The sequence below is a fragment of the uncultured Sphingomonas sp. genome (genome assembly GCF_937871615.1).
Lineage (GTDB): Bacteria > Pseudomonadota > Alphaproteobacteria > Sphingomonadales > Sphingomonadaceae > Sphingomonas.
In genome coordinates this window covers 1-55,415 of sequence record NZ_CALMPA010000051.1, presented here as the reverse complement: position 1 = coordinate 55,415, position 55,415 = coordinate 1, and the positions used below count along the sequence as shown (strand labels likewise).

At 67.3% G+C, this 55,415-nt stretch carries 57 protein-coding genes (1 of these 57 running past the window's edge); 31 read left to right on the top strand and 26 right to left on the bottom strand.

The genetic code is table 11. The features are described from left to right. Window positions 1–225: the 5' portion of a large conductance mechanosensitive channel protein MscL gene (gene mscL, locus Q0316_RS15515; RefSeq protein WP_298674211.1), read on the bottom strand. The gene continues 207 nt to the left of window position 1, outside the view; only the first 225 of its 432 coding nucleotides appear in the window; its start codon is at window positions 223–225; its stop codon lies beyond the left edge, outside the window. A gap of 108 nt (window positions 226–333) precedes the next feature. Here mscL and Q0316_RS15510 point away from each other — a divergent pair, with 108 nt between their 5' ends. From Q0316_RS15510 to Q0316_RS15495, 4 genes are read left to right on the top strand one after another with little or no spacing between them, the layout of a single operon-like run. Further along, a complete protein-coding gene (locus Q0316_RS15510; protein ID WP_298674210.1) occupies window positions 334–927 on the top strand; it encodes a LemA family protein in 594 nt (197 codons plus the stop codon). 1 nt (window position 928) lies between these two features. Further along, window positions 929–1,861: a TPM domain-containing protein gene (locus Q0316_RS15505; protein WP_298674209.1), complete on the top strand. Its 933-nt coding sequence runs from the start codon at window positions 929–931 to the stop codon at window positions 1,859–1,861. After that, entirely contained in the window at window positions 1,861–2,529 is a 669-nt protein-coding gene (locus Q0316_RS15500; RefSeq protein WP_298674208.1) for a TPM domain-containing protein, read from the top strand. Before Q0316_RS15505 ends, Q0316_RS15500 begins: the two co-directional genes overlap by 1 nt. After that, complete coding sequence (locus tag Q0316_RS15495) at window positions 2,526–3,044, top strand: NUDIX hydrolase (RefSeq protein ID WP_298674207.1); 519 nt, start codon at window positions 2,526–2,528, stop codon at window positions 3,042–3,044. The genes Q0316_RS15500 and Q0316_RS15495 overlap by 4 nt, the downstream gene beginning before the upstream one ends. Before the next feature lie 29 nt (window positions 3,045–3,073). Here Q0316_RS15495 and Q0316_RS15490 read toward each other — a convergent pair whose 3' ends face one another. The 3 genes from Q0316_RS15490 to Q0316_RS15480 form a co-directional block, all read right to left on the bottom strand. Further along, window positions 3,074–3,355, bottom strand: a complete 282-nt coding sequence (locus Q0316_RS15490) for an ETC complex I subunit (protein ID WP_298674206.1) — start codon at window positions 3,353–3,355, stop codon at window positions 3,074–3,076. A gap of 10 nt (window positions 3,356–3,365) precedes the next feature. Further along, complete coding sequence (gene hrpB, locus Q0316_RS15485; RefSeq protein WP_298674205.1) at window positions 3,366–5,804, bottom strand: ATP-dependent helicase HrpB; 2,439 nt, start codon at window positions 5,802–5,804, stop codon at window positions 3,366–3,368. A gap of 93 nt (window positions 5,805–5,897) precedes the next feature. Then, window positions 5,898–6,881 (bottom strand): adenosine kinase, encoded by a 984-nt coding sequence (locus tag Q0316_RS15480; RefSeq protein WP_298674204.1) that lies wholly within the window; start codon window positions 6,879–6,881, stop codon window positions 5,898–5,900. Window positions 6,882–7,004: 123 nt separating this feature from the next. On the opposite strand from Q0316_RS15480, the gene Q0316_RS15475 reads away from it, so the two are divergent. Both Q0316_RS15475 and Q0316_RS15470 read left to right on the top strand, forming a co-directional pair. Continuing rightward, window positions 7,005–7,673, top strand: coding sequence for an EI24 domain-containing protein (locus tag Q0316_RS15475; RefSeq protein ID WP_298674203.1), 669 nt, complete (start codon window positions 7,005–7,007; stop codon window positions 7,671–7,673). Beyond that, a complete protein-coding gene (locus Q0316_RS15470) occupies window positions 7,670–8,041 on the top strand; it encodes a hypothetical protein (protein WP_298674202.1) in 372 nt (123 codons plus the stop codon). Before Q0316_RS15475 ends, Q0316_RS15470 begins: the two co-directional genes overlap by 4 nt. A 92-nt stretch (window positions 8,042–8,133) precedes the next feature. Here the strand turns inward: Q0316_RS15470 and Q0316_RS15465 are convergent, their stop codons facing one another. From Q0316_RS15465 to pdxH, 3 genes are read right to left on the bottom strand one after another with little or no spacing between them, the layout of a single operon-like run. Then, complete coding sequence (locus Q0316_RS15465; protein ID WP_298674201.1) at window positions 8,134–8,931, bottom strand: PhzF family phenazine biosynthesis protein; 798 nt, start codon at window positions 8,929–8,931, stop codon at window positions 8,134–8,136. A gap of 13 nt (window positions 8,932–8,944) precedes the next feature. Then, a complete protein-coding gene (locus Q0316_RS15460; protein WP_298674200.1) occupies window positions 8,945–9,892 on the bottom strand; it encodes a cation diffusion facilitator family transporter in 948 nt (315 codons plus the stop codon). Continuing rightward, the gene (pdxH, locus tag Q0316_RS15455; protein ID WP_298674199.1) at window positions 9,889–10,470 is read right to left on the bottom strand and encodes a pyridoxamine 5'-phosphate oxidase; all 582 of its coding nucleotides are present in this window, start codon (window positions 10,468–10,470) and stop codon (window positions 9,889–9,891) included. Before pdxH ends, Q0316_RS15460 begins: the two co-directional genes overlap by 4 nt. 103 nt (window positions 10,471–10,573) lie before the next feature. Here pdxH and Q0316_RS15450 point away from each other — a divergent pair, with 103 nt between their 5' ends. Genes Q0316_RS15450 through ruvC form a run of 3 tightly spaced genes read left to right on the top strand, consistent with a single transcriptional unit; the run spans window position 10,574 to window position 12,245 of the window. Further along, on the top strand, window positions 10,574–11,317 hold the full coding sequence (locus Q0316_RS15450; protein ID WP_298674198.1) for a YebC/PmpR family DNA-binding transcriptional regulator: 744 nt from the start codon (window positions 10,574–10,576) through the stop codon (window positions 11,315–11,317). Window positions 11,318–11,367: 50 nt separating this feature from the next. After that, window positions 11,368–11,760 (top strand): endonuclease domain-containing protein, encoded by a 393-nt coding sequence (locus Q0316_RS15445; protein WP_298674197.1) that lies wholly within the window; start codon window positions 11,368–11,370, stop codon window positions 11,758–11,760. Next, the gene (gene ruvC / locus Q0316_RS15440) at window positions 11,757–12,245 is read left to right on the top strand and encodes a crossover junction endodeoxyribonuclease RuvC (protein ID WP_298674196.1); all 489 of its coding nucleotides are present in this window, start codon (window positions 11,757–11,759) and stop codon (window positions 12,243–12,245) included. Before Q0316_RS15445 ends, ruvC begins: the two co-directional genes overlap by 4 nt. Before the next feature lie 337 nt (window positions 12,246–12,582). Here the strand turns inward: ruvC and Q0316_RS15435 are convergent, their stop codons facing one another. Beyond that, window positions 12,583–13,335: a hypothetical protein gene (locus Q0316_RS15435; protein ID WP_298674195.1), complete on the bottom strand. Its 753-nt coding sequence runs from the start codon at window positions 13,333–13,335 to the stop codon at window positions 12,583–12,585. A gap of 215 nt (window positions 13,336–13,550) precedes the next feature. On the opposite strand from Q0316_RS15435, the gene ruvA reads away from it, so the two are divergent. The 6 genes from ruvA (at window position 13,551) to ftsH (ending at window position 19,612) form a co-directional block, all read left to right on the top strand. Continuing rightward, window positions 13,551–14,153, top strand: a complete 603-nt coding sequence (gene ruvA, locus Q0316_RS15430) for a Holliday junction branch migration protein RuvA (RefSeq protein WP_298674194.1) — start codon at window positions 13,551–13,553, stop codon at window positions 14,151–14,153. 62 nt (window positions 14,154–14,215) lie between these two features. Further along, the gene (gene ruvB, locus Q0316_RS15425; protein ID WP_298674193.1) at window positions 14,216–15,238 is read left to right on the top strand and encodes a Holliday junction branch migration DNA helicase RuvB; all 1,023 of its coding nucleotides are present in this window, start codon (window positions 14,216–14,218) and stop codon (window positions 15,236–15,238) included. 132 nt (window positions 15,239–15,370) lie between these two features. After that, window positions 15,371–15,964: a PEPxxWA-CTERM sorting domain-containing protein gene (locus Q0316_RS15420; RefSeq protein ID WP_298674191.1), complete on the top strand. Its 594-nt coding sequence runs from the start codon at window positions 15,371–15,373 to the stop codon at window positions 15,962–15,964. A 150-nt stretch (window positions 15,965–16,114) separates the two neighbouring features. Continuing rightward, window positions 16,115–16,537, top strand: a complete 423-nt coding sequence (locus tag Q0316_RS15415; RefSeq protein ID WP_298674190.1) for an SgcJ/EcaC family oxidoreductase — start codon at window positions 16,115–16,117, stop codon at window positions 16,535–16,537. Between the two features lie 69 nt (window positions 16,538–16,606). Beyond that, the gene (tilS, locus tag Q0316_RS15410; protein WP_298674188.1) at window positions 16,607–17,578 is read left to right on the top strand and encodes a tRNA lysidine(34) synthetase TilS; all 972 of its coding nucleotides are present in this window, start codon (window positions 16,607–16,609) and stop codon (window positions 17,576–17,578) included. Between the two features lie 63 nt (window positions 17,579–17,641). Further along, window positions 17,642–19,612, top strand: a complete 1,971-nt coding sequence (gene ftsH, locus Q0316_RS15405; protein ID WP_298674186.1) for an ATP-dependent zinc metalloprotease FtsH — start codon at window positions 17,642–17,644, stop codon at window positions 19,610–19,612. A gap of 70 nt (window positions 19,613–19,682) precedes the next feature. On the opposite strand, the gene Q0316_RS15400 is transcribed toward ftsH, so the two are convergent. The 4 genes from Q0316_RS15400 to Q0316_RS15385 are packed head-to-tail and all read right to left on the bottom strand — an operon-like array spanning window position 19,683 to window position 24,289. Continuing rightward, complete coding sequence (locus Q0316_RS15400) at window positions 19,683–20,792, bottom strand: DUF3667 domain-containing protein (RefSeq protein WP_298674185.1); 1,110 nt, start codon at window positions 20,790–20,792, stop codon at window positions 19,683–19,685. A gap of 58 nt (window positions 20,793–20,850) precedes the next feature. Continuing rightward, the gene (locus tag Q0316_RS15395) at window positions 20,851–22,092 is read right to left on the bottom strand and encodes a cytochrome P450 (RefSeq protein ID WP_298674184.1); all 1,242 of its coding nucleotides are present in this window, start codon (window positions 22,090–22,092) and stop codon (window positions 20,851–20,853) included. Window positions 22,093–22,142: 50 nt separating this feature from the next. After that, window positions 22,143–23,375 carry an ABC transporter permease gene (locus Q0316_RS15390; protein WP_298674183.1) on the bottom strand — a complete coding sequence of 411 codons (1,233 nt, stop codon included), beginning with the start codon at window positions 23,373–23,375 and terminating at the stop codon, window positions 22,143–22,145. After that, the gene (locus Q0316_RS15385) at window positions 23,372–24,289 is read right to left on the bottom strand and encodes an ABC transporter ATP-binding protein (RefSeq protein WP_298674181.1); all 918 of its coding nucleotides are present in this window, start codon (window positions 24,287–24,289) and stop codon (window positions 23,372–23,374) included. Before Q0316_RS15385 ends, Q0316_RS15390 begins: the two co-directional genes overlap by 4 nt. A 73-nt stretch (window positions 24,290–24,362) precedes the next feature. On the opposite strand from Q0316_RS15385, the gene queG reads away from it, so the two are divergent. Then, on the top strand, window positions 24,363–25,424 hold the full coding sequence (gene queG, locus Q0316_RS15380) for a tRNA epoxyqueuosine(34) reductase QueG (RefSeq protein ID WP_298674180.1): 1,062 nt from the start codon (window positions 24,363–24,365) through the stop codon (window positions 25,422–25,424). A gap of 97 nt (window positions 25,425–25,521) precedes the next feature. Here queG and hemA read toward each other — a convergent pair whose 3' ends face one another. Together hemA and murI are read right to left on the bottom strand one after the other, a co-directional pair. Then, complete coding sequence (gene hemA, locus Q0316_RS15375) at window positions 25,522–26,766, bottom strand: 5-aminolevulinate synthase (RefSeq protein ID WP_298674178.1); 1,245 nt, start codon at window positions 26,764–26,766, stop codon at window positions 25,522–25,524. A 62-nt stretch (window positions 26,767–26,828) separates the two neighbouring features. Beyond that, window positions 26,829–27,617, bottom strand: a complete 789-nt coding sequence (gene murI / locus Q0316_RS15370; protein WP_298674176.1) for a glutamate racemase — start codon at window positions 27,615–27,617, stop codon at window positions 26,829–26,831. Window positions 27,618–27,733: 116 nt separating this feature from the next. Between murI and plsY the strand changes: the two genes are divergently transcribed. Genes plsY through topA form a run of 4 tightly spaced genes read left to right on the top strand, consistent with a single transcriptional unit; the run spans window position 27,734 to window position 32,385 of the window. Further along, complete coding sequence (gene plsY / locus Q0316_RS15365; protein WP_298674175.1) at window positions 27,734–28,345, top strand: glycerol-3-phosphate 1-O-acyltransferase PlsY; 612 nt, start codon at window positions 27,734–27,736, stop codon at window positions 28,343–28,345. Then, window positions 28,338–29,408, top strand: a complete 1,071-nt coding sequence (gene dprA, locus Q0316_RS15360; RefSeq protein WP_298674174.1) for a DNA-processing protein DprA — start codon at window positions 28,338–28,340, stop codon at window positions 29,406–29,408. The genes plsY and dprA overlap by 8 nt, the downstream gene beginning before the upstream one ends. 16 nt (window positions 29,409–29,424) lie before the next feature. Further along, window positions 29,425–29,775: a hypothetical protein gene (locus Q0316_RS15355; protein WP_298674172.1), complete on the top strand. Its 351-nt coding sequence runs from the start codon at window positions 29,425–29,427 to the stop codon at window positions 29,773–29,775. Between the two features lie 60 nt (window positions 29,776–29,835). Next, entirely contained in the window at window positions 29,836–32,385 is a 2,550-nt protein-coding gene (gene topA / locus Q0316_RS15350; protein WP_298674170.1) for a type I DNA topoisomerase, read from the top strand. A gap of 88 nt (window positions 32,386–32,473) precedes the next feature. On the opposite strand, the gene Q0316_RS15345 is transcribed toward topA, so the two are convergent. Together Q0316_RS15345 and panC are read right to left on the bottom strand one after the other, a co-directional pair. Beyond that, window positions 32,474–32,770: a hypothetical protein gene (locus Q0316_RS15345; RefSeq protein WP_298674169.1), complete on the bottom strand. Its 297-nt coding sequence runs from the start codon at window positions 32,768–32,770 to the stop codon at window positions 32,474–32,476. Between the two features lie 88 nt (window positions 32,771–32,858). Then, window positions 32,859–33,704, bottom strand: a complete 846-nt coding sequence (gene panC, locus Q0316_RS15340; RefSeq protein ID WP_298674167.1) for a pantoate--beta-alanine ligase — start codon at window positions 33,702–33,704, stop codon at window positions 32,859–32,861. 78 nt (window positions 33,705–33,782) lie between these two features. Between panC and Q0316_RS15335 the strand changes: the two genes are divergently transcribed. Genes Q0316_RS15335 through Q0316_RS15320 form a run of 4 tightly spaced genes read left to right on the top strand, consistent with a single transcriptional unit; the run spans window position 33,783 to window position 37,014 of the window. Beyond that, window positions 33,783–34,577 carry a division plane positioning ATPase MipZ gene (locus Q0316_RS15335; protein WP_298674230.1) on the top strand — a complete coding sequence of 265 codons (795 nt, stop codon included), beginning with the start codon at window positions 33,783–33,785 and terminating at the stop codon, window positions 34,575–34,577. After that, complete coding sequence (locus Q0316_RS15330; RefSeq protein WP_298674165.1) at window positions 34,577–34,858, top strand: DnaJ domain-containing protein; 282 nt, start codon at window positions 34,577–34,579, stop codon at window positions 34,856–34,858. The genes Q0316_RS15335 and Q0316_RS15330 overlap by 1 nt, the downstream gene beginning before the upstream one ends. 7 nt (window positions 34,859–34,865) lie before the next feature. Next, the gene (pgmG, locus tag Q0316_RS15325; protein WP_298674163.1) at window positions 34,866–36,251 is read left to right on the top strand and encodes a phosphoglucomutase/phosphomannomutase PgmG; all 1,386 of its coding nucleotides are present in this window, start codon (window positions 34,866–34,868) and stop codon (window positions 36,249–36,251) included. A 4-nt stretch (window positions 36,252–36,255) separates the two neighbouring features. Then, complete coding sequence (locus Q0316_RS15320; RefSeq protein ID WP_298674161.1) at window positions 36,256–37,014, top strand: exonuclease domain-containing protein; 759 nt, start codon at window positions 36,256–36,258, stop codon at window positions 37,012–37,014. 7 nt (window positions 37,015–37,021) lie between these two features. Here Q0316_RS15320 and Q0316_RS15315 read toward each other — a convergent pair whose 3' ends face one another. Beyond that, entirely contained in the window at window positions 37,022–37,789 is a 768-nt protein-coding gene (locus tag Q0316_RS15315) for an SDR family NAD(P)-dependent oxidoreductase (protein ID WP_298674160.1), read from the bottom strand. A 101-nt stretch (window positions 37,790–37,890) separates the two neighbouring features. Between Q0316_RS15315 and Q0316_RS15310 the strand changes: the two genes are divergently transcribed. Genes Q0316_RS15310 through Q0316_RS15300 form a run of 3 tightly spaced genes read left to right on the top strand, consistent with a single transcriptional unit; the run spans window position 37,891 to window position 40,912 of the window. Beyond that, window positions 37,891–38,964: an acyl-CoA dehydrogenase family protein gene (locus Q0316_RS15310; RefSeq protein ID WP_298674158.1), complete on the top strand. Its 1,074-nt coding sequence runs from the start codon at window positions 37,891–37,893 to the stop codon at window positions 38,962–38,964. Continuing rightward, complete coding sequence (locus tag Q0316_RS15305; RefSeq protein ID WP_298674156.1) at window positions 38,961–40,148, top strand: acyl-CoA dehydrogenase family protein; 1,188 nt, start codon at window positions 38,961–38,963, stop codon at window positions 40,146–40,148. Before Q0316_RS15310 ends, Q0316_RS15305 begins: the two co-directional genes overlap by 4 nt. After that, complete coding sequence (locus Q0316_RS15300; RefSeq protein ID WP_298674155.1) at window positions 40,145–40,912, top strand: SDR family oxidoreductase; 768 nt, start codon at window positions 40,145–40,147, stop codon at window positions 40,910–40,912. Before Q0316_RS15305 ends, Q0316_RS15300 begins: the two co-directional genes overlap by 4 nt. 1 nt (window position 40,913) lies before the next feature. Here Q0316_RS15300 and nth read toward each other — a convergent pair whose 3' ends face one another. Both nth and dapB read right to left on the bottom strand, forming a co-directional pair. Further along, window positions 40,914–41,573, bottom strand: a complete 660-nt coding sequence (nth, locus tag Q0316_RS15295) for an endonuclease III (protein WP_298674153.1) — start codon at window positions 41,571–41,573, stop codon at window positions 40,914–40,916. Next, window positions 41,570–42,298 (bottom strand): 4-hydroxy-tetrahydrodipicolinate reductase, encoded by a 729-nt coding sequence (gene dapB, locus Q0316_RS15290; protein ID WP_298674151.1) that lies wholly within the window; start codon window positions 42,296–42,298, stop codon window positions 41,570–41,572. The genes nth and dapB overlap by 4 nt, the downstream gene beginning before the upstream one ends. Window positions 42,299–42,450: 152 nt before the next feature. Here dapB and Q0316_RS15285 point away from each other — a divergent pair, with 152 nt between their 5' ends. Both Q0316_RS15285 and Q0316_RS15280 read left to right on the top strand, forming a co-directional pair. Beyond that, entirely contained in the window at window positions 42,451–44,097 is a 1,647-nt protein-coding gene (locus tag Q0316_RS15285; protein ID WP_298674149.1) for a M28 family metallopeptidase, read from the top strand. Beyond that, entirely contained in the window at window positions 44,094–45,059 is a 966-nt protein-coding gene (locus Q0316_RS15280) for an agmatine deiminase family protein (RefSeq protein WP_298674147.1), read from the top strand. Before Q0316_RS15285 ends, Q0316_RS15280 begins: the two co-directional genes overlap by 4 nt. Before the next feature lie 126 nt (window positions 45,060–45,185). On the opposite strand, the gene ctrA is transcribed toward Q0316_RS15280, so the two are convergent. The 6 genes from ctrA to Q0316_RS15250 all read right to left on the bottom strand — a co-directional run bounded on the left by ctrA (window position 45,186) and on the right by Q0316_RS15250 (window position 50,987). Next, the gene (gene ctrA / locus Q0316_RS15275; protein ID WP_298674145.1) at window positions 45,186–45,881 is read right to left on the bottom strand and encodes a response regulator transcription factor CtrA; all 696 of its coding nucleotides are present in this window, start codon (window positions 45,879–45,881) and stop codon (window positions 45,186–45,188) included. 153 nt (window positions 45,882–46,034) lie between these two features. Continuing rightward, entirely contained in the window at window positions 46,035–47,075 is a 1,041-nt protein-coding gene (locus Q0316_RS15270; protein ID WP_298674142.1) for an AI-2E family transporter, read from the bottom strand. 84 nt (window positions 47,076–47,159) lie between these two features. Next, complete coding sequence (gene aguB, locus Q0316_RS15265) at window positions 47,160–48,008, bottom strand: N-carbamoylputrescine amidase (protein ID WP_298674139.1); 849 nt, start codon at window positions 48,006–48,008, stop codon at window positions 47,160–47,162. A gap of 61 nt (window positions 48,009–48,069) precedes the next feature. After that, on the bottom strand, window positions 48,070–48,420 hold the full coding sequence (locus Q0316_RS15260; RefSeq protein ID WP_298674136.1) for a DUF3147 family protein: 351 nt from the start codon (window positions 48,418–48,420) through the stop codon (window positions 48,070–48,072). A 60-nt stretch (window positions 48,421–48,480) separates the two neighbouring features. After that, window positions 48,481–50,136, bottom strand: a complete 1,656-nt coding sequence (locus tag Q0316_RS15255) for an amidohydrolase family protein (protein WP_298674229.1) — start codon at window positions 50,134–50,136, stop codon at window positions 48,481–48,483. 11 nt (window positions 50,137–50,147) lie between these two features. Further along, the gene (locus Q0316_RS15250) at window positions 50,148–50,987 is read right to left on the bottom strand and encodes an NAD(P)-dependent oxidoreductase (protein ID WP_298674133.1); all 840 of its coding nucleotides are present in this window, start codon (window positions 50,985–50,987) and stop codon (window positions 50,148–50,150) included. A 131-nt stretch (window positions 50,988–51,118) separates the two neighbouring features. Here Q0316_RS15250 and Q0316_RS15245 point away from each other — a divergent pair, with 131 nt between their 5' ends. Together Q0316_RS15245 and Q0316_RS15240 are read left to right on the top strand one after the other, a co-directional pair. Further along, the gene (locus tag Q0316_RS15245; RefSeq protein ID WP_298674132.1) at window positions 51,119–52,360 is read left to right on the top strand and encodes a threonine ammonia-lyase; all 1,242 of its coding nucleotides are present in this window, start codon (window positions 51,119–51,121) and stop codon (window positions 52,358–52,360) included. A gap of 135 nt (window positions 52,361–52,495) precedes the next feature. After that, window positions 52,496–53,245 (top strand): arginyltransferase, encoded by a 750-nt coding sequence (locus Q0316_RS15240; RefSeq protein WP_298674130.1) that lies wholly within the window; start codon window positions 52,496–52,498, stop codon window positions 53,243–53,245. A 5-nt stretch (window positions 53,246–53,250) separates the two neighbouring features. Here Q0316_RS15240 and Q0316_RS15235 read toward each other — a convergent pair whose 3' ends face one another. Continuing rightward, window positions 53,251–55,236: a protein-disulfide reductase DsbD gene (locus tag Q0316_RS15235; RefSeq protein WP_298674128.1), complete on the bottom strand. Its 1,986-nt coding sequence runs from the start codon at window positions 55,234–55,236 to the stop codon at window positions 53,251–53,253. Window positions 55,237–55,415: the final 179 nt, after the last annotated feature.

Genomic DNA, 55,415 nt, shown 5'->3' with positions numbered 1-55,415 from the left:
CAGCGCGGCATAATCGGTCGATCCCTGCAACTTCTCAGGCACCTTCCCCAGCACGATGAAATAGCTGGAGAAATCGAGCCCGCCGAACAATTTTCCGATCACCGGCATGATGACATCTTCGGTCAGCGAGGTGATGATCTTGCCGAATGCCGCGCCGATGATCACCGCGACGGCGAGATCGAGCACGTTGCCGCGCATGATGAACGCCTTGAATTCCTTGAACATGAGCCACCACTCCTGAAGTGTGCGCTGAGGTTAACCACACGATTGCCCCTTCGCCAAGCGCGACAAGTGCACTATATGCCTAAGACAGGAACCGGAGGACCACACCCAATGACGTTTCGTTCGCTCGCCCCTCGTTCGCTTGCTGTCGCCGGCCTTGCGCTCACGCTCGGCGGGTGCGGGATCAACAGCATCCCGACGGCGGAGGAAAATGCGAAGGCGCGCTGGGCCGATGTCCAGAATCAATATCAGCGGCGCGCCGATCTGATCCCGAACCTCGTCGCCACGGTGAAGGCCGCAGGCGCGCAGGAAAAGGAAATCCTGGTGGAAGTGACGCAGGCCCGCGCATCCGCCAATAAGGTACAGGTATCGGGTGAGCAGCTCACCGATCCCGCCGCGATCCAGCGTTATCAGACGGCGCAGGCCGGGCTCACCATGTCGCTCCAGCGCTTGCAGGAGGCCTATCCCGAACTGAAGAGCCAGGGCAATTACACCACGCTGATGAGCCAGCTCGAAGGCACCGAGAACCGCATCACTATCGCCCGCAACGATTACAACGCCGCGGTCCAGCAATATAACACCACGATCCGCACCTTCCCGGCGGCGGTGGGCGCGAAGATCTTCTACGGCGCGAAGCCGATGGTGCCGTTCGCCGCGACCACGCCGGGGGCGGATACCGCGCCAAAGGTGAATTTCGGCAGTTGAGATGACGATGCGCCCCCGTCCGATCGCCCATCCGGCGCAGGCCGGGGCAAATGCGTTCGTGCAAGATTATGCGCGCCGGCTGGCGTGGGCGCGCCGGCTGCTGTGGGTGTTGCTCGCGCTGGCGGCGGCGCTGCTTGTCGCCCTCGCGTCACCCGCCGGCGCGCAGACCTTCCCCAAATTCACCGGCTTCGTGGTGGACGACGCCGGCATCCTCTCGCCCCAGGTGCAGGCGGAGCTTACGCAGAAGCTGGCGGCGTTGCAGCGTGATACCAAGCGGCAGGTCGCCGTCGTCACGATCAGGGATCTGCAGGGCTATCCGATCGAGGAATATAGCAACAAGCTGCTGCGCGCCTGGGGCGTGGGGCTGAAGGACGTGAACAACGGCGCGCTGTTCGTCATCGCGCCGAACGATCGCAAGCTGCGGATCGAGGTGGGCTACGGGCTCGAACCATTCCTTACCGATGCCTTGTCCAGCGTCATTATCAACAATGATGTCCTCCCCCGCTTCAAGGCGGGCGACATGGCCGGCGGGATCGAGGCCGGCACCGATGCGATCATCGCCCAGCTCCGCGCCTCGCCGGAGGAGGCGCAGGCGCGGCTGAACGCGGCGGTGAAACAGTTCGACCAGACGCACAAGGCGCAGCGCGGCGGCGGCGGCATCCCGCTCGGGCTGGTGTTCTGGGGGATGGTGATGCTGTTCGTCCTGCTTTCCTTCGCGCGACGCGGTGGGAAGGGGCAACGCTATGGCGGAGACGGCTCCGGCGCGCTGCCGATCATATTATGGTCGATCGTCAATGAGATCGGTCGCCGTGGCGGTGGCGGCGGTGGCGGCTGGGGTGACGGCGATGGCGGCGGCGGTGGCTGGGGCGATGGCGGCTTCGGCGGCGGCGGCGGCGGATCGGGCGGCGGCGGCGGCGCGTCGGGGGGCTGGTGATGCGGATGACGGCTGAGGATCGCGATCGCGTCACCGCGGCGGTGACGGCGGCGGAGGCAGGCACCGATGGCGAAATCGTCACCGTCGTGGCGCGCGCATCCGATGCCTATCACGATGTCGCGCTGCACTGGACATTGCTGGTGATGCTGCTGGTGGTGGCGTTGCTGGCGACCTTCCCGGTGGCGATCGAGCGGGTGCATCTGCTGGTCGATCCATGGGCGCCGGTGGTTTCGATCCGCGCGACGCTGACCATCGCGCTGTTCCTCGTCGCGATCACCTTTCTCGCCTGTCGCGGCATCTTCGCGTGGCGCCCGCTGCGGCTGGCGCTGACGCCGGGGGCGACCAAATCACGCCGCGTCCGCGCCCGCGCGCTCGCCATCTTCCGCGCCGCCGCCGAGAAGCGCACGATCGGGTCAACCGGGGTGCTGCTCTATCTCAGCCTTGATGAGCGCCGCGCGGAAATCATCGCGGATGCCGCGATCCACGATCGCGTGCCCGATGCCACCTGGGGTGCCGCGATGGCGGCGCTGGTCGGCCCGCTGCGCGAGGAGCATCCGGCGGACGGCATGGCCGCCGCGGTGGGGCAGATCGGGCTGGTGCTGGGCGAACATTTCCCGCGCACGCCGGGCGATATCAATGAACTGCCGGATCGGCTTATCATCCTATGACCGCTGAAACCGTTTGGGAGGGCCGCTTCATCCGCATGATGAAGGACGGCAAATGGGAATATGCCGCGCGCAGCCGGGGGATCGGCGCGGCGGTGATCCTCGCCATCACCCCGGCGGACGAGGTGATCCTCGTCGAGCAATATCGCGTGCCGCTGGGCCGCAATTGCTTGGAGCTGCCCGCCGGCCTCGTCGGCGACGAACAGGCGGGCGAGGATATCGCGCCAGCCGCGATCCGTGAGCTGGAGGAGGAAACCGGCTATCGCGCCGGGCGGGTTGAGCTGCTCGGCGCTTTCCATTCCTCTCCCGGCATGGTCAGCGAAGGCTTCACCTTTGTCCGCGCGCACGATCTGGTGAAGGTTGGCGAAGGCGGCGGCGATGCGGACGAGAATATCATCGTCCACCGCGTTCCGCGCCGCGAGATCGCCGCCTTCGTCACGCGCAAACGCGCCGAGGGCGTCGCGATCGACGTCAAGCTGATGCTGCTGCTCGCGGACACGCTGGCGCCCAGCGCCTGACGCCGGGGCGCGGACGCCCCACGCGCGCCTCAGCGAAAATTATCGGCGTAGGTCTGCAACTTGAGCGTGCGCGTCGGCGTCGGGGTCACCGAAAAGGCCAGCCCTTCGCGCTCGGCATAGGCGATCGCCGCCGCGCTCGTCGGGAACATCATCCGCACCTGATCGCGGGTGTCACCGCTGCCGGCCCAGCCGGTCAGCGGATCGGGCTGCTTCGCCTCGGCCGGTTCGAATTCGAGCATCCAGCAATCGGTGCGGTGCTTGCCCGATTGCATGGCATTTTTCGGGCGCTGGTAGATACGAGCGATAGGCATGACGTGCCCCTTAGCCCGAATGTTTGCGCCTTGCATCGGCATTTTTCGTCCGGAGCGTCGCATTGGCACCCGCCGGATCGTCCGGCCATGGATGGCGCGGGTAGCGGCCACGCATTTCCTTCGCCACCGCCGCCCAGCTTCCCGCCCAGAAACCGGGCAGATCGCGCGTCGTCTGGATCGGGCGCCCGGCGGGCGATGTGAGCGACAGGACGAGCGGCACGCGCCCCTCCCCCACCACCGGATGCTCGGCAAGGCCGAACAGCGCCTGCACGCGCAATTCGACGCGCGGCCCCCCGTCGGCGCCATAGTCGATCGCGTGGGTGCTGCCGGCGGGGCTGGTGAAATGGGCCGGGGCAACGCGCTCGATGCGCTGGAGATCGTCCCATGACAAAAGGCCCCGGATCGCATCGGTGAGCGCGCCCGGCGGGATCGCATCGAGCCGCCGCCGCCCCTCGACCACCGCCGGCAGCCATTCGTCAAGCCGCGCCGCCAGCGCGGCATCGTCCAGCGCCACGCCCGCATAGCCCGCCCGCACCCGGAGCGCGCGCGCGCCCTCGCTCCATGGCAGCAGATCGAGGCCATGGCGCCGCACGCCCGCGACCAGCGCCGCCGCGATCGCCACCGGCGACGCATTCGCATCCGGCCCGCTCGACAGCCGCACCGCGCCGAGCCGCCGTTCGCGCAAAGGCCGCACCGCGCCGCTCGCTGGATCGAACTCGGCAGTATGGCGCGTCTCGATCCGATCCGCGAACAGCGCCTCCACTGTCTCCACCTCGATCGCCGCCGCCGAAAGGATGCGCGCGCCCGCCGCCATCCCCTGCGTCTCCGCCACCGCGAGCCATTCGCCCCGCGCCAGCGGCGAGGCCGGATCGAGCCTGAACCCACGCCCGCCGACCGACGCCCAGCGCTCGCCAGAGGCATCGCGCCGCCGCGCGACACGATCGGGGAAGGCGAGCGCGATACAGGTCGCGATCCCCTCAGCCCCCGTATTCCCGCCGACCAGCTTCGCCCAGCGCGCCGCGAGGTCGCGCGCGGCATCCGCCTTGCGCGAACGGTCCCCCCGCCAGCGCCGCAGCCGCAGTTCGAGATCGGCGTCATTGCCGCCCAGCCCGCGCTCGCCGAGCAACACCGCGACCTCCGCCGCCACGCTTCCCAGCCCCATTTCCCCAGCCCGCACGAGCATGTGCGCCAGCCGTGGCGGCATCGGCAAAGCGGCGATCGCGCGGCCATGCGCGGTCGGGCGGCTATCCGCGTCCACCGCCTCCAGCGTCGTAAGCCGCGCGCGCGCTTCCGCCACCGCCGCTTCCGGCGGCGCGTCGATCCATGCCAGATCGCGCGGATCGGCGACGCCCCAGATCGCGCAGGCCAGCACCAGCGCGGAGAGGTCCGCCTCCAGAATCTCCGGCGGATCGAAGCGCGGCAGCCCTGCGGTGGCGGCTTCTTCCCACAGGCGATAGGCAACGCCTGGCCGCTGCCGCGCGGCGCGCCCGGCGCGCTGCGTCACCGCCGCCTGGCTCGCGCGTTCGGTGACGAGCCGCGTCATCCCCGCCGCGCGATCGTAGCGCGGGCGCCGTGCGAGGCCGGAATCGACCACCACGCCGATCCCGTCGAGCGTCAGGCTGGTCTCCGCGATCGAGGTGGCGAGCACCAGTTTGCGCGCGCCATCCGGCTCGGGCCGGATCGCCGCGCGCTGCGCTGCCGGATCGAGGCTGCCGTGGAGCTTGTGGAGCGCGACACCCGCGATTCCCTCCAGCCGCTCGGCGGTGCGCTCGATCTCGGCCACGCCGGGGAGGAAGGCGAGCACGCCATCCGCCGTTTCGCGCAGCGCCTGCCGCACCGCGCCCGCCACCGCATCCTCTATCCGCGTCTCCCCGCCGCGCGCGATATAGCGCAGTTCGAGCGGCCAGCTACGCCCCGCGCTCTCGATCACCGGCGCGTCGCCGAGCAGCCGGGCGAAGCGCGCGCCGTCGAGCGTGGCGGACATCGCCACCAGCCGCAGATCGGGGCGCAATCCCCCCTGCGCGTCGATCGCCAGCGCAAGGCCGAAATCGCCATCGAGGCTGCGCTCGTGCACTTCGTCGAACAGCACGGCGGAAACCCCCGCCAGTTCGGGATCGCTCTGGATGCGCGCGACGAAAATGCCCTCCGTCACCACGGTCACGCGGGTTTTCGCCGAACGCTTGCTGTCCAGCCGCGTGGCATAGCCGAACGTCTGCCCCACCGGCTCCCCGGCCAGCGCCGCCATCCGCTCCGCCGCCGCGCGCGCCGCGAGCCGGCGCGGCGAGAGCAGCAGCACCTCGCCCGTGCACCAGCCTTCCGCGATCAGCGCGGGCGCCACCGCCGTCGTCTTGCCCGCCCCCGGCGGCGCGACCAGCACCACGCCCGACCCCACGCGCAACGCGGCGAGCAGATCGGGGAGCACGGCGTGGATGGGAAGATCAGGCGACACGATCGGCCCTTTAGCCCGTTCGGGCGGAATTTGTCGAAGTGCCGCGCGCCTGGTCACCCCTCCCCTTCAGGGGAGGGGCTTGTATGCCACCGATCAGGCCAGCGTCTTCAGATCCACCAGCGGCCGCGCGCCATAATGGCTGATTACCTCCGCCGCGCAGATCGCGCCGAGCCGCAGCGAATGCGCCAGATCGCTCCCCTGCGCCTGCGCATGAAGGAAGCCCGCTGCGAACAGATCGCCCGCGCCGGTGGTGTCGATCACCTTGTCGACCGGCGCGGCGGGGGCGTGAACGCGCTTGTCCCCCGCGATCGCCAGCGCGCCCTTCTCGCTCAGCGTCACCACCAGCAGCGGCACCTTCGCCCGCACCGCCGCGATCGCCGCTTCAACATCGGCGGTTTCGGTCAGGCACATGATCTCCGCCTCATTGGCGAACAGCACGTCGATCAGCCCGTGTTCGATCAGATCGTGAAACGCCGCGCGATGCCGCTCGATGACGAACTCCGCCGACAGCGTGAACGCCACCTTGCGCCCCGCCGCGCGCGCCACGTCGATCGCGGCGCGCATCGCCGCGCGCGGCTCCTCGGGATCCCACAGATAGCCTTCGAGATAGAGATAGGCGGCATCGGCGATCAGATCGCGATCCAGCGCCTGCGCGGGCAGATAGTGCGACGCGCCGAGGAAGGTGTTCATCGTGCGCTGCCCATCGGGCGTCACGAAGATCAGGCAACGCCCGGTGCTGGGCTGGCCGGGGCGCGAGGCCGTATCGAAACGGATGCCGGCGGAGCGGATGTCATGCCCGAAAACCTGCCCGAGCTGATCGTCGGCGACCTGCCCGATGAAGCCGCATTTGCCGCCCAATGAGGCGATGCCCGCGATCGTGTTCGCCGCCGATCCGCCCGAAATCTCCTGCCCCGGCCCCATCTTCGCATAAAGCGCGTCGGCCTCCTCGGGCGAGAAGACGAGCTGCATCGCGCCCTTGGTCATGCCGTTGTCGGTGATGAAATCGTCGGTGGCGGGGGCGATGATGTCGACGATCGCATTGCCGATCGCGACGACCGCGTAATTGGGCCTGGTCAAGAAACTGTCTCCGGTATCTCATCGTTCAATACCGGCGAAAGCCCGGCGCGAACGTAAACCGCGGTGCGTTAGTGGCGTGCCGCGCCTTGCGCAACCGCCCGTAGCCACGCATCTGGGGCGGCAATGTTCGGCGCCCTTGCCCTGTCGCTCGCCCAATTGGGCGATCCACGCATCCTCAGGGTGCTGGGCAAGAGCCTGCTCGTCACGCTCGCATTGTTCGCGGCGCTCGGCATCGCCCTGTGGTGGGGCATGGAAGGGCTGCTCGCGCGATCGGCATGGCATGACGAACTCGCCTCCGCCGCGACGCTGGTGCTGATCGCGCTCGCCTTCTGGTTCCTGTTCCGCGCGGTGGCGGTGCTGGCGGTGGGGCTGTTCGCCGACGATGTGGTCGCGGCGGTGGAGGCGAAACATTATCCTGCCGCGCTCGCCTCGGCGCGGGCGATTTCCTTCCACCGCGCGCTGGTGATGGGGCTGCGCTCGGGCGCGCGCTTCATCGCGATCAACCTGTTGCTCGTGCCCGTCTATGCGGTGCTGCTGATTACCGGGATCGGCACGGCGGCGCTGTTCTTCGCGGTCAACGGCTGGCTGCTCGGGCGCGATCTGGGCGATATGGTCGCGGCGCGGCACATGGACGATGCGGCGATGCGCGCGTGGCGCCGGACGAACCGCGCGCAACGCTTCCTGCTCGGCCTTGCGGCGACGGGGCTGTTCGTGGTTCCGCTCCTCAACATCCTCGCGCCGGTGCTTGGCGCGGCGATGGCGACGCATCTGTTTCATCGGGGACGGCAATGAGAACTGGCCTGGCGGTTGTGGCGATGGCGGCATTGCTGGCGGGCTGCGCCTCGACCGGCGCGGCCCCGCCGCCCGCCACCCCGGCTGTCGTAACCGTGCCCTATAGCTCGACCGGGCTGGAGCGCGTGATCGGGCATGACGCGGCCGCGCTGGTCAAGTTGTTCGGCCAGCCCGATGCGGACGTGCGCGAAGGCAATGCGCGCAAGCTCCAGTTCACCAGCCGCATCTGCGTTCTCGACGCCTATCTCTATCCGCGCGGATCGGATGAGCCGCGCGTCACCTATATCGACGCGCGCGAGGCGGATGGCAGCGCGATCGACCGGGCAAGCTGCGTCGCGGCGCTCACCCGGCGCGAGGGCGGGAGGTAGTTTTTGTCGCGGCGCCGGCCCGCTCCCCCACCCCGCCTCCCCCGCCAGTATCCTGAATGGGAGGCGGGGTGGGGGAGCGGGCCGGAACCGCCTTACCCGAGCAGAAACACGCCCTCGATCACCGTCACGCAATCGCCGCCCAGCACGACGCGATCCCCCGTGAACCGGCATGACAGCCGCCCGCCGCGCGCGCTCGCCTGCCAGGCGCTGAACGTATCGCGCCCCAGCCGACGCGCCCAATAAGGCACCATCACCGCATGGGCGGAGCCGGTCACCGGATCCTCGTCGATCCCCGCCCCCGGCGCGAAGGCGCGGCTGATGATATCCGTATCGTCGCCCGGCGCGGTAACGATGGTGAGCAGATCGCCCTCCCGCGCCAGCGCGCGGAAATCGGGATCGAGCGCGCGCACGGTCGCGGCATCCTTCACCACGACGAGGCCGTAGCGGCTCTCATGCCACAAGGTTTCCACCGCCTCGCCAAGCCCCAGCGCGGCGACGATCGCGGGTAGCGGTTTCGGCGACGGCGCCCAGGCCGGCAGCGCCATGGCATAGCCCGCGCCGTCACGCGCCACCTCCAGCACGCCCGCCTTGCGCGTGCGGAAGCGCACCCGCTGGCGCGCGTCGTCGCCAGACAGCACGAAATGCCCGCTCGCCAGCGTCGCATGGCCGCATAGAGCAACCTCCGCGGCGGGGGTGAACCAGCGCAGCTCGAAATCCGCCTCCCCGCTCGCATCGGGGATCAGGAACGCGGTTTCGGATAAATTGTTCTCCGCCGCGATTGCCTGGAGCGTCGCATCGTCCAGCCATGCGGAAAGCGGCATCACCGCCGCCGGATTGCCCGCGAACGCCGCGCTGGCGAAAGCGTCGATCTGCGCGAACCCTATCCTCATCTCGCCTCCCCGATCACACGCGCTTGCCGAACCAGTGCGGCGTGACATCCGCTTCGATCAGCGGGTTATCCGTATCGACATGCCCCTCGGGATCGAGGTGGATCAGCACCTCCACCTTGGGAAAGGCATCGCGCAGGCGCCGCTCCATGCTCTCGACGATATCATGCGCCTGCGCGACGGTCAGATCGCGGGCAACCTCCATATGAAATTGCGCGAAATCATGGCTGCCCGAACGGCGCGTGCGGAAATCGTGGATGCCGCGAACCCCCGGCTGGCGCGCGGCGACCTCGATATAGGCGCGGCGCTGATCCTCGGACCATTCCTTATCCATCAACTGGTCGATCGCCTGGCTGGACGCCTGGAACGCCCCATAGGCGAGCCACATCGCGATGACGATGCCGAACACCGGGTCCGCCCAGCTCCACCCGATGAACTGATCGAGCACCAGCGCGACGATCACCGATCCGTTGAGCAGCGCATCGGATTGGTAATGCAGGTTATCCGCCATGATCGCCACCGATCCGGTGCGGCGGATGATCGTCCGCTGATACCATAGCAGCAGCAACGTCGCCGCGATCGCCGCCACCGATACGGCGATCCCCGTCCCCGCGTCATGCGTCGGCTGCGGGTCGCTGAGCGCCACCACCGCGCGCCACGCGATCGCGGCGGCGGATGCGGTAATCAGCGCGACCTGGAACAATGCGGCCAGCGCCTCCGCCTTGCCGTGGCCGAAACGGTGATCGTGATCCGCCGGCTCCGCCGCCAGCTTCACGCCGTAAAGCGTGACGAGGCTCGCCAGCAGATCGAGCGCGGTATCGGCAAGCGAGCCGAGCATCGCCACCGATCCAGTATGCCACGCGCCAAAGCCCTTCAGGATCAGCAGCCCGCTCGCCATCGCCACGCTCGCCATGGCGGCGCGCATGGCAAGCGGGATGATGCGGCGGCGTTCCTCGCGGGTCATGGATAAAGCAATCCCTCGCTCCACCCGCCGGTTCCGTCGGGAAGGAACAGGCGGCGCTCATGCAGGCGGTGCGCGCGATCCTGCCAGAATTCGATCCGTTCGGGCGTGACGCGATAGCCGCCCCAATGCGGCGGGCGCGGCACGTCTGCGCCCGCGAAGCGCGCGCTCACCTCCTCGAAACGCGCCTCGAACGTCTCACGGCGATCGAGCGGGCGCGATTGATCGGATGCCCATGCGCCAAGCTGCGAATCGCGGCTGCGCGTCGCGAAATAGGCGTCGCTCTCGGCGTCGCTCGCCAGCGTCACCGGCCCTTCGATGCGAATCTGGCGGCGCAGCGACTTCCAGTGGAACAGCAAGGCGGCATGGGGATTCGCCGCCAGATCGCCCGCCTTGCGCCCCTCGCGATTGGTGTAGAAGACGAAACCGTCGCGGCCATGCCCTTTCAGCAGCACCATCCGCACCGACGGGCGCCCCCGCGCATCCGCCGTCGCCAGCGCCATCGCATTGGAATCGTTCGGCTCGCTGGCGCGCGCCTCGGCATACCAGGCATCGAACAGGGCGAATGGATCATCAGTCATCGGCACTCCCATAGCGGGCGACCACGCTTCGCGCCATCGCACGTATCTTGAGCAGGCCCGCCCACGCGCCTACAGGACGCGCCACAGATTTCCCGGAGTCCCCATGGCAGGCCATTCCAAATTCAAGAACATCATGCACCGCAAGGGCGCGCAGGATAAGAAGCGTTCCGCGGCATTCTCCAAGCTCAGCCGCGAAATCACCGTCGCGGCGAAGATGGGCACGCCCGATCCGGATATGAACCCGCGCCTGCGCGCCGCGGTCAATGCGGCCAAGGCGGCGTCGATGCCGAAGGACAATATCGCGCGCGCGATCGACAAGGCGACGCGCGGCGACGCGGAGAATTACGAGGAAGTCCGCTACGAGGGCTTCGGCCCCGGCGGGGTGAGCCTCATCATCGAGGCGCTGACCGACAATCGCAACCGCACCGCCACCAACGTGCGCACCGCCGTGAGCAAGAACGGCGGCAACCTTGGCGCGTCCGGCTCGGTCAGCCACGGTTTCGACCGGATGGGGCTGATTACCTATCCGGCGAGCGTCGGCGACGCAGAAAAGGTGTTCGAGGCAGCACTTGAGGCCGGCGCGGAAGACGTGCAGTCGAGCGACGAAGGGCATGAGATCTGGACGGCACAGGCCGATCTCCACGAAGTCGCCCGCGCGCTGGAGCCGGTGCTCGGCGAATATGAGGGCGCAAAGCTCGCCTGGCGCCCGCAGACCAACGTGCAGGTCGACGAAAGCGACGCCGCCACCTTGTTCAAGCTGATCGACACGCTCGACGATGACGACGATGTGCAGCAGGTGTGGGGCAATTACGAAGTGTCCGACGAAGTGATGGAAAAGCTCGGCTGACCTTATAAGCCCCTCCCCTTCAGGGGAGGGGTTTGGGGTGGGGAAATGTCATGCCGACGGAGCGCGAATTGCTGGATCGCGCGGCGGAAATGCGCCGCAACCCGACGGAATGGGAAAAACGCCTGTGGCGCCGTCTCTCCAATTCCCAAACCGGCCACAAATTCCGTCGGCAAGCGGTAATCGGCGGTTACATCTGCGACTTCTTCTGTCCGGCGAAGGGATCGGTGGTGGAGATCGACGGCGACACGCATGATCCCGCCGCCGATCGCCGCCGCGATGCCGACCTCACGCAACAAGGCTTCCACACCTTGCGCTTCACCAACGCCGAGGTTCGCGAGAATATGGAGGGTGTCATGCTGACGATCGCAGCGGTACTCATCAGCCGACCCGATCGCTGGTCCGCCCCCCACCCCAACCCCTCCCCTGAAGGGGAGAGGCTTTGATTATATTGGGCCTCGATCCCGGCCTCGGCACCACCGGCTGGGGCGTGATCCGGGCGGAGGGCAACCGGCTGTCGCATCTCGCCAATGGCCGGCTGAAGACCGACACCGCCGAGCCGCTCGCGCGGCGGCTCGCGGATCTCGATACGATGCTCGCCGCGCTGATCGCCGATCATGCGCCACAGGCGGCGGCGGTGGAGGAGGTGTTCGTCAACGCCAATCCGCAATCCACGCTGAAGCTTGGGCAGGCGCGCGGCGTCGTGCTGCTCGCGGTGGCGCGCGCGGGGATCGAACCGGGCGAATATGCCGCGCGGCTGGTGAAGAAAGCGGTGGTCGGTGTCGGCAATGCAGACAAGGCGCAGGTCCATGCGATGGTCGCGCGGCTGCTGCCGGGCGTGAAGATCGCGGGCGCCGATGCCGCAGACGCGCTCGCCGTCGCGATCACCCACGCGCATCATCTGGCGAGCCGCCGCGCGGGGATTGGCTAGCGCGATTCACGGCAGGCCGAATCCGCCGCCGTCTCGTAATTCGCGGCAAACAAAGGGAAATAAAGCGCCGATCCGATGCGGGCGGATCGCCGCTCCAGGGCCGATCGACATTCAGGCCAGATCGACCCTTGGGTTCAAACTCGATCAGGACAGCGTCGTGATCGCGCGGAGAAGCCCGCGGTGCGGCGGGCGGATTTGGCGTCATGCGGCGTCGCGGCGTCGGTCATGATGCTTGAGCATCGCACCCTCCTTGCTTCTTGCCTGACACCAAAATCCGCTCCGTCACGGCACTGTCCTGATTGAGCTTGCGCCCCAAGCCAAGTCCACCGCCGTCAGATCAATACGGGCGATACCGGTATCCGCGCCCACCGCGATAGCCGTAGCCGGGGCGGCCATAGCCGTAATTGCGATAATACCAATTGTGATACGGATAGGGCCGGTAAACCCAGCGCCGGTCCATGAACACCCAGGGCCGATACCAGCCCGGCGCGGCGTAATAATATGGCTGGCCATAGCCTTCGTAATAGAAAGCGGGGGCGCCGCCGCGCACCACATATCCCGGCGGGCAGCCGGGGCTGGTTTCGTGGCTGCTCGCGCTGCCGATCGCCGCGCCACCCGCCGCCCCCGCGATCCCGCCGACGATCACGCCCGCCCCGCGATCATGCCGCCCGGCCACGCTCGATCCGACCAGCGCGCCGAGCAAGCCGCCGATCACCGCGCCCGCGCCGGTATTGTTGTTCGCCCGCACGCAATAACGTTGCGCCCAATCCTCGGCATAAGCCTCGAACCGGCGATCCTGATCGGGCTGCGCGGCATAGGCGGGGTCCGGCTGATATCCCGGCGGCGGCGGTGGCGGCTGCGATCCGTCATATCCCGGCGGCGGCGCCGTGTCATAGCCGCCTTGCTGCCGATAGTCGGGCGTTTGGGGATAATCGGGCGATTGCGGATATTGGCCGCCCGGCTCGTCATATTGCCCGCCCGATGGAGCTGGCGGCGGCGGCGGCGGATAATCCGGCGGGGGCGGTGCGGGATAATTCTGGGCCGATGCGGCGGTGATCGGGCTTGCCGCCGCGACAAGGCCCGCGATCATCGTCAACGTCCTTGTGCGCCACTGAATAGCCATGGGGGCGGACCTTATCCAAGCCTGTGTGCCGCCTTGTTACCGCAGAATTTGTGAACCGGGCCTGACGCTGCGGGCGCGGGCGGCAAGGCGCACGATCAAACCCGCTTCCGCCGCCTTCGCCTTTCCGGTTATGTGCCGGCCATGCGACACCTTCTTCCCCCTTCCCGCCCCGTCGACGCCCGATGATCGCGCATCTCAAGGGCCGGCTGGAGGAAATCGCGCTCGATCATGCGGTGATCGACGTTGGCGGGGTCGGCTATCTGGTCGGCGCCTCGTCGCGCACGCTCGCCGCGATCGGGCCGGTCGGCGAGGCGTGCGTGTTGTTCACCGAGATGCTGGTGGGGGATGATTTCATCCGCCTCGTCGGCTTCGCGCGCGCCGATGAGCGGGATTGGTTCAGGCTGTTGACCGGGGTGCAGGGGGTTGGCGCGCGGGTGGCGCTGGCGATCCTTTCCGCGCTGGAGCCGGCGGACCTGTCGCGCGCGATCGCGGCGCAGGACAAGGCGATGGTCGCGCGCGCCAACGGCGTCGGCCCCAAGCTCGCCGAACGCATCGTGCGCGAACTGAAGGACAAGGCTGGCGGCATCGTGCTCGGCCCGGCGGGTTCGGGGGGCACCGCCGCGATGGCAAGCGGCGCGGGCGCGGATGCGGTGTCGGCGCTGCTCAACCTCGGCTTCCGCCCGGCGGAAGCGAGCGCCGCCGTCACCGCGGCGGAGGAGGAACTGGGCGGCGGCGCCACGCTCGACGCGCTCGTCCGCCTCGCGCTGCGCAAGGCGGCGCGCTGACGCGCTAACACGTCGCCCGATTTCGCTTCCCCCGCCGCGCGCGTTCTGGCTATGTCCCCGCGATGACCGATGCCGATCGCCTGCTCACCTCCGCCCGCCGGCCGGAGGATATGGACGCAGCACTGCGCCCCAAGACGCTGGACGAGTTCGTCGGGCAGAAGGCGGCGCGCGAGAATCTGCGCGTGTTCATTCAGGCGGCGAAGGGGCGTGGCGACGCGCTCGATCATGTATTGCTGTTCGGCCCCCCCGGCCTGGGCAAGACGACTCTGGCGCAGATCGTCGCGCGCGAGATGGGGGTGGGCTTTCGCGCGACATCCGGCCCGGTGATCGCCAAATCGGGCGATCTCGCCGCGCTGCTCACCAATCTCGAGGACGGCGATGTGCTGTTCATCGACGAGATCCACCGCCTCCAGCCCGCCGTGGAGGAGGTGCTCTATCCCGCGATGGAGGATCGCGCGCTCGATCTGATGATCGGCGAAGGCCCCTCGGCGCGCTCGGTCAGGATTGATCTGCCGCGCTTCACGCTGGTCGGCGCGACGACGCGGCAGGGGCTGCTCACCACGCCGCTGCGCGATCGTTTCGGCATCCCGGTCCGCCTGCAATTCTACACCGTGGATGAGCTGGAACATGTCGTCTCGCGCGCGGCGCGGCTGCTCGATCTGCATATCGCCCGCGATGGCGCGGCGGAGATCGCGCGGCGCGCGCGCGGCACCCCGCGGATCGCCGGGCGGCTGCTGCGCCGGGTGCGCGATTTCGCCAATGTCGCGGGAACGATCGAGGTGGACGCCGCCGCCGCCGATCGCGCGCTCAACCGGCTGGAGGTGGACAACCTCGGGCTCGATGCGATGGATCGCCGCTATCTCACGATGATCGCGGACATTTATCGCGGCGGCCCGGTGGGGGTGGAAACGCTCGCCGCCGGTCTGTCGGAGCCGCGCGACACGATCGAGGAAGTGATCGAACCCTATCTGATCCAGCTCGGCCTCGTCGCGCGCACCGCGCGAGGGCGGATGCTCAACGCCGGCGGCTGGAAGCATCTGGGGCTGAATCCGCCGGCGGGCGCGCAGGACGGCTTGTTCGATTGAACGCCGCCCGATCAGGCCAAAACGCATACATGTCCCGCATCGGGAAAACTTTCCCGTCGATCGCAGATTAATCTTTCGCTAACCTAGCCGCTAAGGGTCGAATTTGCGATTTGGTCAAACGGGGAGTTTGATATGAGCTATTTGAAGGGGGCCATCGCGCTCGCGGCGCTGGCTACATTCGCGACATCGGCTGACGCAGCCACCAAGGTCTTCACTTATTCCTCGGGCGGCACGGATGTCGCCACCGGCAGTTTCAGCTATGCCAACGGCGCTACCGGGGTGCTCGGCTATGGCGACCTGACCGCATTTTCGGTTTCCATCGCGAACACCGGGAATACCTATACGCTGGCGGACATTGCCGGGCTCACCAACTATGTCCATTTCGCCTATGATACCGCGACGAATGTTTTCGTGGCCGATCTCAATAGCTGCGGCTTCGCCGGCTGCGGCTATCACAGTTCACTCAGCGCGCTCAACGGCAACGGGTCGTTCGGATTCTTCTTCAACCCGGCGCCGGGTTCGGGAAGTGATTACCGCAACGGAATCCACAGCTTCGATTTCGACACCCTGTCGATCAAGGCCGGCGGCGTGCCGGAGCCGGCGAGCTGGGCCTTGATGATCCTCGGCTTCGGCGCGGTGGGCGGCATGTTGCGCAGCGCAAAGCGCCGCTCGGACGCTCGGTTCGACGCGAAGGTGAAGCGCATCGCCAGCGGCGAAGCGATGTAACGTCCGATCCAATGGATGGCATAGAGCCGCCGGTCGCAAGGTCGGCGGCTTTATCGTAATGTCGCGCGCGCCGCGCGGGGGCGGATGCTCAACGCAGGCGGCGGGACGGGTTGTTCGATTGAGCCGGCGTTCGGCGAACAGGGGTGGATCATGCCGCGAATTACCCGGCCCGAAGATGCCTCGCCCGCGTTTCAGGCCGCCTGGAACGCGCATGACATGCTTGCCTTCGGTGATCTGTTTCACGCCGACGCGACATTCGTGAACCGATTTGGGCATTATGTGCGCGGCGTCGACGAAATCGTCGCCCTTCACCGCTCGATCCACGAAACCATCTATCGCGATTCGACATTGAAGAATGAGCTGATCGACGTGGTTCCGGTCGGCGAGGATGCCGCGGTGACGCATTTCTGGACGCGCCTCACCACCGGCACCGCGCACCCGGCCGGCCCGCACGAGATAGACACGCTCATCATGGCCGTCCTCACCCGCGCGGGCGACGAATGGCGCATCCTGGCGCTCGAAAATGTCACGCTGACCAATCCCCGGACCGGCGAGCCCATACTGCGGGAGTGAAGCCGGGCTGGTCGCGCGTCCATTGCCGCATGGCCCAGGGCGCCGCGCTCTGATAGCTGGCTGACCGACATGCCCCCGCCCGCCGCCACCATTGATCGTTTTCGCGCCAGCCTCGCGCGCCTCGCCGCCGATGACGATCGGCTGGTGATCGCGGTATCGGGCGGGGCGGACAGCATGGCGCTGCTCGCCCTCGTCCACACCGCCGCTCCCGCGCGGATCGTGGCGGCCACCGTCGATCATCGCCTCCGCCCCGCCAGCGCCGACGAAGCCGCGATGGTCGCGGCGCATTGCGCGGCGCTCGGCGTGCGCCACGCGATCCTCGCGCCCGATGCGCCGATCGCGGGCGCCAGCATCCAGGCGCGCGCGCGCGAGGCGCGCTATGCGCTGCTCGCCGGCTGGGCGCGCGAACAGGGCGCGGCGGCGATCCTCACCGCGCATCATGCCGACGATCAGGCGGAAACCTTCCTGATGCGCGCCGCGCGCGGCTCCGGCGTGGCCGGGCTTTCGGGCATCCGCGCGCGCGCGACGATCGCGGGCTTTCCCGCGCTGCGCCCGCTGCTCGGCTGGCGGCGGCGCGAATTGCGCGAGATCGCGATCCATGCCCAGGCCCCGTTCGTCGATGACCCGAGCAACGCCGATCCGCGCCACGACCGGACGCGTATCCGCGCGCTGCTCGCCGATGCGCCGTCGCTCGATCCGCTCGCGCTGGCGCAATCCGCCGCCGCGCTGGCCGAGGCCGAGGCTGCGCTCGCTTATGTCGCGGATCGCCTGTGGGCGGAGCGCGCAAGCGGCGATGGCGCGATCCTCGCCGATGTCGCGGGGCTGCCGCGCGAGTTGCGCCGCCGGCTCGCCCGCCGCGCGATCAGCGCGGCGCGCGCGCGCCATGCGCTCACCGCGCCTGCGTGGAGCGAGGCGACCAATATCGAGCCGCTGCTCGATTCGCTGGAGGCTGGCGCGCGCGCCACGCAAGGCGGCGTGATGATCGCGCCGCGCGGCGATTCATGGGCGATCGAAAAAGCGCCACCGCGTCGATCACTCTGATGGGCGTTGTTCCATTGCCATTAACCTCCCGTCGCCTACATTGGAGGTTGCGAAAGGTAGTGCATGATCGACAAGGACAAGCAGCCCGGCCCCGACAATAACGGCGGTGGCCCGAATCCATGGATGAAGAGCCTGCTGATCTGGGTCGGCATCCTGCTCGCGCTGGCGCTCGTCGTCACGATGTTCGACAGCAAGACGCCGGCGGCACAGGGCAATACGATCGCCTATTCGACCTTCCTCGACAAGGTCGATCAGGGCACCGTGAAGGATGTGAACGTCAGCCGCGATCTCATCACCGGCACGTTCAAGTCCGGCGAGAAATTCCGCGCCTATCCGGTCAGCGATCCGCAGCTCACCGATCGTCTGCGCAAGGCGAATATCGCGATTTCGGGCAAGCCGGAGGATGGGCCGTCGATCTGGCAATATGTGCTGGTGCAGGCGCTGCCGTTCATGCTGTTCCTCGGCATCGCGTTCCTCGTGATGCGCCAGATGCAGAAGGGCGGCGGTGCCGGCGGCGCGATGGGCTTCGGCAAGAGCCGCGCGCGGATGCTGACGCAAAAGGAAGGCAAGGTCACCTTCGATGATGTCGCCGGCATCGACGAGGCCCGTGAGGAGCTGGAGGAGATCGTCGAATTCCTGAAGGATCCGACGAAATTCGCCCGGCTTGGCGGCAAGATCCCCAAGGGCGCGCTGCTGGTCGGCTCGCCCGGCACCGGCAAGACGCTGCTCGCCCGCGCGATCGCGGGTGAAGCGGGTGTGCCGTTCTTTACGATCAGTGGTTCCGATTTCGTGGAAATGTTCGTCGGCGTGGGCGCCAGCCGTGTCCGCGACATGTTCGAACAGGCCAAGAAATCCGCGCCTTGCATCGTCTTCATCGACGAAATCGACGCGGTGGGCCGCCATCGCGGCGCCGGGCTCGGCAACGGCAATGATGAACGCGAACAGACGCTGAATCAGCTACTTGTCGAGATGGACGGGTTCGAGGCGAACGAAGGAATCATCATCATCGCCGCCACCAACCGGCCCGATGTGCTCGATCCGGCGCTGCTCCGGCCCGGTCGTTTCGATCGCCAGGTCGTCGTGCCGCGCCCGGATATCGAGGGCCGTATCAAGATCCTCGAAGTCCACATGAAGAAGGTCCCCCTCGCCCCCGACGTCGACGCCCGCGTCATCGCGCGCGGCACGCCGGGCTTCTCGGGCGCCGATCTCGCCAATCTCGTCAACGAGGCGGCGCTGATGGCGGCGCGCAAGAGCAAGCGGCTCGTCGCCATGGCCGAGTTCGAGGAGGCGAAGGACAAGGTGATGATGGGCGCCGAGCGGCGCTCCATGGTGATGACCGAGGACGAGAAGCGTATGACCGCCTATCATGAGGCAGGCCACGCGATCGTCGCGCTGCACGAGCCGGCATCGGACCCGATCCACAAGGCGACGATCATCCCGCGCGGTCGCGCGCTTGGCATGGTGATGCGCCTGCCGGAACGCGATTCGTACAGCTATCACCGCGACAAGATGTACGCCAACCTCGCCGTTTCGATGGGCGGGCGTGTCGCCGAGGAAGTGATCTTCGGCTATGACAAGGTATCGTCCGGCGCATCGGGCGATATCCAATATGCCACCGGCCTCGCGCGCGACATGGTCACCAAATGGGGCATGTCCGACAAGGTCGGCCCGGTCGAATATTCGCAGCCGGAGGGCGAAAGTTTCCTCGGCTATTCGTCATCGCAGCCGGTGCGCATGTCGAACCAGACGCAGCAGTTGATCGACGACGAGATTCGCATGATCGTCGAAGGCGGGCTGGCGCGCGCCAAGCACGTGCTGAGCGAGCATATCGACCAGCTTCACACGCTGGCCGGGGCACTGCTCGAATATGAAACGCTTACCGGCGACGAGATCAAGAAGCTGATCGCCGGCGAGGAGATCGGTCGCATGGATAACGGCCCGAAGGCGCCGCCGGTGCGCGCCGCCGGCACCTCTATCCCCAAGACGCGGCGGCCTTCCGGGCCGTTCGGAACGCCCTCGCCCGCCGGGGCGTGACGCGGGCGGGATTAGCGCTCGGTTTTCAAGGGAAACCCCGGCCATCGCCGCCGGGGTTTCTTTTTGCGCGTTACGCCAGCCCCAGGACGATCAGCAGCACCGCGAAGATCGGCACGATCGCGCACAGGATCATCGCGCATAGCAGCATGGTCCGGATCAGTCCGCTCGTCCGGCTCAGCCGATAGGTGCCCTTGAGCTGCTTGTAGATGTGGATCGGTGATATGATCGCCGCCGCCGCCCATAGCTGCCATCCCGGCACGCCAATCGCGCCCAGCAATGCCAGCGCGATCGTAAGCAAGGTCATGAAAGTCAGCGAATAGGTGGTGAAGACGGCGTGATCGTACATGCCGTAGCGGCGGCTGAACGGAAACAGCAGCCACAGGAACGGCAGCGAGATCGGGATCAGCGCCCAACTATATTTGTAGGCCGTGTTCTTCAGCTTGTAGAGCACTAGCTCGGGATTTTCCCGCATGTGGCGGAATTTCGCTTCCAGCCAGTTGCTGTCCGATGATCGGGGGGCGCCCTCCACGTCGAACGTCGTCGGCAGCGGCAGCGCGCGTTCGGCGGTAGTGATCGCGCGCACCGCCTCATCCGCTTTCGCGATCCGCTGCTGGAATCTGGCAACACGCTCATTGTCCGGATCGGATTTGCGCTGTTCCTTCGCCAGTTTCGCCCGCGCGCCGTTCGCGGCGGCAACCGCGCGTAGGCGCTCCTCATCGAGCTTGAGCCGCGCCTGCGCCATCCCGCCGTTCACGCCGGGTTTCAGAAAATCCGGATTGCTAAGATGCCAGCCCGACAGATTGGCTACCACCGCGAACATCAGAAAGACGGAGAACAGGAAAACCGCCAGCGGCGAGACAAAGCGCGCGCGCTCTCCCGCGATATAGCGCCGCGTCAATTCACCCGGATGGAGCACCAGCAACGGCAGCGTGCGCCAGATCTTGCCATCGAAATGGAACACGCCGTGCGCGATTTCGTGGCCGATCGCGCTTATGGTGCGATGGACATGCCCCGCCTGCCCGCACCCGTGGCAATGTGCGCCGATCAGCCCCGTTCCGCAATTGAGGCATTCCCCCGCGCCATGGCCGCCCGTGGCGGAATCGACCGCCCCCACCGGCTCCACGGCACGGGCTAACAACGCCCCGGTGGCAATATCCGCTCCCGCCTCAATCCCTGTCATGCCTGTTCCCCGCTGACAGCCGGCGAATACCGGCTGTCGGGCGGGTTGGCAAAGGGCGTCAATATCGGCTCAATTCCACCGGAATCTTGCGATAACCATGGACGAAACATGCCGGGACGCGTTCCACCGCGCCGGTCACATTCACGCGCATCCGGCGCTTCGCCATTTCCTCCAGCAGGATGCCGACCTGCAATTCGGCCAGTCGCGCGCCGACGCAGCGGTGGATGCCGTGGCCGAACGCCAGATGCCGCCGCGCGTTGGCGCGATCGACCACCAGCTTGTCCGCATCGTCGCCGAACACCGTCTGATCGCGGTTGGCGGAGATATACCAGAGCGCGAGCTTGTCGCCGGCCTTGATCTGCTGCCCCATCAGTTCGGTATCGGCGGTCGCGGTGCGGCGCATGTGCGCGAGCGGTGTCTGCCAGCGGATCACCTCGCTCACCGCGTTGGGGATGAGTGACGGATCGGCCTCCAGCTTGGCGCGCTCGTCCGGGAATTTGTTCAGGCCAAAGGCAAGGCCGGACATGGTGTTGCGCGTCGTATCGTTGCCGCCGACGATCAGCAGGATCAGATTTCCGATAAATTCGAAATGATCCATGTGGCTCATCGCGTCCGAATGGATCATCATGCTGATGAGATCCGGCGTCTGCGGCTTGCCGACCTTCGCGTTCCACAGATTCTGGAAATAGGCGCCGCATTCATACATATATTGCAGCCGCTGCTGGCGCAGTTCCTCGTTCTTGACGATCTCGATATCGCCCGCCCAATCGGACCAGAAGGTCAGCTTGCGGCGATCCTCCCAGGGAAAATCGAACAGGATCGCCAGCATCTGCGTGGTCAGTTCGATCGAAACCTTGTCCACCCAGTCGAAGCCCTCGCCCCATGGCAGGCTATCCAGCACCTCCTCGGTGCGGCGGCGGATATCGCCGGACATGCGTGTCATTTCCGATGGCGTGAAAGCGGGGGAAACCGTGCGGCGCTGGCCGGTGTGCACCGGGCGATCGCGCGCGATGAACATCGGCATCTTCACATCGGAATTCTCGATGAAGTCCGCGAGCGTAATCCCGCCGACCTCCGACGAATAGAGATCGGGCAGCGACTCGACCTCGACGATCGGCTTGTAGGTGGAAACCGACCAATACGGCCCGTATTCCGAATGCTCGACCTTGTGGACCGGCGCGGTCGCGCGCAGTTCGGCGAAGGGCTTATGCCATGTATCGTCGCGATAAAGCTCCGCGCGGCTGACATCGAGCGGATCGACCGCCGCGATATCGCTCACGTTCTTCGCCAGCGTGGCCATGCTTCTCTCCTAGTTCTTTGTGCGAAGGAAAGCCTTAGCTGACATGAATGTCAATAGCCTGCGCGATCGGCGCGATTGAACAATCTGCGCCATGCGCCCACCGGGCTGCCGGACTGGAGCACGCCGCGCCGGAACAGCCGCGCACCGATCGCGATGAAGATCGCCACCCACAGCGCCTGCCACGCGAGCGCCAGGAGATGCGGCCACAGTTCAGGCGCGTTCACGGCGTGCCCGATCATGGCGAACGGCGACGATAGCGGGAATATCTCCGCCGCCCGCGCCAGCCATGATCCGGGATGCGAAACCGCCGCGGAAGCCAGAGCAAACATCCCGATCTGGATGATGGTGATCGGCAGCGACAGCATCTGGATCTCGCGCATGGTCGACGCCTGCGCGCCGACGCTGAGGAAGACCGCGCCAAGCAGCAGATAAGCCATCGCGAAATAGGCCGCGAACAAGAATGCGAAGGCTCCCATCCCCACGCCCGGCGCCATGCTCGCCAGCCCGCCGCCCGGCAGGAAGGTGCTGATCTGGCTCAGCACCACGCCCCAGAAGACGACGAACAGCGCCGCCACGCCGAACATGCCGACGAGCTTGCCGAGGAACACGCTTTCCAGCGGCACCGCGGCGGCCAGCACCTCGATCACCTTGTTGTTGCGCTCCTCCGCCATGGTGCCGACCACCTGCCCCGACAGGAACAGCGTGAGGAAGAATATCCCGAACACCGCGATGAAGGCGGATGCGTCACGGTTCCGCGCGCTCGGCCCCGCGCGCGCGACGATGCTGATCGCCGGGATGGAGCGAGTCGCGGGATCGCGCGCGAGGCGGGTCGCGCGATCCGCCAGCGCGGCGAGATACGCTCCCCCGCGCCGCGCATCGGACGTGCGCATGATGTTCGGTCGATCGAGCGGGCCGGCCATCACCGCGGCGATATCCACATCGGGCGCGGCGAAGGCGGCGCGCGCCTGCATCGCCGGATCGCCCGAGGGCGCGCGAATCTCCAGCGTCGGCGGTTCCGCGTCGGGCGGAAACAGCGGGCGCAGCGCGGCATCCGCCTCACGCAGCAATGCCGCATCCGATGGCGCGGCGATCGCCACCAGATGCGTTCTGGCGGCGGCGCCTGCCGACACGTTCTGCGCACCCAGCCCGCCGATCGCGCCGAACGACCCCATGATGACGGGCGCGAACAGGAACAGCAGGAAGATCGGCGTGAAGACGGTCGCGACGAAATCGCGGCGCGCGATCGTCAACGTCTGGCGCAGGGCGCGGGGCAATGCGCTCATGCCGCATCCTCCATCGCCGCATCGCCGACGATGCGGACGAACGCCTCATGCAAGCCGGGCCGCTCGATCGACAGGCCGGAAATGCCATATCCGCCGTCGATCAGCCGCTTCAGCAACGCCTCGATCCCACCGCCCGGCATTTCGAAGCGCCATGCCTCCCCCGCGCGCGTCGCATCGGGCGGCAACAGCGCGGTGATCCCACCATCGGCGAAATGCGGCGTATAGAGCACCTGCTGCGGCAACAGCGCGCGCGCGTCAGCCACCGTCCCCTCGAACCGCCGCTTGCCGCGCGCGATGATCGAGAGGCGGTCGCACAGCCGCTGCGCGTGCGCCATGACATGGGTGGAAAACAGGATCGTCGCCCCGCGATCGCGCTCGGCGAGGATCAGTGCCTCCAGCCGTTCCTGATTGACCGGATCCAGCCCGGAGAACGGCTCATCGAGCACGAGCAGTTCGGGCCGGTGCACGATCGAACCAAACAATTGAACAAGCTGAGCCATCCCCTTGGAAAGCTTGCGTATCTTCTGGTCGATCGCATGGCCTAGCCCGTTTTCTTCGAGCAGCATCGTCGCGCGTGCCCGCCCTTCGGCCCAGGGCAGGCCACGCAGCGCGCCCATGAAGGCGATCGCCTCCTGCGTCTTCATCGTCGGATAAAGCCCGCGCTCCTCCGGCAGATAGCCGACGAGATCGCTCACCTCGCGCGGATGGCTGTTGCCGAGCAGGGTGCGGCTCCCCTCATCCGGCTCGATGATGCCAAGCAGGGTGCGCAGCGTCGTCGTCTTGCCCGCGCCATTGGGGCCGAGCACGCCATAGATCAGCCCGCGCGACACAAGGAGATCAACCCCGTCGACCACGGGCCGCCCCCCGAAACGCTTGACCAGGCCGCTCGCGGTGATCGCCGGATTATCGCTCACGCATTCACTTTCGTTCGCCTGATCGCGCGGGAATTGTGATCCGCGCCTTACCGCTTTGTGCTAATTATAGGCGGTGTCTGTAAACAATTCTCTTGAAGCGCGGCTGAAGCTGAAGGCCGCCGAACTCGGCTTCGTAGCCTGCGGCATCGCGCTGGCCGATGCCGCGCCGCGCACGGCGGAGCGGCTGCGCGCATGGCTTGCGGAAGGCGCGCATGGCGACATGCTGTGGATGGAGGCGCGCGCGCATCACCGCGAGAATCCCGCCGGGCTATGGCCGGAAGCGCGCAGCGTGATCGCGCTCGGCATGAGCTACGCCCCGCGCGAAGACCCGATGCGCCTGGCAGGCGAGCCGGCGCATGGCCGCATCTCCGTCTATGCGCAGGGCACCGATTATCACGATCTGGTGAAAAAGGCGCTGAAAGCGCTCGCTCGCTGGCTGGTGGCGGAGGCCGGCGGAGACCTAAAGGTGTTCGTCGATACCGCGCCGGTGATGGAAAAGCCGCTGGCGGAGGCCGCCGGGCTCGGCTGGCAGGGCAAGCACACCAATCTCGTCAGCCGGACGGACGGAAGCTGGCTGTTCCTCGGCGCGATCTACACCACGCTGGCGCTCGAACCGGACAAGGCCGGGCGCGACACCTGCGGCTCGTGCGACGCGTGCCAGCGCGCCTGCCCGACCAATGCCTTTCCCGCCCCCTATCGGCTCGATGCGCGGCGCTGCATCTCCTATCTCACGATCGAACATGCCGGGCCGATCCCGGAGGAATTTCGCGCGTCGATCGGCAATCGCATCTATGGCTGTGACGATTGCCTCGCCGCCTGTCCGTGGAACAAGTTCGCCGAGGCGGCGCGCGCCAACCGCGCCTTCGCCCCGCGCGCGGAGCTGGCCGCGCCGCATCTCGCCGATCTGCTCGCGCTGGACGATGCGGGCTTCCGCCAGGTGTTCGCCGGTTCCCCGATCAAGCGCATCGGGCGGGATCGGATGATGCGCAACTGCCTGATCGCGGCGGGAAACAGCGGCGATGCGGCGCTGGCGAGCGCAGTCGCATCGTTGCTCGACGACGCGAACGACGTGGTGCGCGATGCCGCGCAATGGGCGATAGCGCGGCTCGCCCCGCTCCAAACCCGTTCGCCCTGAGCTTGTCGAGGGGCTGCCCTTTTCTTCGGCAAGGAAAAGACAGAGCGTCGACAAGCTCAGCCCGAATGGAAGTTTGCAGCCCGGCGGGCGCCCCGTCTCAGGCCGCCTTCCTGATCTCCAGCCGGTCCCAGATTTCGGCCAGCGCGTCGGTAAGCTCTCGCATCATCGCTTCGTCATGCGTCGGGCCGGGGGTGAAGCGCAGCCGCTCGGTGCCACGCGGCACGGTCGGATAATTGATCGGCTGGACGTAGATGCCATATTCGGCGAGCAGCACGTCGCTGATCTTCTTCGCCTTCACCGGATCGCCCACCATCAGCGGCACGATATGCGTTTCGCCGATCATCACCGGCAGCCCGGCCTCGGCGAACATCGCCTTCAGCTTCGCCGCCGCCGCCTGCTGGCCCTCGCGCTCCGCGGTCGATTGCTTCAGGTGGCGCACGCTCGCCAGCACGCCCGCGACCAGCACCGGGGACAGCGAGGTGGTGAAGATGAACCCCGGCGCATAGGAGCGGATCACGTCGATGATGACCTTGTCGGCGGCGATATAGCCCCCCATCACGCCAAACGCCTTGCCCAGCGTGCCTTCGATGATCGTCAGGCGATGCGCCACCGCGTCACGCTCGGAAATGCCGCCGCCGCGCGGGCCGTACATGCCCACCGCATGGACCTCATCGAGATAGGTCAGCGCGTTATATTTGTCGGCAAGGTCGCAGATCGCCGCGATCGGGGCGACATCGCCCTCCATCGAATAAACGCTCTCGAACGCGATCAGCTTGGGCAGCGACGGATCGGCCGCCGCGAGCAGCTCCTCCAGATGCGCAAGATCGTTGTGGCGGAAAACATGCTTCTCGCAGCCCGCGTTGCGGATGCCCGCGATCATCGAGGCGTGATTGAGTTCGTCGGAAAAGATGATGCAGCCCGGCAGCACCTTCGCCACCGTCGCCAGCGTCGCCTCGTTCGAGACATAGCCGGAGGTGAACAGCAGCGCGCCTTCCTTGCCGTGCAGATCGGCAAGCTCGGCTTCCAGATCAATGTGGTAATGCGTGTTGCCGCCGATGTTGCGCGTGCCGCCGGAGCCGGCGCCGACATCGTGGAGCGCCTCCTCCATCGCCGCGATCACCTTGGGATGCTGGCCCATCGCGAGATAATCGTTCGAGCACCACACCGTGATCGGCTTCGGCCCGTTATGCCCGGCGAAGCAGCGCGCGTTGGGAAAGGCGCCCTTGTTGCGCAGGATGTCGATGAAAACGCGATAGCGGCCCTCGGTGTGAAGCCGGTCGATCGCTTGGTTGAAAACGCGCGAATAGTCGACTGGGCGCGCGTCGCTTTCCTCGGTGCTCATGCCCAGTCGCTTACCTTGGTGTCAGCAACAGCGCCAGCGGAAATCCGCTCGGGGAAAAGTCATCAGAGCCGGTCGACCCGCGAAAAGCCGTAACGCGCCAGCGCCGGGGCCAGCGCCGCCCCGCCCTCGCCCGTGAACACCGCGACATCCTCGGCATTACGCGCGAAATCCTGCCCTTGCGTCAGATAGGCGATGCGCCGCGCGATCCCCGCGCCGCCATCGACGAAGCGCACCGCATGAGGTGCTGCGGCGGCAAGCTCATCCTCGACCAGCGGGAAATGCGTGCAGGCGTTGACGATCACGTCGATCGCCTCCCCGCCCGGCTGATCGAACAGCCCGGCGAGCACGGCGCGATAGCGTGCCGGATCGGTCGCCTCGCCGCGCAATTTGGCCTCGGCGAGTTGCACCAGCTCCGCCGAGCCGTGGCGAATCACCCGGCAATCGGCGGCGAAACGCGCGGCGAGATCGTCGACATAGGCCTGCCGCACCGTGGCTTTCGTGCCGAGCACGCCGATCGTGCGCGTCTCGCTCATCGCCGCCGCCGGCTTGATCGCGGGCACGGTGCCGACGATCGGCAGGTCCAGCGCCTGGCGCACCGCCGCCAGCGCGATCGTCGAGGCGGTGTTGCACGCGATCACGATCAGCCGCGGATCATAACGCTCCGCCAGCCGCCCGAGCAGCGCGGGCACGCGCGCGGCGATTTCCACCTCGCTGCGCGTGCCATAAGGAAAGCCCGCCGAATCCGCGACATAGACGAACCGCGCATCGGGCACCGCCGCGCGCGCCGGCGCCGCGATCGACAACCCGCCCACACCCGAATCGAAAAACAGGATGGGCCGCGCATCGCTCATGTATCGCGCCATTAGGGGGCAAATCCGGCCGCGACAATGCAACCGGCAAAGCCGCGCCGCACGGCGTTGCCCTGAACGGGTTTGGGCCTTAAGCCATCATCCGTCATTTGGGGGATATGGCGCTGGAAACTGGAATCGTCTGGGTAGCACCGGCCGCGGCTTTGCTGATCGGCTATCTGCTTGGCTCCATCCCGTTCGGGGTGATCCTGACGCGATTGTTCGGCGCGGGGGATCTGCGCGCGATCGGATCGGGCAATATCGGCGCCACCAACGTGTTGCGCACCGGGCGCAAGGGGCTGGCGGCGGCGACGCTGCTGCTCGATCTCGGCAAGGGCGCCGCCGCCGTGCTGATCGTGGAGGCGCTGTTCCCCGGCGATGCCGCGCTCGCCGCCGCGGGCGCGTTCTTCGGCCATTGCTATCCGATCTGGCTCGCCTTTCGCGGCGGCAAGGGGGTGGCGACGCTGATGGGCATCGTGCTGGCGCTGCACTGGCAGCTTGGCCTCGTCTATGCCGTGGTATGGCTTGGGCTGCTCGCGTTGCTGCGCGTTTCCTCGCTTGCGGGAATGGCGGCGGCGATCGCCGCGCCGGTGACGGCGGCGGCATTCGGCTGGTTCGATATCGTGCCGCTGCTGATCGCGCTGGCGCTGATCGTATTGTGGAAGCACCGCGCGAACATCGCCCGGCTGCTCGACGGGACCGAACCGAGGGTCGGCGGCGCGCGTGAGTGATGCCGATCGGCTGCGGCTGATCCGCACGCCCGGCATCGGCCCCGTCACCTATCGCCAGTTGATCGCGCGTTTCGGCGATGCGACGCGCGCGCTGGCGGCATTGCCCGATCTCGCGCGGCGTGGCGGTGGCCGCGCGCCTTCGCCGCCAGAGCAGCGCGTGATCGAACACGAGATGCAGCGGGTGAGCGAACTCGGCGCGCGCTATCTGTTTCTGGGCAATGCGGATTATCCCCCGCTGCTCGCCGAACTCGAAAACGCCCCGAGCGCGATCATCGTGCGCGGCGATATCGCGCTGGCGCGGCGCCCGGCGATCGCCATCGTCGGCGCGCGCAACGCCTCCGCCGCCGCGTGCCGCTTCGCCCGCCAACTCGCCCATGATCTCGCGGGCGAAGGCGCATCGGTCGTCTCGGGCCTCGCGCGCGGGATCGACACCGCGGCGCATATGGGCGCGGGCGCGCGCACCATCGCGGTGATCGCCGGCGGGATCGACATCGCTTACCCGCCCGAGAATGCCGCGCTTCAGGAACGGATCGCGCAAGAGGCTCTGCTGATCGCGGAAATGCCGCCCGGCACCGAGCCGCGCGCGCGCCACTTCCCGCATCGCAACCGCATCATCGCCGGGATCGCGGCGGGCACGGTGGTGGTGGAGGCGGCGCCCAAATCCGGCTCGCTGATTACCGCGCGGCTGGCGAACGAGGCCGGGCGCGAGGTGATGGCGGTGCCCGGCAGCCCGCTCGATCCGCGCGCGCAGGGCTGCAATCTGCTGATTCGCGAAGGCGCGATCCTGGTGCAGACCGCCGCCGACGTGCTCGAACAGATCCGCCCGATCGACGCCCGCGCGGTGCGCGCGCCCACCTCGCCATTCGCCGGTGCGCCTCCCGACGATGCCGACGATGCCGCACGGCGCGCCATCGCCGCCCTGCTCGGCCCGGTGCCGGTCGCGGTGGACGAGTTGATCCGCCAGTCCGGCCATCCGCCCGCGATCGTGCAGACGGTGCTGCTTGAACTGGAACTGGCCGGGCGGCTCGAACGTCATGCCGGGGGCCGGGCAAGCCTGGCCTGACGAGCGGAGGAAAGCGGTGGCGCCAGCATGGGTTTCGCGATGGTTCCGGGGCGCCGCGATCTACGGGCTGGTCGTGCTGCTCCCGCAATATTTCCAGACGCCGCCGGCGGGCGCGGAAGCCTTTGCTTATGGTTTCATCGGCACGGCAAGCGCCTTCCAGCTCGCCTTCTGGATCATCGGCGGCGATCCGGTGCGGTATCGCGCGCTGATGCCGGTAGCCGTAGTGGAGAAACTCGTGTTCGCCGCGCCGGTCGCGATCCTGTGCGCGCAGGGCCGCGCGCCGGCCCTGCTCCTGCCCTTCGGCCTGATTGATCTTTTGCTCGGCATCGGTTTTTTGCTGGCGTTCCGCGCCACACCACGCTCTTGACGGGCGCGCCGACACCTCGCCACCCTCGCGCGTACGTGTGAAGGATAAAACGAAGCCACAATGCAGCTTGTCATCGTAGAATCGCCGGCCAAGGCGAAAACCATCGAGAAGTATCTCGGCGCCGATTATCGCGTGCTCGCGAGCTACGGCCATGTCCGCGATCTGCCGCCGAAGGATGGTTCGGTCGATCCCGACGCGGGCTTCGCGATGGAATGGGAAAATTACGCCGACAAGGCAAAGCAGTTGAAGGCGATCGCCGACGAGGCGAAAAAGGCCGACCGTCTGATCCTCGCGACCGACCCTGATCGCGAGGGCGAGGCGATTTCGTGGCACGTGCAAGAGGTGCTGCGGGGCCGCAAGGCGCTGCCCAAGCAGGTGGAGCGCGTCACCTTCAACGCGATCACCAAGGCGGCGGTGACGGCGGCGATGGCGGCGCCGCGCGAACTCGATACCGATCTGATCGACGCCTATCGCGCGCGCCGCGCGCTCGATTATCTCGTCGGCTTCACGCTCTCGCCGGTGCTGTGGCGCAAGCTGCCGGGCGCCAAATCCGCCGGGCGTGTGCAGTCGGTCGCGCTCAGGCTGATCGTGGGGCGCGAGCGCGAGATCGAGCTGTTCCGCGCGCAGGAATATTGGTCGATCACCGCCGCGATGGAGCAGGATGGCACGCCGTTCGCCGCGCGCCTCGTCCAGTGGGAGGGCAAGAAGCTCGATCGCCTGTCGATCGGCGACGAGGGCACCGCGAGCCGCGCGCGCGCCGATGTTGAGGCGGGGCGCTTCGCCGTCCAGTCGGTCGAGACCAAGCCCGCGACGCGCAACCCGCCGCCGCCGTTCACCACCTCCACCTTGCAGCAGGAGGCCGCGCGCAAGCTCGGCTTCTCCGCCAGCCACACGATGCGGATCGCGCAGGGCCTCTACGAGGACGGCGCGATCACCTATATGCGTACCGATGGCGTGCAGATGGACGGCAGCGCCATCTCCGCCGCGCGGCGCGCGGTCGCCGATCGCTATGACGCGAGCTACGTGCCGGATAAGCCGCGCCAGTATCAGACCAAGGCGAAGAACGCGCAGGAAGCGCACGAGGCGATCCGCCCGACCGATTTTTCCCGCGATCATGCCGGCAGCGGCGATCACGCGCGGCTCTATGAGCTGATCTGGAAGCGCGCGCTGGCAAGCCAGATGGCGTCGGCGCGGATGGAGCGCACCACGATCGAGCTGGCCGACGGCACCGGGCGCAACGTGCTGCGCGCGACCGGGCAGGTCGTGCTGTTCCCCGGTTATCTCGCGCTTTACGAGGAAGGCGTGGACGATGCCGAGGGCGATGATGCCCGCCGCCTGCCGCGCCTGCGCGAAGGCGATGCCCCGGCGAAGAAATCGGTCGAGGCCGAACAGCATTTCACCCAGCCGCCGCCGCGCTTTTCCGAAGCCTCGCTGGTCAAGCGGATGGAGGAACTCGGCATCGGGCGCCCCTCCACCTATGCCTCGATCATCCAGACGCTTAAGGACCGTTCTTACGTCCGCATCGAGAAGAACCGCTTCTTCGCGGAGGAGAGCGGGCGGCTGGTGACGGCGTTCCTCGAACGCTTTTTCGAGCGTTACGTGGGTTATGATTATACCGCCGAGCTTGAGGACGAGCTTGACGATGTGTCCGGCGGCCGCGCGCAATGGCAGGCGGTGCTGGAGGCGTTCTGGCGCGATTTCAAGCCGCGCACGACCGAGGTGATGGAGCAGAAGCCGTCGGATATCACCGCCGCGCTCGATCAGTTCCTCGCGCCATATCTGTTCCCCGAACGCGCCGATGGCGGCGATCCGCGCGCCTGCCCGAATTGCGGCGACGGCAAGCTCGCGCTGCGCGGGGGCCGGTTTGGCGCGTTCATCGCCTGCTCCAATTATCCCGAGTGCAAATACACCCGCCGCTTCGCCCAGCCGGGCGGCAGCGAGGGCGAAAGCACCGGGCCGGAAGCGCTTGGCCGCGATCCCGAGACGGGGCTGGAGGTGGAGCGCAAGGCGGGGCGCTTCGGCCCCTATATCCAGCTCGGCGAGGGCAAGGATGCGAAGCGCGCGTCGATCCCCAAGGATATCGGCGAGATGACGCTCGAATGGGCGCTGAAGCTGTTGAGCCTGCCGCGCACGATCGGCGTGCATCCCGATAGCGGGCATCCGATCACCGCCTCGATCGGGCGCTACGGCCCCTATCTCGCGCACGATGGCAAATATGCCCGGCTGCAATCGACCGCCGATGTGTTCGAAACCGGCATGAACGCCGCCGTCGTCAAGCTCGCGGAGGCCGCCGCCGGGGGCGGTCGCGGGCAACGCGGCAGCCGCGAACCACTCAGGGTGCTCGGCGCACACCCGCGCACCGAGGCGGAGATCAAGCTGATGGAGGGGCGTTACGGCCCTTACGTCACCGACGGGACGACGAATGCGACCCTGCCCAAGACGATCGCGCCGGATCAACTCACGCTGGAGGAAGCCGCGCAACTGATCGACGCGCGCGCGGCGATGCCCGCCAAGGGAAAGAAGAAGGCGGCACCGAAGAAAAAGGCGGCGCCCGCAAAGAAGGCAGCGGCGAAAAAGACACCCGCGAAGAAGGCCGCGGCGAAGGAATGACGATCGACCGCCCCGGCCATGTGCCGGGGCCGATCAGGCGCCCGATCGGATGACACGATAAAGCGAGCCGCGATGGCTCGCCGCCGGTTCAGGCCGCGCGTGCCCGCAACATGCCCAGCCAGTCGCGCGCGGCGCGCTGGGCGATCGCCACTTCGCGCGCGCTCATGTCGCCCGCGATCTCCGCACGTGCCGCCTGCGCTGTCTCGTCGCCATTGATCGCGGCGAGATTGAACCATTTATGCGCTTCGATCAGATCGAACTGCACGCCGGCGGTGCCGGTGGAATAAGCCACGCCAAGATCATAATATGCCGTGATCTCGCCGCGTGCGGCATCGCGCAGCCGGCTTTCGATCAGGAAGTTCGCGCTCTTGAGACTGTTGCCCATCTCGCCGCCCCTTTTCGGTTTCAAAAAGAACCGATCCGGGGGTTTGCCGCGCACTCCCTTCAGAAATGGTTAACGCCGTTAAGGGCGTTTATTGACCATCCTCGATCGCGATATTGTCGATCAGCCGCGTCGCGCCCATCCGCGCCGCGGCGAGCAGCCGGCGCGGGCGTCCATCGGCGGGATCGGTATCCAGCGTCTCGGCATCGGCCAGCGCGATATAATCGACCGCGAAGCCCGCCGCGACGAGGTTCGCCTCCGCCTCCGCCAGCGCCGCCGCCACATCGTCTCCACGCCCGATCGCGCGCGCCGCGACGCCGAGCACGCGCGGCAACGCCACCGCCTTCGCCCGCTCCGTTTCGTCGAGATAGATATTGCGCGACGACAGCGCGAGGCCGTCATCATCGCGCTGCGTCGGCACGCCGACCACCTCGATATCGAAATCGAGATCGGCAACCATGCGGCGAATCACCTGCAATTGCTGGTAATCCTTCTCGCCGAAATAGGCGGCGTCGGGCGAAACCTGATTGAACAGCTTGGACACCACGGTCGCCACGCCATCGAAATGGCCGGGGCGTGACGCGCCATCCAGCCCCTCGGTGACGCCCGAAACGCTGACATTGGTGGCAAAGCCATCCGGGTACATCGTCTCCACCGCCGGCAGCCATGCCAGATCGCAACCGGCATCGGCCAGCATCGCCAGATCCGCCGTTTCGCGGCGGGGATAGCGGGTAAGATCCTCGTTCGGCCCGAATTGCCTGGGGTTGACGAAGATCGACGCGACCACCTTCGTGCCCTGACGCCTGGCCGCCTCGACCAGCGCGATGTGCCCCGGATGCAGTGCGCCCATCGTCGGCACGAGCGCCACACGCATTCCCTCAGCACGGAACTCCCTCACCGCATCTCGCAATGCGGCAAGGTCACGAACGGTCAACACTCGATCTTACCCCCTCGTCCTTGACGAACCGGGCTTCTATGGGTGCCTATCCAGGGGATCAACAAGGGATTCGACGAATTGCCCAGCGGTAACGGACAGACTCACGTCATCGTCTTCGCCAATGAAAAGGGGGGGACCGGCAAATCGACCACGGCGGTGCACGTCGCGATCGCGCTGGCGGCACAGGGTGCGCGGGTGGCGTGCCTCGATCTCGATCACCGCCAGCGCACGATGGGGCGCTATCTCGATAACCGTGCCGAAACGGTACGGCGCAAAGGAATCGAGCTGGCCGTTCCGCGCCACGCGACCGGCGACGGGCAGGACGGCGGCAATTTCGAATCGCTGTTCGACGATCTGGCGGACGGCAGCGACTATCTGGTGATCGACACGCCGGGCCGCGACGATCCGGTCGCGCGCGCGGCGGCGACCCGCGCCGATTCGCTCGTCACGCCGATGAACGACAGCTTCGTCGATTTCGACCTGATCGGGCAGGTTCATCCCGAAACCTTCAAGGTCACGCGCCCGAGCTTCTATTCGGAGCTGATCTGGGATGCGCGCAAGGCGCGCGCCAAGGCCGATGGCTCGACGATCGACTGGGTGGTGCTGCGCAATCGCCTCCAGCATATCGAGGCGCGCAACATGCGGCGCGTGTCGGAGGCGCTCGATCAGCTATCCAAGCGCGTCGGCTTCCGCATCATTCCGGGGCTGGGCGAACGCGTGATCTATCGCGAGCTGTTCCCGGCCGGCCTCACCATGCTGGACGCGAAGGAATTCGGCGCCATGGGGCTGGGCCATGTGGCGGCACGGCAGGAATTGCGCGAGATGATGGCCGGGCTGGCGCTTCCCGAACCCGCGCTGCCGCTGTTCGCCTGATGGCGAAGTTCATCCTCGCCCTGCTCGTCGCTTATGCCGGCTGGCGGCTGTGGAAGGATGCGTTCGGCCAGAAACCAAAGCCGAAGCGGCGGGCGGGCGTCGATGCCGGCCAGCAGGCGGCGCGCGCCTTGCTCGGCGTCGGCCCTTCGGCGGATCGCGAGGAAATTCGTGCCGCCCACCGCCGGCTGATGGCCGAAGCGCACCCCGATCACGGCGGCTCCGACGATCGCGCGCGCGAACTGAACGCGGCGCGCGATCTGCTGATCCGGCACGCGGGCTGAGCCAGCGATGTCGCATCGCTTCGCTCCGTCGATCCTGCGCGAATATGACATTCGCGGCGTGGTCGGCGCCACGCTCGGCACCGAGGATGCGACCGCATTGGGGCGCAGCTTCGCCACGCTGGTGCGGCGCGCGGGCGGCAAGGCCGTCGCGGTCGGCTATGACGGGCGGCTGACCTCGCCCGCGCTGGAAGCCGCGCTGACCGAGGGGCTAGTCGCAAGTGGCGGGGATGTCGTGCGCATCGGCCTCTGCCCCTCGCCGATGCTGTATCACGCCGCCGCGACGCTAAAGGTGGATGGCGGCATACAGGTAACCGGCAGCCACAATCCCGCCGGTCACAACGGCTTCAAGATGCTCCACCAATGCCGCCCGATATTCGGCGCGGCGATCCGCGATCTTGCCGCGATGGCCGAGGCTGGCGATTGGGAGAGCGGCGCCGGGCGCGTCTCCGCCGCCGACGTGCTCGACGGCTATGTCCGCCGCGTCGCGGGCGATTGCAGCGGCGCTTTCCGCATCGGCTGGGATGCCGGCAACGGCGCCGCCGGCCCGGCGATCGAGCAACTCGTCAAGCTGCTGCCGGGTGAGCATCACCTGCTGTTCACCGATGTCGACGGCAATTTTCCTAATCATCATCCCGATCCGACCGAGGATGCCAATCTTGCCGACCTGCGCGCATTGGTCGCGGCGAAGAAGCTCCATTTCGGTGTGGCCTTCGATGGCGATGGTGATCGCGTCGGGGTGATCGACGGCGAAGGCCGCGTGCTGCGCGGCGATCAGATTCTCTCCATTCTGGTGGAGCCGGTGTTGCGCGCGATGCCCGGCGCGGCGATCGTGGCGGATGTCAAATCGAGCAGCGCGCTGTTCGATCGGATCGCCGCGCTTGGCGGTCGCCCGGTGATGTGGAAATCGGGCCACAGCAATATCAAGGCGATGATGCGCGAACTTGGCGCGCCGATCGGCGGCGAGATGAGCGGCCACATCTTCTTCGGTGGAGACTGGCTGGGCTTCGACGACGCGCTCCACGCGGCGGTGCGGCTGATCGACGCGGTGCAGGCATCGGGCAAATCGCTCGCCGCGATGCACGATGCGCTGCCGGCGCTGGTCAGCACGCCGGAACTGCGCTTCGCGGTCGATCCGGCGCGCAAGGAGCAGGTGGTGGCGGAGGTCGTCGCCCGGCTGCGCGCCGCCGGCGCGGCGGTGGACACCACCGATGGCGCGCGGGTGTCGGTCGACGGCGGCTGGTGGTTGCTGCGCGCATCGAACACCGAGGATATGCTCACCGCGCGCGCCGAGGCGGGGAGCGCGGATGCCCTCGCCCGCATCGTCGCGGCGATCGACGCGCAACTCGCGCTCAGCAACGTCGCTCGACATGGCGGCTGCGAGGCTCCACATTAGGGCGATGCGTTCCCCGCCCAGTATCATCCGCGTAATCGACCTTGAAACCACCGGCCCCGCCCCGCCCCAGCATGGCGTGTGCGAAATCGGCTGGCAGGACGTGGCGCTCGGGCCGGACGGTCGCTGGGAATTGTCGGGCGAAGGGGGCAACCGCATGGTCAATCCCGGTCGCCCGATGCCGCCGATCACGCAGGCGATCCACCATATCCGTGATGAGGATGTGGCGGATGCGCCATGGTGGCACGATGTCGCGCGGCCAGTTCTCGATCCGTGGCCGCGCCGCATCGCGCTCGCCGCGCACCGCGCCGATTTCGAGCAGGTGTTCTGCACGTCCGCGCTGACGCATGGCGCCGAATGGATCTGCACCTGGAAATGCGCGATGCGGCTGTGGCCGGATTCGCCGAGCTTTTCCAATCAGGTGCTGCGCTACTGGCGCAAGCCGCATGGCCTGATCCACGAACGCGGGCTTCCCGCGCATCGCGCCTTTCCCGATGCCTATGTCACCGCTTTTCACCTGCGCGACATGCTGAACGAGGTGAGCATCGCGCAATTGCTCGAATGGTCGCGCGTGCCGGGGCTGCTGCCGCGCGTGCGCTACGGCCCCGATCGCGGCAAGGACTGGCGCGAGATCGAGGAGGAGAGCCTGATCGGCTTCCTCGGCGATCGCGATCCGGATGTGCGCTTCACCGCGGAAACGGAAATGGCGCGGCGGCGCGGCGGCGGGAACGTCGGGCGCCCCAGCCCCGAGGATCTGCTGCTATAGGGTTGGCTCAACCCGGCAGGAAATTCATCAAATTCGGCTGCCCGGTCCATGCGGTCTGCCCGCCATCCGCGACGATCACCGATCCCGTGACATAGGATGCCGCATCGGAGGCGAGGAAGGCGACCACCTCCGCCATCTCCTCCGGCCGGGCGGCGCGACCGAGCGGGATCGTGTCGTTCCACGCCTGCTCCAGCCCCGCCAGCGCCTTGGCGCGATCGGTGAGCGGGGTGGCGACCAGACCGGGGCATAACGCATTGGCGCGAATCCCTTCGCGCGCATGGTCGATCGCCAGGCTGCGGGTGTAGTTGATGACCGCCGCCTTCGCCGCGTTATAGGCGGTGAAGCCGTAATCCGCCGCCAGCCCGGAAATCGAGGCGGTGTTGACGATCGCCCCGCCCGGCCTTGGCATATGCGGGATCGCGGCGCGGCAGGCGTAGAACACCGCGTTGAGATCGACCGCAATCACGCGTTCCCACTGGGCCGGATCGAGATCGGGGGTGCGCCCGACGCAACCGATGCCGGCGTTGTTGAACAATATGTCGATCCGCCCGTGCCGTTCGACCGCTACCGCCACCGCACGCTCCACATCGGCGCGCTGCGCCACATCCGCCGTCACCGCGATTCCGCTGGTTTCGTCCGCCACCACCTGCGCATGTTCCGCGACGAGATCGACCACGACGAGCTTCGCGCCCTCGCGCGCCAGCAGCCGCGCGGTCGCCGCGCCGATGCCCGATCCCCCGCCGGTGACGAGCGCCACCTTGCCCGCAAAGCGCATCTCTCTCTCCTGCTACGGCTGGTTGATTCACTCGCCGCTTCGCGCCATCATAACTTTCGTTACGGACGCCGGGCAAGCCGGCGCCGCGAGAGGATGGCCGCATGACCGATATGTTGCGTGACGCCCGCGAGGCGCCGCCTGCCCTCACGGCGGAGGATCGTGCCGCATTGGTCGATTCGGTGCGCCGCCTGCTCGCCGACGCTTGCACGGAAACCGATGTGCGCCGCATCATGGAAAGCGAGAGCGGGCACGATCCCGCATTGTGGCGAGCATTGGCCGATCTCGGCGTGGTCGGCCTCACCGTGCCGGAAGCGTTTGGCGGCGCGGCGCTCGGCCCGGTCGAACTGGGGCTGGTGATGGAGGCGACGGGCGCCGCGCTGCTCCCCGCCCCGCTGATCTCCGCCGCGATCGCCGCCACGCTGCTAGACGGCGAGCGGCTTTCCGCGCTCGCCGCCGGAGAAAGCCTCGTCGCGGTGGCCTTCGCCGGCAGCCGCGACTGGACGGGCAGGAGCGACGTGCGGCACGGTGACGACACGCTTTCCGGCACCGCGCGCTTCGTGCCCGACGCCGCGATCGCCGACACGATCCTCGTCGCGATGGACGACGCGGTGTTCACCGTCGCCCGCGCCGATGCCACGATCACCCCCCTCCCCGTGTTCGACCGCACGCGCCGCATGGCGGACGTGGCGTTCCACGGCCCCGCCACCCGCATTGGCGACGGCAACCGCGTGACCCGCGCGCACGACATCGCGATGGTCGCGCTGGCGGGCGAACAGGCCGGGGCCGCGCGGCGCATCATGGAAATGGCGGTCGATTACGCGCGCGAACGCCACCAGTTCGGCCGCGCGATCGGCAGCTTCCAGGCCGTGAAGCATATGGCTGCCGACCTGTTGCTTGAGTCGGAGAGCGCCACCAGCGCCGCGCGCGACGCCGCGCGCCAGCTCAGCGTGGGTGCGCCGATGAAGGATGCCGCGATCGCGCTCGCCGCCTTCGCCTGCGGTGACGCTTTCGTCCGCTGCGCGAAGGATGCGATCCAGATGCACGGCGGCATCGCCTTCACCTGGGAGCATCCCGCACATCTCTATCTGCGCCGCGCGCGATCCGGCGCCCAGCTTTACGGCGACGGCAATCATTGGCGCGAACGCTACCTAAGCGCGCTGGAGGCTCAGGTATGACCGACGAACAACTCAAGGCGGAGGTGGAAGCCTGGCTCGCCGCCAACTGGAAGGGCGTGCCTGCGCATCACGAATCGTTCGGTCGCGATCCGCGCAGCGCGTGGCTGGCGAAAGTGCGCGACGCCGGCTGGGCCGTCCCGCGTTGGTCAAGCGAATGGCACGGTCGCGATCTTTCCAACGATCAGGCGAAGATCGTCGAGCGCGCCTTCGCGGCGGTCGATGCGCCGGGCGCCGGGCAGGATCGCACTAACCTCTGGGCCAATACCGCGCTCGCCCATGCCACGCCCGCGTTCAAGCGCGAGATCGTGCCGAAGCTTCTCGCGGGCGAGGTCGGCATGTGCCTGCTTTATTCGGAGCCGGGCGCGGGCAGCGATCTCGCCGCGGTTCGCACGCGGGCGGACAAGGTGGATGGCGGCTGGCGCATCACCGGGCAGAAGGTGTGGACCAGCGGCGCGATGATCGCCGATTACGGGATGCTGATCGCGCGCACCGATTGGGACGTGCCCAAGCATCGCGGCATCAGCTTCTTCTTCCTGCCGATGAAGCAGGAGGGCGTGGAGGTGCGACCGCTCAGGCAGATCACCGATGAGGCGCATTTCAACGAGGTATTCATCACCGATGCCTTCGTGCCTGACGAAAATCTGCTCGGGCCGTTGAACGGCGGATGGGGCGTGTTGCAGACCGCGCTTGCCTATGAACGATCGGTGATGGGCGATCGCGCGCGCGGCCCGCGTTCGGGCACGGGCGGGCCGAAGGGCGATTATTCGCTGCTCGGGCTGGCGCGCGAGGCGGGGAAGCTCGGCGATCCGGTGATCCGGCAGGAACTGGCGCAGGTGATCGCGTGGCGCGCGCTCAACAAGCTCAACACCGGGCGCGCCAAGGCGGAACTGGCGCAGGGCACCTCCGCGTCGATCATGTCATTGGGCAAGCTCGCGATGAGCCGCATCCTGCACGAGGAAGCGCGCGTCCGCACCCTGCTGCTCGGCCCTGAAAGCCTGTTGCAGGGGCCGGAGCATCCGCGCGCCGAGGACGCCAATTTCCTGACGCTCAACGCCTATTTCACCTCGATCGGCGGCGGCACGGATCAGATCCAGCGCAATATCATCGGCGAGCGCGTGCTCGGGCTGCCGAAGGAGCCGGAGGTCGATCGCACCATCCCGTTCCGAGAGGTGCGCGCAGGATGAGCCGGGCGATCTTCATCAGCGGCGGCGCATCGGGGATCGGCCTCGCCGCCGCGCGCCGCTTCCACCGCGAAGGCTGGACGATCGGCATCGGCGATATCGACAGCACCGGCATGGCGCGGGTGGCGGGCGAACTGGGCGCCTTCACCATATCGCTCGACGTGCGTGATCGCGCGGGGTGGGATGCCGCGCTGGCCGCGTTCGTTGAACGGACCGGGCGGCTCGACGCCCTGCTCAACAATGCAGGGATCGCGCGCTACGGCATGTTCGAGGAAGTGACGCCCGACGAATCCGAGCTTGAAGTCGATATCAATCTGAAGGGGGTCATCAACGGCGTCTATGCGGCGCTGCCGCACCTGAAGGCGACACCGGGCAGCCGCCTCATCAACGTCGCCTCGGTCGCCGGGATCATCGGCTCGCCCGGCCTCGCGGTCTATTCCGCGACCAAGCACGCGGTGCGCGGGCTTTCCGAGGCGCTGGACGCGGAATTCACGCGCCACGGCATCGCGGTATCATGCGTCATGCCGTTCTTCATCGAAACGCCATTGCTCGATACCGGCTCGAAGGGCAGCAACCGCGCGATCCGCGACGGGCTGGGCAAGGCCCCGGTCTATACCCCCGAAGATGCCGCCGAGGTGATCTGGCAGGCAGCACACGGCAGCGAGCGCGAATATATCGTCGGCAAGGCGGGCAGACAGGCCAGCTTCGCGCGGCGCTTCATGCCGGGCCGGTTGCGCAGGCGGATGAAGGCGGCGTTCGGCGGATAGGTCAGGCCGCCACCGCCTTCTCTTTCGGCGCGGGCGTCTTGGGCTTGTATGCGCACAGATCGGCCTCCACGCAGCGCCAGCATTCGGGCCGCCGCGCCTTGCAGACATAGCGCCCGTGCAGGATCAGCCAGTGATGCGCGTGGACGCGAAACGGCTGCGGCGTATCGTGATCGAGCTTCTTCTCCACCGCCAGCGGGGTCTTGCCTTTCGCCAGCCCCGTGCGGTTGCCGACACGGAAGATATGCGTATCGACCGCGAACGTCTCCGCGCCGAAGGCCACGTTCAGCACGACATTGGCGGTCTTGCGCCCCACACCGGGCAGCTTTTCCAGCGCGGCGCGATCCTGCGGCACTTCGCCGCCATGATCGGCGATCAGCGCCTCGCTCAGCGCGATGACGTTTTTGGCCTTGGTGTTGAACAGGCCGATCGTCTTGATGTGTTCCTTCAGCCCCGCCTCGCCCAGCGCGACCATCTCAGCGGGCGTCTTCACCGCGGCGAACAACCGCCGGGTCGCCTTGTTGACGCCAACGTCGGTCGCCTGCGCGGACAGCGCGACCGCGACGACGAGCTGATAGTCATTGCCATATTCCAGCTCGGTCACCGGATGCGGATCGGCCTCCGCCAGCCGGCGATAGAATTCGAAGATGTCGGCCTTTTTCAAAGCCCCAGCACCTCGTCCATCCGATAGCGCCCCGCCGGTTTGCCCGCGAGCCACAGCGCCGCCTTCACCGCGCCGCGCGCGAAGATCGTGCGATCCTCGCCGCGATGGCCAAGCTCGATCCGCTCGCCCTCGCCCGCGAACACCACCTGATGATCGCCAACCACCGATCCGCCGCGCAGCGAGGAGAAGCCGATCGTCCCCTCGGTCCGCGCGCCGGTCAGCCCGGCGCGGCCATCGACGCGCACCTCGCCCAGCGTCGTGCCGCGCCCCGCCGCCGCCGCCTCGCCGAGCAGCGTCGCGGTGCCCGATGGCGCATCGACCTTGTGGCGGTGGTGCATCTCGACGATCTCGATATCCCATTCCGTGCCGAGCCGCTCCGCCGCCTCGCGCACCAATGCCGCAAGCAGCGTGACGCCAAGCGAGGTGTTCCCCGTCTGGAGCACCGCGATGGTCTGCGCCGCCTTGTCGATCAGCGCGTGATGCGCCGCGTTCAGGCCGGTCGTCCCGATCACGATCGGCGTGCCGGCGGACACCGCCGCCGCGAGGTTCGCCTCCAGCGCGGCGGGCGCGGAGAAATCGACCAGCACGTCCGCCGCCCGCGCCAGCGGCGCCGGATCGCCTCCGGCATCAACGCCGCCCGCGATCGTCACGCCTTCCTCGGTCGCGATCGCCGCGATCGCCCGCCCCATGCGCCCCGCGCTGCCGTAGATGCCCAGTTTCATCACATGCTCCCTGCGGTTCCGATACCGCTATCTCGCGGCGCTCATGGCACAGTTCGATCGGCCCGGCGACACCCGATCGGGCCGCCGCGTGCCTTGCACCCCGATCGCGGCGCTGCCAAACAGCAGCACGTTCTTTTTGCGCCTCGGAGCCTGTAATGCGTTCTCGCCTGCCTCTGTTCCTTCTCGCCACCGCGCTTGCCACGCCCGCGCTCGCGCAGCAGCAGCCCGGCTTCTCGCTCGACACGCTGAAATCGGTGACGAAGGAGCTGTCGTCCGATGCCTATGAAGGCCGCGCGCCGACCAGCGAGGGCGAAAGGAAGACCGTCGCCTATATCATCGAACGGATGAAGGCCGCCGGCCTGAAGCCGGGCAATCAGGGCCAGTGGACGCAGGACGTGCCGATGGTCGAAATCACCGCGACCAACGTGAAGCCGTTCACCATCACCGGCGGCAAGAAGCCAATCTCTCTCGCCTATCGCGACGATATTGTCGCGGGCACCTATCGCGTGGTGCCGCGGATCGCGTTGAAGAACAGCGACATGGTGTTCGTCGGCTATGGCATCAACGCGCCCGAGAAAGGCTGGAACGATTATGCCGGCCTGGATGTGAAGGGCAAAACGGTCGTCATCCTCATCAACGATCCTGATTGGCAGACGAAAGAAGCCGGCCCTGCCGCCGGCCCGTTCGAGGGCCGCGCGATGACCTATTACGGGCGCTGGACCTACAAGTTCGAGGAAGCCGCGCGGCAGGGCGCCGCCGCCGCGATCATCGTCCATGATACAGAGCCCGCGGCCTATCCCTGGGCGGTGGTCCGCTCGTCCTGGACCGGCCCGCAGCACGAGCTGGACGAGCCGGGCGATCATATGGATCAGAGCCAGATCGTCAGTTGGGTGCAGCTCGATCGCGCGAAGGAAATCTTCGCCGCCGCCGGCAAGGATTTCACCGCACTCTCCGAAGCCGCGAAGCACCAGGGTTTCAAGGCGGTGCCGCTGGGCGTGAAATTCTCCGGCGATTTCTCGAACACGATCCGCCGCAGCGCCTCGAAGAACGTCGTCGGCCTCCTCCCCGGCAGCGGCGCGCCCGACGAGACGGTGCTTTATTCGGCGCATTGGGATCACCTCGGCCATTGCGATCCGGTCAATGGCGACGGCATCTGCAACGGCGCGGTCGACAATGCCTCCGGCGTCGCCGGGCTGATCGCGATGGCGGAAACCCAGGCCAAGGCCGGCCCGGCGCGCCGCTCGATCGCGTTCCTCGCGGTGACGGCGGAGGAAAGCGGGCTGCTCGGCTCAGCCTATTACGCGCGGCATCCGGTGTTTCCGCTCGGCAAGACGGTGGGCGGGGTCAATATGGACGTGCTCAACGTCAACGGCGCGACGCGCGATTTCTCGCTGACCGGCGCGGGTAAATCCGAGCTGGAGGATATGGTGAAGCCGCTCGTCGCCGCGCAGGGCCGCACGATCGCGCCCGAAGCGACGCCGGAAAAGGGGCATTATTACCGCTCCGACCATTTCTCCTTCGCCAAGCTCGGCGTGCCGATGCTGTCGGGCGGCAGTGGGGAGGATCTGGTCAATGGCGGCATCGCGGCGGGCCGCGCGGCGGCGGAGGATTACAACGCCAATCGCTATCACAAGCCGGCCGACGAATATAATCCGAACTGGGACTGGTCCGGCGCGGTGCAGGATCTGACGATCTATTATCAGCTCGGGCGCGAACTGGCGGATGGCTCGATGTGGCCGAACTGGTATCCGACCGCCGAATTCCGCGCGATCCGCGATCAGTCGCGCGGAGCAGCGAAGTGAGCCGCACCCCGCCAGCCGAATGGGCGCACCACAAGGCGGTGTGGATCGGTTTCCCATCGCACGCCGAATTGTGGCAGGACGATCTCGATCAGGCGCAGGAGGAGGTTGCCGCCTTCGCCCGCGCGGTCGATGCCGAGGGGCGCGGTGAAAAGGTGCTGCTGGTCGCGGCGGACGCCGAGGCCGGTGCCACCGCCGCCGAACTCGCCCCCTTCGCGGAGGTGGTGATCGAGCCGTTCGGTGACATCTGGCTGCGCGATACCGCAACGATCATCACCGGCGACGGCACCGCGCGCGATTTCGGCTTCAACGGCTGGGGCGGCAAATATGATCTGCCCGGCGACGACGATATCGGCGCGCGCCTCGCCCGCCGCCGGGGCAAGCGCATCGTGCCGTGCGACTGGGTGCTGGAGGGCGGCGCGCTCGACGGCGACGGCACCGGGCTGGTCGTCACCACCGAGCAATGCCTGCTCAACCCGAACCGCAACGGCGCGATCGGCAAGGCCGCGATCGAGGAGCGGCTGGAACGCGATCTGGGCTATGATCGCGTGCTGTGGCTCGGCGATGGCCTGCTCAACGATCATACCGACGGCCATGTCGATAATCTCGCGCGCTTCGTCGGCGAAGGTCGGCTCGCGATCCCGGTTGGATCGGAGAATGATCCCAACTGGCAGGTCTATCAGCAGGCCAGCGAACGCGCACGCGCCTTTGGGCTCACGGTGGCTCCCGTCCCTTCGCCCGGCCGCGTGATGCGTGACGATGAGATCGTGCCGGCGAGCTACATGAACTTCTATATCGGCAATGCGAGCGTCGTCGTGCCGCTATACGGCGCGCCCGAAGACGATGCGGCGGTGCGCGAATTCCAGGCGATCTTCCCCGATCGCAAGGTGATCGGCCTGCGCGCCGACGCGATCCTTACCGGCGGCGGCAGCTTCCACTGCATCAGCCAGCAGATTCCGGGATGATCGGGGTGGGCGCTTCGGGCATCCGGGGCGCCAACAATTGGAGCCTTGGCCCCCGGCCCCAAAAGAAAACGGCCGCGTCACCCCCCGATGCCGCGGCCGTCTCCCGGTGACGAAGCTGGCTTTAGGTCAGGCGACCTGCGCCGCTTCTTCAGGTTCGCGCAGCACATAGCCGCGACCCCATACGGTCTCGATATAATTCTCGCCTTCGCACGCCAGGCTGAGCTTCTTGCGCAGCTTGCAGATGAAGACGTCGATGATCTTGAGTTCCGGCTCGTCCATCCCGCCGTAAAGATGGTTGAGGAACATTTCCTTGGTGAGCGTGGTGCCCTTGCGGAGCGACAGCAGCTCCAGCATCGCATATTCCTTGCCGGTCAGATGCACCCGCGCGCCATCGACCTCCACCGTCTTCGCGTCGAGGTTCACGGCCAGCTTGCCGGTTTTGATAACCGATTGCGAATGGCCCTTCGAGCGGCGCACGACGGCATGGATGCGCGCGATCAGTTCCTCGCGATGGAATGGCTTGGTGACATAATCATCGGCGCCGAAGCCGAACGATCGCACCTTGGAATCCATTTCGTTGATACCGGAAAGGATGAGCACCGGCGTGGTGACGCGCGCGACGCGGAGCCGCTTCAGCACGTCATAACCGTGCATATCCGGCAGGTTCAGATCGAGCAGGATGATATCGTAATCATAGAGCTTGCCGAGATCGAGGCCCTCCTCGCCAAGGTCCGTCGAATAGACGTTGAACCCCTCGGTGGAGAGCATCAGTTCGATCGCCCTGGCGGTCGTCGGCTCGTCCTCGATCAGCAGCACCCGCATCTGACATTCCCCGTTCGAGACCGCGACGAGCCTCCTCCTGGCCCGAACGCGTCAGAATCATTAACCAAATACTGTCTGAACGCAAAAGGTTAATTTCGACTTAAGCGAGGGATTCCGGCGAGTCGCGGGGACGAATCGCCGAATCAGCGCATTTCAGCGCGTGCCATGTGGCATATCCTCCCCAAGGGTTTCCCGGAGGTAAAGGCTGCGCACGAGCGTGAAAATCACCACCAGTAGCGCGGCTGAAAAGAACAGGCCGAAAATGCCGAACACCGCGCCGATCGCCAGTATCGCGAACAGGGTCACCGCGGGCGGGATCGCGATCACCCGGCTGGTGCTGAGCGGCGTGACGAAATTGGTCTGCACCAGCCGCACCAGGGCGAACACCAGCAGCGCCCAGAACACCGATGCCGGCCCCTGCGTCGCCGCCAGCCCAAGCGCGGGCAGCATCGCCGCGAGCGGCCCGATATAGGGGATGAACTCCGAAAGCCCGCTCAACAGCCCCAGCGCGGCGGCGGAGGGCACACCGGCCAGCCACAGCCCGCAGCCGACCATCACCCCCATCGTCGTCATCTGGATCAGTTGCGCGCGCAGCCACAGGCGCAGGGTGGAGGCAACGTCGACCAGCGCATCATCTATCGCGGCGCGCTTCGAAGGCGGCATCAGCAGCAGGAAGCCGCGTTCATATACCCCCGGATCGACCGCGAAGAAGATCGCGCCGATCAGCACCAGCAGCGCGTTGAGGAATATCTCCCCCACCCCCTGCGCCAGCCCACCGATATCCTGCGCGACACGGCTGCCGGCATAAGCCGCGCGTACCGCGTCATCAATCTTCGCGCCGACCGGCGATTGCGCCATATAGCGGCCAAGCGCGTCGAGCATCGCGGGCAGCCGCGCGACGAACATGTTGACCTGCTCGCGGAATGCCACCCCGAACAGCCAGCCGAGAAACGCGACCAGCGCCAGCACCGTGACGATCGCCAGACCGAGCGCGAGCCGCGCCGGCATCCGCAGCCGCTCGCGATAGATTTCGGCGACGGCATGGATCACGATCGCGCCGAGCACCGAGCCGAAGGCGAGGATCAGCAGATCGCCCGCGACATAGAGCGCGGCGAACAGCCCGACGACCAGCACGACAAGAAACAGCCGCCGGATGAAGCGGGCGTCGGCGTCATCGGGAGCGAGACGGCTCATCGCCCACGAAAGTGCCAGAAAAGCGACCTGAGCGACAGCGTGTTCGGCGCACCGAAACGCGCCGGAACGATTGCTCGATCAACCCTAGATGTCGTGCACCAGCCGCCCGTACAATTCCGGCCGGCGATCGCGGAAGAAGCCGAAGGCGGCGCGGTGGCGCTTGACGCGATCGAGATCGAGCGTCGCGGCGATCACGCCCTCCTCCGCGCGATCGAGTTCGGCGAGAATATCGCCGCGCTCGTCGCAGATGAAGCTGGTGCCGTAGAAGGTCTGGCCGTGCTCGGTGCCGACACGGTTGGCCGCGATCACCGGCACGACGTTCGACACCGCATGGCCGATCATCGCGCGGCGCCACAGCCGCGCGGTATCCAGCCCCTCGTCATGCGGCTCGTTGCCGATCGCGGTGGGGTAGAACAGCAGTTCCGCGCCTATCAGCATCAGCGCGCGCGCGGTTTCGGGATACCATTGATCCCAGCAGATACCGATGCCCAGCTTCGCGCCCGGCCCGTCCCACACCTTGAACCCGGTATTGCCGGGGCGGAAATAGAATTTCTCCTCATAACCCGGCCCATCCGGGATATGGCTCTTGCGATAGACGCCAGCGACCTTGCCGTCGGGATTGACCATCGCGAGGCTATTGTAATGATGCGGGCCATCCGCCTCGAAGAAGCTGGTGGGAATCCACACCTTCAACTCGGCGGCGAGCGCCTGCATCGCGGCCACCGCGCGATGCTCGCCCACGGGCTTGGCATTGGCGAACAGCCCCTCATCCTCGACGCGGCAGAAATATTCGCCCTCGAACAATTCGGGCGGCAGGATCACCTGCGCGCCCTTCGCCGCCGCCTCGCGGACAAGGCGGGAGACGTTGGCGATATTGCCCTCCAGATCATCGGAGAAGGCGAGTTGCAGCGCGGCGACGGTGATTTCGGTCATGCGCGCGCATGTAGGCGAAGTGCGGGGCTGCGCCAATGGCGTGGCAATGATCGTCCGCCGCTCAGAGTTGCAAGCCGAAGCGCGGGCCTGCCCATGTCATCGCGAGATAGAGCGCGATCGTAAGCCCGCATCCGGCGATCAGCGCGGGCCAGAAACCGATGCCATGCCGCAGCAGCACGGGGATCAGCAGGAACATCGGCAGCGAAGGCAGCACGAACCAGAAGGTCGCCCCGACATGCGCCGCCATATTCTCCGCATCGGGCCTGTCGTTCCACAACCACATCATGCCGAGAACCGAAACCAGCGGCAGCGAGGCGATCAGCGCCCCGAAGCCGGGATAGCGCTTCGCCAATGTCGAGGCGACGGCAACGAGAATGCCCGAGATCGCCGCTTTTACCGCGAGGTGGAACATAGCCGCCGGTACACGATGCGCGCTTTTCCCGAAAGAGCGCGGCGAGCTATCCGTGCCCCCCTATTTCCGCTCCCACACCTTCTCGCCGCCGATCCATGTCTGCTCCACCACCGTCTTGCGCAATTCGCTCGCGCTGGCGTTGAGCGGATCGCGATCGACGATGATGAAATCGGCGCGCTGGCCGGGTGCGAGGATGCCGAATTTGTTCTCGGCGAAGGCGGCATAGGCAGCGCCGCCGGTATAGGCCCACCACGCCTGTTCGCGCGTCACCGCCTCCTCGGGGTGCCAGCCGCCATAGGGCTGGCCGTCGGCGTCCTGCCGTGTGAACGCTGCGGCCCAGCCAGCCCATGGATCGGGCCGCTCGACCGGCGTGTCGGAACCGAAGGCGAGCTTCGATCCGTTCGCCAGCATGGATTTCCACGCATAGGCGCCCGCCAGCCGCTCAGGGCCGAGCCGCGCCTCCGCCATCGTGCGATCGCTCGTCTGGTGCGTCGGTTGCATCGAGGCGATCGTGCCGAAATGCCCGAAGCGCGGCAGATCGTCCGATGCGACGATCTGGGCGTGCTCGATGCGCCAGCGGCGATCGCCGGTATAAGTGTCCGACAGCGCCTGAATCGCATCCAGCACCTGGGCGTTGGCGCGATCGCCGATCGCATGAACCGCGACCTGAAACCCGTCCATCGCGGCGCGGCTCATCTGGTTCTGCAATTGCGCGTCGCTGTTGAAGCCAAGGCCGGACTGGCCCGGCGCATCGGCATAAGGCGCCTTCAGCCACGCGCCGCGCGATCCCAGCGCGCCATCGGCGTAGATTTTCACGCCCCCCATCCGCAGCCGATCGCCATATAGCCACGGCGTCGGCCCCTTGCCGCCGACGCGGCTCGCCGTCTCCATGCCGCGCGCATAGCTCATCACGCGGATGCGCATGGCGCCGATATCGGCCATGCGGCGATAGCTGAGCCAGTCGTCCAGCGTCGTCCCCATGTCCGCGATCGCGGTGACGCCATAGCCAAGCAACACCTGTTGCGCGGCGAGGAAGGCGGCATCGCGTTCCTTGGGCAAAGGCGGCGCGATCGCCTTCGCGACAAGCTGTGTCGCGGCATCGACGAACACGCCAGCGGGCTGGCCGCCCGCGCCTTTCTCGATCCGCCCGCCCGCTGGTGCCGCGGTGGCGACGGTGACGCCCGCCTCGCGCATCGCCGCGCTGTTCGCCCAGCCGGCATGGCTGTCGGCACGCTCCAGCCACACCGGATGATCGCCCGATACGGGATCGAGATCGGCGGCGGTGGGGAAGCGCCCCAGCCCCCATTTCTCCTGATTCCAGCCACGCCCGATGATCCACTTCCGATCGGGATTGGCGGCGATATAGGCCGCGATCTTCGCCTTCGCCTCATCGAGCGATTTCGTGTCCGACAGATCGAGCGACATCGCCGCGAAGCCCAGTTGCTCGACATGGCCGTGCGCGTCGATGAAGCCGGGCAGCAACACCTTGCCCTTCATGTCCGTGCGCCAATCATAGCGCGGGCCGGGATCCTTCTTCGTCGGCTTGTGCGGCACTTCGTTGACGGGGACGAGGCGGACGACCTTGCCGTCCTTGTCGATCACGATCGCCTTGAACCGCGTGACCTGCCCGCTTCGATCGAGCGTGATGCCCTGCACATTGTCGATCAGCGCATCGGCAAGCGCCGGCACGGGGAGAAGCGCGGCGACCGCCGCCAGCAATGCCCCCCTCACTTCGGCAACCGCCGCACCAGCGCGCTGGTATCCTGTCGCCCGCCACCCATCTTCTGCACCTCGGCATAGAATTGATCGACCAGCGCGGCGACCGGCAGCACCGCGCCGCACCGCTTCGCCTCGTCGAGCGCGAGGCCCAGATCCTTGCGCATCCAGTCTATCGCGAAGCCGAAATCGAATTCGTCCTTCGCCATCGTCCCCCAGCGGTTTACCATCTGCCAGCTCTGCGCCGCGCCGCCGGATACCGCCTCGAACACCTTGTCGAGATCAAGCCCGCTCGCCTGGGCGAAGCGCAACGCCTCGCTCAGCCCCTGCACCACCCCGGCGATGCAGATCTGGTTGACCATCTTGGTCTGCTGCCCCGCGCCCGCTGTGCCGACATGGACGATGCGCGCGGCATAAGGCTCCATGATCGGTCGCGCCTTCGCCATCGCGGCGTCGCTGCCGCCGCACATGATCGAAAGCTGGCCCTTCTCCGCGCCCGCCTGCCCGCCGGAAACGGGCGCATCGACGCATAGCGCGCGCGCCGCCGCCAGCCGCCGCGCGATATCGGCGGAAACGGTGGTGTGGTCGATGAACACCGCGTCGTCGCGCATCGCGGCGAAGGCACCGTCGGCGCCCAGCGTCACCTGTTCCAGATCGCCGTCATTGCCGACGCAGGCGACCACCGCGTCCGCGCCCGTTGCGGCGGCGGCGGGCGTGTCGGCGACGCGCAGCCCGGTCGCCTCCGCCTTGTGGCGCGTGCGGTTATAGACGATGACCTCGTGTCCGGCGCGGGCGAGATGCCCGGCCATCGGGGCGCCCATGACGCCGGTGCCGATGAATGCGATCCTCATGGGCACGTCGATTAGGCGCAGTTTCCACGGCGCGCTAGATGGTCTAGGCGGCGGGCGTGTTCCGATCGGTCGTTTCCCCGGCCGGGATACATGGCGTTGCCGCCAGTAGATCAGCGTGAACGGAGGTTATGTTGGCCAGTCTTGCCACGAACAACGAGTCCCTTCCCGTCACTATCGAGGACGTGCGTGCCGCGCACATGCGGATTCGCGATTCGATCGTGCGCACGCCAACGCTGATTAGCCGCACGCTTTCCCAGATGATCGGCGCCACCATCTATCTGAAGTTCGAGAATCTTCAGTTCACGGCGGCCTATAAGGAGCGCGGCGCGCTCAACACCCTGCTCCAGTTGTCGGACGAGGCGAAGGCGCGCGGCGTGATCGCGGCGTCCGCGGGCAATCACGCGCAGGGCCTCGCCTATCACGCGAACCGGCTCGGCGTGCCCGCCACGATCGTCATGCCGACGACCACGCCGATCGTGAAGGTCACCCAAACACAGGGCCATGGCGCAACTGTCGTGCTGGAAGGCGACACGTTCGACGCCGCCTACGCCCACGCCCGCACCCTCGAAGCCCGCGACGGCTATACCTTCATCCACCCGTTCGACGATCCGCGCGTGATCGCCGGGCAAGGCACCGTCGCGCTGGAGATGCTGGAGGATGTGCCGGAGATCGACACCTTCATCACCCCGATCGGCGGCGGCGGCCTGATTTCCGGGATGGCGACGGTTGCCGCCGCCGCATCCCGCCCGGTGGAGGTGATCGGGGTGCAGGCGGAATTGTTCCCTTCGATGTACAATCGCATTCATCACACCAATCTTCCCTGTGCCGGCGATACGCTGGCGGAGGGCATTGCGGTGAAGGAGCCGGGCGGCATCACCGCGCGCATGGTGAAGGCGCTGGTCGACGATATCGTGCTCGTCTCCGAACGCAGCCTGGAGGAAGCGGTCAGCCTGCTGCTCCAGATCGAGAAGACGGTGGTGGAAGGGGCCGGCGCCGCCGGGCTCGCCGCGCTGCTGCAACATCGTGAGCGTTTCCGTGGTAAGACGGTGGGCGTGGTGCTGTGCGGGGGCAATATCGACACCCGCCTGCTCGCCAACGTGCTGCTGCGCGATCTCGCCCGCTCGGGCCGGCTCGCGCGGCTGCGCATCCGGCTGCAGGATCAGCCCGGCTCGCTATACAATGTCGCGCGGATCTTCGACGAACAGCGCGTCAACATCATCGAGGTCTATCACCAGCGCGTGTTCACGTCGCTGCCGGCCAAGGGACTGATCGCCGAAATCGAATGCGAGGCGCGCGATCGCGATCATCTGAACCGGCTGATGGCCGCGCTGCGCGACACCGGATATGAGGTGAGCCAGGTCGAACCCGCCTGATTTTCCCCCACTGGAATGGCGGGCACGGGCGCGTTAACCTCTATTCGTGGTTAACGCGCTTTTCACGATTGGGCGGAGGATTCATATCCTGTCGACAAGGCGCGAACCCGCGCGCCGGGCAGAAGGATATCGTCGGTGACCGCGCCATTCCGCTTTCCACGCTTCTTCGTGACCAGCCCGGCGCCCTGCCCCTATCTGCCTGACCGGCAGGAGCGCAAAGTATTCACCGAACTGACCGGCCCACACGCCGGGGAGCTTAACGACGCGCTTGGCCGAATCGGTTTCCGGCGCAGCCAGTCTGTCGCCTATCGCCCATCGTGCGCGGGATGCACGGCGTGCATATCAGTGCGGGTGGTGGCGCATGATTTTCAGGCCAATGCATCGCAACGCAAGCTGATCCGCCGCCATTCGGATCTGGAGGTTACCGCGTGCCGCCCATGGGCGACCGACGAGCAATATCAATTGCTCCGCCGTTATCTCGCGGCGCGGCACCCCGGCGGCGGCATGGCCGGGATGGACGAGACCGATTATGCCGACATGATCGAGCAATCGCCGGTCAATTCGGTGATCGTGGAATATCGCGAGCCTTCGGTGAACGGCGCGCAGGGCCGCCTCGTCGGCGCCTGCCTCACCGATCGGCAGGCGGACGGGCTGTCGATGATCTACAGCTTCTTCGCCCCCGATCTTGAGGAACGGCCCGGCCTGGGCAATCTCATCATCCTCGATCACATCCTGCGCGCGCGCGCCGCCGCACTCCCCTATGTCTATCTCGGTTATTGGGTGAAAGGCTCACCCCGGATGGAATATAAGACGCGCTATCGCCCGCTGGAGATACTCGGCCCGCGCGGCTGGGCGCTGTTGCCGGAGGATGAAGCGGTCGCCTGAATGCGCTATTCCGCGGGCAACGCCGCGAGCATATCCGCCGTCAGCAATTGCGGCAGCACGCGCGGGCTACGCGCGCCGGGAGCATACCATAGATAGAGCGGCACGCCGGCGCGGTTGTTCGCCTCGATAAAGCGGCCGATCGCGGGATTGCCGTCGGTCCAGTCGCCGACCAGCACCGCGACCTTGCCCTTGCCGAAGGCGCGGGCGACCCGCTCCGTTTCGATCGCGGTCTTTTCGTTGACCTTGCACGTCAGGCACCAGTCGGCGGTGAAATAGGCGAACACCGGGCGCCCTTCCCCGCGCAGCGCCGCGAGCCGCGCCTCGCTGAACGGCTCCGCCCCGGCGATCGCCACCACTGGCGAAGCCGTCGCCGGGCGCAACAGCCCGACCGCGACGAACGCAAGCGGCACCGCCGCCAGCACCGGCCAATATGCGCGGTCGACGCCAGCGAATTGTCGTCGCCCGGTCCACCACAAGGCGAGCGCGAGTAGCAACACCGCGCCGAGCGCGAGCATCAGCCCGTCGGCTCCCGCCTGTCGCCCGACCACCCAGCCTAGCGCCAGTGCCGTCAAGAACATCGGCACAGACAGGATGCGCCGCATCCGCACCATCCACGCCCCCGGCTTGGGTAACCGCCGCCGCAGCGCGGGCACGAAGCCGATCAGCAGGAACGGCAGCGCGATGCCAAGCCCAAGCCCGCCGAACACCAGCAACGCCGCGATCGTCGGCAGCACCAGGGCGGCGCCCAGGGCGGCGCCCATGAAGGGGCCGCTGCAGGGAGTCGCCACGAACGCCGCGAGCGCGCCGGTGGCGAAGGCGCCGGGGGTGCCCGAGCCGGCGGCGAAGCGCGGCGTGGGCAGTTCGAACAGCCCCGCGAGGTTGAACGCGATCCCCGCGACCAGCAGCAGCAGCAGGCCAATCACGCGCGGATCCTGCAACTGGAACGCCCAGCCGACCGCCGCCCCGCCGGCGCGCAACGCAAGCAACGTGCCGCCCAGCGCGAGGCAGACGAGGATCACGCCCGCCGCATAAGCCAATGCCTCGCGCCGCGCGGTGGCTTCCGTCTCGCCCGAGCGCGCGAGGCTGAGCGCCTTGAGGCTGAGAATCGGGAAGACGCATGGCATGATGTTGAGCAGCAGCCCGCCGAGCACCGCCCCGCCGAATGCCGCCAGCGCCGCGAGCCACGCGCTGCCCTCCGCCGCGCCCGCGATCGGCGCGACCACGCCCGGCTCGGCGACGACCGCCAGCCCGCGCCCGTCGCCGGTCGCCAATACGCCCTCGATCCGACCGCTCACCGGGCTAGCCGCCGCCTTCGTCTCGACCACCAGCCGATCGCCTTCGCGCGCCACTTTCTGGGGAGCGGCGAAATCCACCGCACCGGATTCGAGCGGGTAGAAATAGACATCGCGTGCCGGTGCATCCGCCGGGAACGGCACCCCGAGCCGGAACGTGCCGCCGCTCGCCGCCCATGTCGCGGTGGCGCCGAGCGGGCGCGGCAGGGCGCGCCGCCATGCGTCGAACCTGGCCCTGAACGCCGGATCAGCCGCGCCATCGCCCACCGTCAGCGTCGTCGCCAGCGTCTGCGTTTCAGGCACGCACAGATCGTTGGTGCAGACCAGATAATCGGCCTTCACGCTCACCGGCAGCCTCGTGCCCGTTGCGAGGCCCGCGGGAATCTTCAGATCGACCAGCATCGCGAACGGTCGCTCGAACACATAGTTCATCAGCCCCGCGATCAGCAGCCGCTGCGGCACCGGATAGCGCAATTCGCCCGCGCTCGCGCCCGCCGGCAGCTTCCACTCAAGCCGCGTGCCGACGCCAGCGTCACCGGGATTCTGCCAATAAGCGTGCCAGCCTGATTCCGGCGCCGCATCGAACGCCAGCGTCACCGTCTGCCCGGCGGCGGGGTGCGCGGTTTCCGCCACCAGACGCATCGCGACATGCGGCTGCGCGGCGGCGGGAATCGCCGCCAGTGTCATCAGACCGACCATGACGGTGGCTAACCACCCCAACCACGCTTGCCTCGCCATCATGGCGCGGACATACCGTGGCCCGTGAATTATTGCACCAAGGACCGTTGATGAAAGTTCGGATCGCCGCCCCGCTCGCCCTGATCGCCGCCACGCTCGCCAGCCCGGCGCTCGCGCGGCAGGCCGCGCCCGCCGCCGCC

What these genes read in the sequence shown, in the direction of transcription:
- Q0316_RS15510 (WP_298674210.1), top strand. Translation starts at nt 334, where the DNA reads ATGACGTTTCGTTCGCTCGCCCCTCGTTCGCTTGCTGTCGCCGGCCTT.
- Q0316_RS15505 (WP_298674209.1), top strand. Translation starts at nt 929, where the DNA reads ATGACGATGCGCCCCCGTCCGATCGCCCATCCGGCGCAGGCCGGGGCA.
- Q0316_RS15500 (WP_298674208.1), top strand. Translation starts at nt 1,861, where the DNA reads ATGCGGATGACGGCTGAGGATCGCGATCGCGTCACCGCGGCGGTGACG.
- Q0316_RS15495 (WP_298674207.1), top strand. Translation starts at nt 2,526, where the DNA reads ATGACCGCTGAAACCGTTTGGGAGGGCCGCTTCATCCGCATGATGAAG.
- Q0316_RS15490 (WP_298674206.1), bottom strand. Translation starts at nt 3,355, where the DNA reads ATGCCTATCGCTCGTATCTACCAGCGCCCGAAAAATGCCATGCAATCG.
- Q0316_RS15475 (WP_298674203.1), top strand. Translation starts at nt 7,005, where the DNA reads ATGTTCGGCGCCCTTGCCCTGTCGCTCGCCCAATTGGGCGATCCACGC.
- Q0316_RS15470 (WP_298674202.1), top strand. Translation starts at nt 7,670, where the DNA reads ATGAGAACTGGCCTGGCGGTTGTGGCGATGGCGGCATTGCTGGCGGGC.
- Q0316_RS15465 (WP_298674201.1), bottom strand. Translation starts at nt 8,931, where the DNA reads ATGAGGATAGGGTTCGCGCAGATCGACGCTTTCGCCAGCGCGGCGTTC.
- Q0316_RS15460 (WP_298674200.1), bottom strand. Translation starts at nt 9,892, where the DNA reads ATGACCCGCGAGGAACGCCGCCGCATCATCCCGCTTGCCATGCGCGCC.
- pdxH (WP_298674199.1), bottom strand. Translation starts at nt 10,470, where the DNA reads ATGACTGATGATCCATTCGCCCTGTTCGATGCCTGGTATGCCGAGGCG.
- Q0316_RS15450 (WP_298674198.1), top strand. Translation starts at nt 10,574, where the DNA reads ATGGCAGGCCATTCCAAATTCAAGAACATCATGCACCGCAAGGGCGCG.
- Q0316_RS15445 (WP_298674197.1), top strand. Translation starts at nt 11,368, where the DNA reads ATGCCGACGGAGCGCGAATTGCTGGATCGCGCGGCGGAAATGCGCCGC.
- Q0316_RS15435 (WP_298674195.1), bottom strand. Translation starts at nt 13,335, where the DNA reads ATGATCGCGGGCCTTGTCGCGGCGGCAAGCCCGATCACCGCCGCATCG.
- ruvA (WP_298674194.1), top strand. Translation starts at nt 13,551, where the DNA reads ATGATCGCGCATCTCAAGGGCCGGCTGGAGGAAATCGCGCTCGATCAT.
- ruvB (WP_298674193.1), top strand. Translation starts at nt 14,216, where the DNA reads ATGACCGATGCCGATCGCCTGCTCACCTCCGCCCGCCGGCCGGAGGAT.
- Q0316_RS15420 (WP_298674191.1), top strand. Translation starts at nt 15,371, where the DNA reads ATGAGCTATTTGAAGGGGGCCATCGCGCTCGCGGCGCTGGCTACATTC.
- Q0316_RS15415 (WP_298674190.1), top strand. Translation starts at nt 16,115, where the DNA reads ATGCCGCGAATTACCCGGCCCGAAGATGCCTCGCCCGCGTTTCAGGCC.
- tilS (WP_298674188.1), top strand. Translation starts at nt 16,607, where the DNA reads ATGCCCCCGCCCGCCGCCACCATTGATCGTTTTCGCGCCAGCCTCGCG.
- ftsH (WP_298674186.1), top strand. Translation starts at nt 17,642, where the DNA reads ATGATCGACAAGGACAAGCAGCCCGGCCCCGACAATAACGGCGGTGGC.
- Q0316_RS15400 (WP_298674185.1), bottom strand. Translation starts at nt 20,792, where the DNA reads ATGACAGGGATTGAGGCGGGAGCGGATATTGCCACCGGGGCGTTGTTA.
- Q0316_RS15395 (WP_298674184.1), bottom strand. Translation starts at nt 22,092, where the DNA reads ATGGCCACGCTGGCGAAGAACGTGAGCGATATCGCGGCGGTCGATCCG.
- Q0316_RS15390 (WP_298674183.1), bottom strand. Translation starts at nt 23,375, where the DNA reads ATGAGCGCATTGCCCCGCGCCCTGCGCCAGACGTTGACGATCGCGCGC.
- hemA (WP_298674178.1), bottom strand. Translation starts at nt 26,766, where the DNA reads ATGAGCACCGAGGAAAGCGACGCGCGCCCAGTCGACTATTCGCGCGTT.
- murI (WP_298674176.1), bottom strand. Translation starts at nt 27,617, where the DNA reads ATGAGCGATGCGCGGCCCATCCTGTTTTTCGATTCGGGTGTGGGCGGG.
- plsY (WP_298674175.1), top strand. Translation starts at nt 27,734, where the DNA reads ATGGCGCTGGAAACTGGAATCGTCTGGGTAGCACCGGCCGCGGCTTTG.
- topA (WP_298674170.1), top strand. Translation starts at nt 29,836, where the DNA reads ATGCAGCTTGTCATCGTAGAATCGCCGGCCAAGGCGAAAACCATCGAG.
- Q0316_RS15345 (WP_298674169.1), bottom strand. Translation starts at nt 32,770, where the DNA reads ATGGGCAACAGTCTCAAGAGCGCGAACTTCCTGATCGAAAGCCGGCTG.
- Q0316_RS15330 (WP_298674165.1), top strand. Translation starts at nt 34,577, where the DNA reads ATGGCGAAGTTCATCCTCGCCCTGCTCGTCGCTTATGCCGGCTGGCGG.
- pgmG (WP_298674163.1), top strand. Translation starts at nt 34,866, where the DNA reads ATGTCGCATCGCTTCGCTCCGTCGATCCTGCGCGAATATGACATTCGC.
- Q0316_RS15320 (WP_298674161.1), top strand. Translation starts at nt 36,256, where the DNA reads ATGCGTTCCCCGCCCAGTATCATCCGCGTAATCGACCTTGAAACCACC.
- Q0316_RS15315 (WP_298674160.1), bottom strand. Translation starts at nt 37,789, where the DNA reads ATGCGCTTTGCGGGCAAGGTGGCGCTCGTCACCGGCGGGGGATCGGGC.
- Q0316_RS15310 (WP_298674158.1), top strand. Translation starts at nt 37,891, where the DNA reads ATGACCGATATGTTGCGTGACGCCCGCGAGGCGCCGCCTGCCCTCACG.
- Q0316_RS15305 (WP_298674156.1), top strand. Translation starts at nt 38,961, where the DNA reads ATGACCGACGAACAACTCAAGGCGGAGGTGGAAGCCTGGCTCGCCGCC.
- Q0316_RS15300 (WP_298674155.1), top strand. Translation starts at nt 40,145, where the DNA reads ATGAGCCGGGCGATCTTCATCAGCGGCGGCGCATCGGGGATCGGCCTC.
- Q0316_RS15285 (WP_298674149.1), top strand. Translation starts at nt 42,451, where the DNA reads ATGCGTTCTCGCCTGCCTCTGTTCCTTCTCGCCACCGCGCTTGCCACG.
- ctrA (WP_298674145.1), bottom strand. Translation starts at nt 45,881, where the DNA reads ATGCGGGTGCTGCTGATCGAGGACGAGCCGACGACCGCCAGGGCGATC.
- Q0316_RS15270 (WP_298674142.1), bottom strand. Translation starts at nt 47,075, where the DNA reads ATGAGCCGTCTCGCTCCCGATGACGCCGACGCCCGCTTCATCCGGCGG.
- aguB (WP_298674139.1), bottom strand. Translation starts at nt 48,008, where the DNA reads ATGACCGAAATCACCGTCGCCGCGCTGCAACTCGCCTTCTCCGATGAT.
- Q0316_RS15260 (WP_298674136.1), bottom strand. Translation starts at nt 48,420, where the DNA reads ATGTTCCACCTCGCGGTAAAAGCGGCGATCTCGGGCATTCTCGTTGCC.
- Q0316_RS15250 (WP_298674133.1), bottom strand. Translation starts at nt 50,987, where the DNA reads ATGAGGATCGCATTCATCGGCACCGGCGTCATGGGCGCCCCGATGGCC.
- Q0316_RS15235 (WP_298674128.1), bottom strand. Translation starts at nt 55,236, where the DNA reads ATGGTCGGTCTGATGACACTGGCGGCGATTCCCGCCGCCGCGCAGCCG.